Here is a 55958-nt window from a genome sequence, read left to right on the forward strand (position 1 = left end):
GGAGTCGGCGTGCGAGCCGCCGTTCAGGATGTTCATCATCGGAACGGGCAGCAGGTGCGCGTTCGGGCCGCCGAGGTAGCGGAAGAGCGGCAGGTCGGACGCCTCGGAGGCGGCGTGCGCGACGGCCAGCGAGACGCCGAGGATGGCGTTCGCGCCGAGCGAGGCCTTGTTCTCGGTGGCGTCCAGGTCGAACATCGCCTGGTCGATGAGGCGCTGCTCGGTGGCGTCGTACCCGACGAGCTCCGGGCCGATCTGCTCGATGACGGCGAGGACGGCCTTCTCGACGCCCTTGCCCATGTAGCGGTTGGGGTCACCGTCGCGAAGCTCAATGGCCTCGAACGCACCGGTGGAGGCGCCGGACGGAACAGCAGCACGGCCCGTGCTGCCGTCGTCGAGGCCAACCTCGACCTCGACCGTGGGGTTTCCCCGGGAGTCGAGGATTTCCCTGGCTACGACGACGTCGATGGACGGCACGAGGCATCTCCTTCTGGGATCTGACACTGGTTGTGCAGGGTCACTGTGGCCTTGCGACACGAGCCTATCGGGCCCGGCCGCGTCGGCCAGCCGACCGCCCGCCTCCTGGGACGAAAAAGGACCCAAGGGCCTGCATCACGGGACAAAACTCTAGAAATCTACTGAGCGGTAACAACAAGAGGTGAACGCATGCGGGTTCACCGGCGCCCGCCGCTCACGAAAAGTCCGGCCCGGCGCGCCGGGGATACGAGCGCGCCGGGCCGGGAAGCCGTGCGAGGAGAAGTGCCGCCGGACGCTTCTCCTCCGGGGAGGAGAGACGGCGGTTACTTCAGGTGGAGCTGCTGACCCGGGAAGATCAGGTCGGCGTCCTTGACGATGTCGTCGTTGAGCTCGAAGAGCTTGCTCCAGCCGCCCTTGACGTCTTCCGCCTCGGCGATGCTGCTCAGCGTGTCGCCGGCCTCGACCTTGTACTCGCCGTCACCCTTCTGGACCTTCTCGCCGGTCGGGGTGGTGACGGTCTTCTTGCTCTCGGCCTTCTTCTCGGCCTGCGGAGCGGTGCGCTGCTCGGAGCGCGTGGTGGGCTGCTCGGCCTGACGCTCGGGCTGCGCCTGCTCGGGCTTGCTCTCGCCGGAGCCGGAGCCGGTGTTCACGCCCGGGTCCACACCGTCGTTGGTGAGGCCGCCCGCGCCGGCGCAGGCCCAGGCGCCCGGACCCTGCATGTCGAGGAGCTTCTCGGCGGTGGCGATCTGCTGGTCCTTGGAGGCCAGGTCGGCACGGGGGGCGTACTGAGTACCGCCGGCGGCGGCCCAGCTGGACTGCGAGAACTGCAGTCCGCCGTAGTAGCCGTTGCCGGTGTTGATGGACCAGTTGCCGCCGGACTCGCACTGGGCGACGGCGTCCCAGGTCTCGACGGAGGCGGCGGAGGCGTTGGTCGCACCCATCAGCGGGACGGCGATCGCGGCGCCGGTGACGCCCGCGAGGGTGGCGATACGGGTGGCCTTGGACGGGCGGCGGTGCTTGCCCTTGCTGTTCAGCAGCATGGAACGAATCTCCTCACCGACGCCTACGAGGTGAGCTGTCGGGTTCGGGCTGATGAGTTGCCCGGTCGCACGGTGCTGCTCGCGACTTCACCCCTAGCCGGCCCCGTACGCCCCCGTCGGTTCGACGAGGCGTCCGGACCCGGCGGCTTACCTGGGTCCCCCGCTCCTGCCTACGGCGCTTACGCGTCTGTTCCCTTCGACCGACGGCAGGATTCGGCGTGACGGTCGACGGGGCCCGCGGTGCGAGCGGCTCCGACCGTAAACACAGGCAACCCCGACATTCAAAGATGGACATAGGGGGCAATCAACCCGAACTCGCCGTGGCCGGCGCACCGTTTCCGCAGGTCGGGGGCGTTGCGCCCGGACCGGCCGGACGAGACGCGCGAGTTGAAGCAAAGAGACCCATGTCTCACTTACGCAAAAGTGGACATAGGTCTCTTAACTACCCGTCTTTTCGGGGTGTTTTCCCGAATTCGATCAGTTGCCGGCGGGCGTCTCGGCACCCGTCGGCGCGGGCCGGTCCGCGCCCTCGTCCGCACCCTTGTCCGTACTCGGGTCAGCGCTCGGATCCAGGCCCAGGTCCAGGTGCTGGCCGGGCAGGATCAGGTCCGGGTCGGAGCCCAGGACGCTCTTGTTCGTCTCGTACAGGCCGGTCCAGCCGCCGGGAAGCTCCTGCGTGTCGGCGATCGCCCAGAGGCTGTCCCCGGGCCGCACCGTGTACCCGTCGGCGGACACCGCGCCGCCGTCCCGCGCGTCGCCGTCACCGCGCGAGGCGTGCCGGCCGGACTCACGGGGACCGTTCTCCTGGCCCGCGTCGGCCTCCTCGGGCGCGGGGGTGCCCCGGTGCTTGCCTCCCTTGCCCTCCCCGCCCGTCGAGGCGTCGGGGGCGGTGGAGGGGTCCGAGGCGTCGGGGGCGCCGGAGGCGGGCGGGGCGGAGGGCGTCACCGAGGAGTCGGAAGCCTCGCTCTCCTTCTCCGCGTCACCCTTACCGCTCTTGTCCGCTTCATCACGCTTCTCACCCTTGGGGGATTCACCGGACTCGCCGGATTCACCGGATTCACCGGTTGTATCCGCTTCGCCGGTCGGCGGGGAGGTCGGATCGGCCGAGGGGTCCGCCGAGGGGTCCGCCGACGGATCGGTGGACGGCGAGGTGCCCGGGTCGACGCCGGGCAGGCCGCCGTCCACGGCGAGGCCGGAGATCACCGCACAGCTGGGCCACGCCTTCGGGCCCTGGTCGTCCAGGACCTTCTCGGCGACGGAGATCTGCTGCGAGCGGCTGGCGAGGTCGGCGCGGGGCGCGAACTCCGTGCCGCCGTACGCCGACCAGGTCTCCTGCGAGAACTGGAGCCCGCCGTAGTAGCCGTTGCCGAGATCGGCGCTCCACATGCCGCCGCTCTCGCACTCCGCGACCCGGTCCCAGGTGGTGGCCTCGGCCGCGTGCGCGCCGCCGGCGCCGAGCAGCGGGATGGCGATGGCCGATCCCGTCACGCCCGCGGCGACGATGAGGGCGGGTGCCTGGCGAGGGCGGCGGTGTCTGCCGTTCGCGGAGCCCATGGGTATGCCTTCCGTGCGACTGACAAGCGAGTGGCCTGAGCGCCGCACAGCGGATTCCGTGCCTGCTTCGGCGCCCAAGTGACGCGTGAGCAAGGTGCGACCGACGCGTCGAACCGTGAACCTAGCGGGACTCGAACGTGTGTCACAAGTCGATGCAGCGCAGATCACGTGAAAGTCACAGAGTTGACACTGTGTCACTTTTTTCGGTCCGGGCACCCGGCTCGAACGCGACCGGAAGGGTGCGCAGTCCACGCATGATGAGCCCGCCGCGCCAGCGCAAATCGCCAGGTTCGCCCGTAAGCCGCAGGTCAGGAAGGCGTCTGAGCAGAGTGGTCAGCGCGGTCTGTCCCTCCAGCCGGGCCAGCGGCGCCCCCAGGCAGTAGTGGATGCCGTGCCCGTAGCCGAGGTGCTGATTGTCACGCCGCGCAAGGTCCAGCGTGTCCGGATCCGTGAACCGCTCCGGGTCGCGGTCGGCCGCCGCCAGCACCACGAGTACGGGGTCCCCGGCGGCGATCTCCTCGCCGCCCAGGGTCAGCGCCTCGGTGGCGTACCGCCAGGTCGCCATCTCCACCGGCCCGTCGAAGCGGAGCAGCTCCTCGATGCCGGTGGCCAGCAGCGCCTCCTCCCCCGCCGCCAGGGAGGCCTCCAGCCGGGCGCGCTGCTCGGGGTGGCGCAGGAGCGCGTAGGTCCCGTTGCCGATGAGGTTGACCGTCGTCTCGAACCCGGCGAACAGCAGGATGAACGCCATGGCTGCCGCCTCGTTCTCCGTGAGGTGCTCGCCGTGGTCGCTGGCCCGGATCAGCCCGGAGATCAGGTCGTCGCCGGGGTTCTCCCTCTTGCGGTGGATGAGTTCGGCGAGGTAGCCGCGCATCTTCTTCACCGACCGGGCGACCCCGCCGCGCGGCCCGCCGCCGTGCCGGATCATCATGCCCGCCCAGTCCCGGAAGTCGTCCTGGTCCTCCTCGGGGACGCCGAGCAGGTCGCAGATGGCGTAGATGGGGAGGGGGAAGGCGAAGTCGTGGATGAGGTCGGCGTTCCCCTTCTCCACGAAGTCGTCGATGAGCCGGTCCGTCAGCTCCTGCACGCGGGGCGCGAACTCCGCGACCCGGCGCGGGGTGAACGCCTTGGACACGAGCCGGCGCAGCCGGGTGTGGTCCGGGGGGTCGATGTTGAGCAGATGCGTCATCAGCTCCGCCTTGCGCTCCCCCGGGATCCCCGTCTTCCCCTTGGCGTGCGGCGACTCGGCGTGGTGGGCCGGGTTCTTGGAGAGCCGCGCGTCGGCGAGCGCCTCCTTGGCGTCCGCGTACCGGGTCACGAGCCAGGCCTCGACCCCGCTGGGCAGCGCGGTGCGGTGCACGGGGCGGTGCTCGCGGAGCCAGGCGTAGGCGGGGTAGGGGTCGGTGGCGAACTCCCAGGTGAAGAGTTCGGGGGCGGCCGGGGCGGTGGAGGTGCGGGGGCAGGCGGGGGTGTCGTTCACTCCTCGACGTTATCGGGCGGGGTGCCGGTGACCGTGCGCGGTGCGGGAGGGCCCGCGTCACCCTCCGCCGCCAGGATCGCGTCGCGGTAGGCGCGGGCCGCGGCGCGCAGGGCGGCCTCCGGGTCGGTGCCGTTCGCCTCGGCGGCGACGGCGAGGGCGAGCAGCTCGTAGCCGATGGTGTCGCCGGTGGGGAGGGGGACGTCGAGGCCCGCCGTACGGACGCGGCTCGCGAGCTTCGCGGCGAGGGCCAGGCCGGGCTGGCCGAGGGGGACGCCTTCGGTGACCGAGGTCCGCTGCTTCTCGATCGCCTTGGTGCGCAGCCAGTGCGCGTGGACGTCCTCGGGGGTCTGGGCGCTCTCGTCGCCGAAGACGTGCGGGTGGCGGTGGATCAGCTTCTCGACGAGGCCGCCCGCGACGTCGTCGATGGCGAAGGGCTCCTCCCCGTCCTCCGGGCGGCCCTCCTCGGCGATCCTGGCGTGGAAGACGACCTGGAGAAGGACGTCGCCGAGTTCCTCGCGCAGTTCGTCCCGGTCGCCGTCCTCGATCGCCTCGACCAGTTCGTACGCCTCCTCGATGGCGTACTTGGCGAGGCCCCGGTGTGTCTTCCGCGAGGTCCAGGGGCACTCCCGGCGGATGCGGTCCATGACCTGGACCAGGTCCAGGAGGCGGGCCCCGGGCAGGTCGTAGGAGCCGGGGAGCAGTTCCAGGTCCGGCATGGCCACCCGGCCGGAGCCGCCGAGCCGGGCCAGGCCGTCCGTCAGACGGCTGTCGCCCTCGCCGCCGACCAGGACGACGACGGTCCGGCCGCCCGCGCAGTCGGCGACCAGTTCGTCGGCGGAGGGTGTGGCGTGCTCGACGCTCACGCCCGCCTCGCGGAGGTAGGGGAGCTGCGGGTGGTCAGGACCGGCGACGAGGACCCGGTCGGCCGCGTGCAGCGTCTGCCAGGCCGGCCAGGACAGCAGGCCGGGCGCGACCCGGTGGCTGGCGGTGAGCAGGACGACGCGGCCGGGGTCGGCGGGGGTCTCGACGGGGGCGTCGGGGGCTTCGGCGTTCACCCTGCGAACCTACCTCCGGCCCCGGGGCTTCCGGCCCGCCGGTTCGGACGTCCGCCAGTTCAGGCGCCCGCCTGGGCGTCCTTCGGCGGGAACTCGGTGACCTGGGTGATCCAGGGCGCGCTGTAATTGCCGAGCTGCATCTTCTGGTCGTCCCAGGTGCCGAAGCGCGGGTTGACGTCGATGTCGAGGGCCTTCGACGCCTTGGTGAGGGCCTCGCCGACGACCTGCTGGCCGGCCGGTGTGCCCAGGTCCGCGCCGAGCGCCTCGGCCAGCTTCGGGAGCTGGACCTCCTGGCGCATGTCGGCGTCGATCTGTTCCGGGGCGACCCAGCGCTGCTGGAGCATCATCGCCTCGAACCGCTCCTCGCCGCCCTGCTGGGCGCGGTTGGCCTGCCGCATCTCCTGGATCTCCTTGCGGGTGACCGTGACCCCGGCGTCCGCGGCGGCGCGGTCGAGGACCCGGCCGAAGATCAGCCCGTGCAGCTTGGCGCGGTTGAGCTGGCCCGACTTGTTCACCAGCTGGGCGGCCTCCGGGGAGCTGTTCTGGGCGTTGCGGACGTCCGCGGCGCGGTCCTGGACCGTCGACACCTCGATCCGCTCTCCGCCCACGACGGCCGCGGCGCCGGGGTGGGACTGGTTGCCGCAGGCCGAAAGGAGCGGCGCGGCGACGAGTGTCGCGGCGAGGACGGCGAGCGCGGTGCGACGACGGCGGTGCAAAGGAGCCTCCCGGGGAGAGTTTGTGCATCAGTGCACAAAGCCTTGCGGTGATCGATGTTAGGCAGTGGAGGTGGCCGGTGCCACTGATTCGACCAACGATTCGGGAGGAGTTGGGGATGTGGTCGGGAAAGTCGTCCGGTATGGGGCCGGTACGGGGCGCTGTCAGACCCCGCGGACGTCCCGCTGGTGGCTGAGCAGGCGGCGCAGGTCCATCGGCAGCGGGTGGTGCGGCCCGTAGGTGCGCTCGGCGTCGTACAGCAGGGCCTGGAGCTGTGCCCGGCCCGCGGTGTGGTCGCCGACCGCCAGGAGCAGTTGCCCGATGCGGTGCCGGATGTCGAGTGCGCGGCCGGGGTCGGGGGCGGCCGTCCCGTAGGCGTTCTCGTAGTACGGAAGGACCGCGCGGTACTCGACCAGCGCGGCCCCGGCCTCGCCGAGCTGTTCGAGGCACTGGGCGGCGTCGTAGCGGAACTGGAGGGCCTGGGCGTCGGCCTGGCCCGCTTCGGCGGCGCGGTCCTCGGCGAGGCGGCGCAGCTCGGGCAGGGCGCGCCGGTACTGCCCGTCGTCCATCAGGGTCGCGGCGTACTGCTTGCGCAGGATGCGGACGACCGGTGAGTGCTCGCCGTGCTCGGCGGCGGCGGCCGGGAGCGTGGCGCCGAGGACGTCCACGGCCTGGGTGATGCGGCCCTCGCCGAGCAGCTTCTTGACCTCGTCCACGGCGCGCGCGACGTCCGGCCTGGCGGGCGGCGGGGTGCCCGGCGGCAGGTGGGCGGGGCGCGCGGGGACCGGTGCGGCGGCCGGGGGCGGGGTGAAGGACGGCGGGGCGGCGGGGGCGGGGGGCGGCGCGGCGAAGGCGGCGGGCGCGGGTACGGAGGCCGGGGTCGCCGCGCGGTCCGGCCAGGGGGCGTGCGGCCGCAGGAACGGGCGCGTCGGGTCGAGCGGCCCGGCGGGGGTCCCGTGCTTCGGCAGCAGCGGGGCGAGGTCCTCGTACACCTCCTGCGCGGAGGCGGGCCGGTCGCCCGGGTCCTTGGCGAGCAGCCGCAGCACGAGGGCTTCGAGCGGTACGGGGATCTCGGGGCGGGTGCGGCGGACCGGGACCGGGGGCTCGTACAGGTGGCGGTGGAGCACGCCGAGCGCGGTGGAACCGGCGAACGGCACGTCGCCGCTGAGGAGTTCGTGCAGGAGCACCCCGAGGGCATACAGGTCGGTGTACGGGCCGACCGCGCCGCCCATCGCCTGCTCGGGGGCCATGTAGGCCGGGGAGCCGATGGGGGAACCGGTGTGTGTGAGGCGGGTGGTGTCCGTGTCGAGGACGGAGGCGACGCCGAGGTCGAGGACGGTGAGGGTGCCGTCGGGACGGACCATCACGTTCCGGGGCTTGAGGTCGCGGTGGACGATCGGCACCGCGTGCACCGCGCAGAGGACCGCGCAGAGCTGGGCGGCGACCGCGACGGCCCACGTCCAGGGGTAGGGGTCCTGCTCGTTGAGGTGGTCGGCGAGGTCGGCGCCCTCGACGTACTGCATGACGAGGTAGAGGTCGTCGTCGTCGCTGCCCGCGTCGTGGACGGTGACCAGGCCGGGGTGGTCGACCCGCGCGGTGACCCGGCACTCGCGGACGAACCGGCGGTGCAGTTCGTCGGCCGCGTCGCTGCCGGTGGGGCCGGCGACCCGGTCGGGGCGCAGCAGCTTCACGGCGACACGACGGTCCAGGCGCCGGTCGTACGCCGTCCACACCTGGCCCATGCCGCCCTGGCCGAGGATGGTCGCCAGTTCGTACCGGTCGGCGATGATCCGCCCGCTCACCGGCCCTCGCCCTCCCTGTTCTCCTTGCGGAGGTAGTCGCTCAGCTCGTCCAGCTCGGCGCGGACCTGGTCGAGGCGCTGGGGGGCGGGGGTGGGCGTGGGCGGCGGGGTCTGCACGGTGTACGGGTTGGGCTGCGGGCGCTGCTGGTGGTGCTGGTGCTGGTGGTGCTGCGCGGGATGCCGCTGGTACGGGAGCGGCGCGGGAGGCACGGTCGCGGAGGCGCCGTGCGGGGGCGGGGGGCCGTAGTGGCGTATCTCCGCGTACAAGTAGTAGGCGATCACCCCGACCAGCACGGCGACGAGCCAGACCATCATGAGCAGCGCCTGCGTGTCCGACATGTCGTCGGGGTCGTCCGGCGTCTCCATGACGAAGACGAACAACCCGGTGTTGAGGACGACCACGACCGCCAGCAGCACCCAGTCGCGCGTCCTCCGGGTGACGATCGCGAGCCGCAGCATCGCCACCCAGCCCAGCAGGCCGCAGCTCAGCGCGGTCACCGCCACGAGGATCACGCGCACCGCGGCGAGCGTCGCCGGGGACGGCCGGGATGTCGTCTGCTGCTGCGGCGTCGGGCCGTAGCCGTGCATGTGCTGCTCCTGGGGCGCGTATGTCGGACGTGTGGGGTGAGCGTATACACCTCCGCCGATCAGCCGTCCCCGGCTGGGCCCGACCGTTGTCGTTCACCTCACTCGGGCGTCACCGTGCCGTCCGTCAGCCCGTCGTACATCCCCTGGACCAGCAGCCCGCCGAGCCGCTCCGCCTTCCGCAGCGCTTCCTCGAACGCGGCAAGCTCGCGGAACCGTTCCCCGTACCTCCGCTGTTCGGCGAGCGGCATCCGGGGCAGCTGAAGGCGCCGGGCGTCCAGCCGGGCCGCGGTGGAGGCGTAGCTGCTGGCCTGCCGGTTGTTGGCGGTGCCGCGCAGGAACCCGGCGAGGAACCACGGATCGAGGGCGGCCGGATCGGGCCGCAGCAGCTGGAGGTTGCGGCCGAGAGCGGCGCCCGCGTCGCCCTCGCCGACGACCCGGACGACGGTCCCGCCGCCGAGCACGGGCACCACGACGTCGCCGGGTTCGAGCACGACCGGGTCGTCGGGGGCCGCGCCCGTGGCCTCCGGGCCGGTGAGCGGGGTTCCGGCCGGGACCGCGCCGGTGAGGACGTCGTGCTCGGTGAGGACGGGGCCGGGGCCGCCCGGGGCCGCGTTGCCGGTGTGCAGCGAGAGCGCCCCGCCGCGGGCGAGTTCGCCGACGGTGGTCCGGGGGCGGTGCGCGGGGGCGGCGGGGGCGGCGGGGGACGGAGTGAGGCGGGCGGTCAGCCGGAGGGTCTCGGCGAGCCGCTCCCGCACGTCGCCGAGCCCGGACGCGCCCGAACCGGGCGCGGGGCGGGGCAGATACCGGGCCGGGGCCAGGTCCACGTCGTCGTCGAGGAGTTCGACCACGGGCACGACGCGGCTGACGCCGGGGAGGTCGGCCCGGTCGCGCCAGGCGTCGAGCACGGCGGCGCGCACGACGGGCCAGTCGAGCCGGTCGCGTCCGCCGCCCGCCGCCTTGCCGCCCGCCGCCTTGCCGCCCGGCTCCCCGGCGGACGCCGCGAGTGAGGCGGTGTCGGCCAGGAGGAGGTCCGGGCCGGGGCGGACTCCGGGCGTCGGCCTGCGCAGGACCCAGAGGTGGAGCGGAATGCCGTACGGGGGTGCGGCGCCGGCCGGGAGGGCGATGACGGCGCGGAGGGCTCCCCTGCGCAGGAGGTCGGCGCGGATGCGGCGGCCGGAGCGCCGGGAGGCGGCGGCCGGGGGCATCAGCAGGACGGCGGTGCCGCCGTCGCGCAGCCGGGCCAGGGCGTGCTGGACCCAGGCCAGTTCGGACTCGACGCGGGCGGGGAAGCCGTACTCCCAGCGCGGGTCGTAGGCCAGCTCGTCGTGACCCCAGTTGCGGTCGTTGAAAGGCGGGTGACAGAGCACGGTGTCGGTCGCGAGCCGCGCGAAGGCGTCGGCCCGCAGGGTGTCCCCGGTCCGCACGGCCAGGGGGGAAGGGGCGCTGTGCGTTACGTCGGCGCCCAGGGCGAGGCGCAGCGCGGTGAGGGCGGCGAGCCCGGCGTCGGCCTCCTGGGCGTACAGCGCCGCGGGTCCGGCGACGGCGCGGAGCAGGGCGCCGGTCCCGGCGGCCGGGTCGAGGACGCTGCGGAGCGGCCGGCCGGGGGCCGGGCGGCCGGCGTCCTTCGGGGGTTCGGCGAGGTCCGCCATCAGCTCGGCGAGGTGCGGCGGGGTCAGCGTGTACTGGCGGGGGTTGGCGTCCAGATGCCGGCCGAGCAGGAACTCGAAGGTCTGACCGGCCCCGATCCCGGCGGCGAGTTGCGCGGCGGCGCGCAGGAGCGGCACGGAGGGCGACAGGTCCTGCGCGGTGGGGGTGCGTACGGCTCGGCCCCTGTGAACTCCCGGAGCTTCGGGCGAGAGCGCCGGAGGGCCGGGCGGGGGCGGGGGCGCGGTGGGGGCGGGCGCGGGTGCGGGTCCGGACGCGGTGGGGGCGGGCCCCGTGGATCCCGGGGTGGCCGACCCGGGCGCGGTCGATGCGGGCGCCGTCGCGTCGGGCCCGGGCGCCGTCGCGGCGGCGGTCTCCGGTGGGCCGACGGTTCTCGGGGGTGCGACCCCGCCGGGCCACGGGGCGCCGGTAGGGGTGTCGGGGCCGAGCCGGGCGGTGAGCACGTGGTCCATGGCGTGCGGCAGCAGCTCGGCCATCCGCTCGTCGGACGTGGCGGTCAACTCCAGCCAGGCGGTGGGCCGGTCACGGACGAGCAGCAGAGCGCAGCCGGTGTGCACCAGAGCCTGCGCGGCTCCCGCGGGGTGCCCGGCCACCTCCTGCCAGACCCGCTCGCGGAGCGGTACCTCGGCGAGTTTCCCCTGGTCGCGCAGCCATTGCTCCACATCGGCCAGTGCGAAGGAGGGGCTGGCCGCGGTGCCGCCGACCGGCTGAGGGAAGTCGGCATGCCGGCGGCGCCAGTTGCTGACGGCGGCACGGCCCACTCCCGCCAGCCGCGCGATCCCGGCCGCGGTGACCTCCGTCGCGTTCTCCGGCACTGGCTCTCCCTTGGTCTGTCCGCGCTGGCTGCCCGCGAGCATAGCTAATCACCCGCACCACACCGGAAAGCATCGTTGCTCGACCGGTCACGGATCTTTCGTGTTGACTCGGTTCACAAGCTCTGTTGTTATTGATCCGCATCCGCCCCCACCAGGGGCCGCTTTCCTCTCTGCTGACCGGCGCCGCGCGCCTCTCCTTCCGGAGCCTGACCCATGCGTCTCATCACCCGTATATCCGTCAACACCGTCTGCGCGATGACCCTGTTCGGCCTCGCCGCCTGCGGCACTGACGCCCCGAAGGAGACCGGGCCGTTCGCCGGAGTGTCCGGTCCGGAGGTCGTGAACAAGGCCCTCACGAAGACGACCGGCGTCAAGTCCCTGCGGATCGGGCTCGACATGACCACGGCCGACGGCCGGGTCGAGGCCGACTTCGCCACGAGCCTGGGAGGCGACTGCACGGGAACGATGACCATGGGCGGCACGGGCACGATGGAGGTCCGCAAGACCGGCGACACGGTCTACACGAAGCTCGACGAGGCCCTGCTGCGCGAGCAGTCGAAGGGCGAGCCGAAGGAGGACGTGGACGCGGCCGTCAAGCTGATCGCGGGCCGCTGGATGGAGTCGAAGGCCTCCGATCCGGACACCAAGGACACCATCGAGTTCTGCGATCTGAAGGGACTGCTCAAGGAGTTCGAGGCGGGCGACAACGCCGCCCGCAAGAAGGGCCCCACGACGGTCGCCGGCAAGCCCGCTCTGCGCCTCACGGAGAAGGAGGGCAAGGAGAGGTACACCATCGACGTCTCCGCCGAGGGCGCCCCGTACATCCTGCGCGTGACCTCCCGGGGCGGCGAGGAGCCGATGACGATGAACCTGTCCGAGTTCGACGTTCCCGTCGTGGCGGAGAAGCCCGCCGCGAAGGACATCGTCGACCTGGAGCAGTAGGGCTCGGCCCGCCCGCCCGCGCGGCGGGCGCGTCGGCCGCCGTCCACGCGCCCGCCGGCCGGCCGCCCGGCCCGCCCGCGGGTTGCGTCCGGGCCCCCGGTCACCCCACCGGCGCCGGGGCCCCGCCCGTGAAGTCCACCTCGGCCGACGGCAGTACGCGCACCCGGCGGCCGGGGAAGCGGAGGTTGCGGTAGATCTCGTTGTGGTGCGCGACGGACGCCTCCGGCGCGGCGTACGGGCCGGGGCCGGGGCGGACGGACGTGGTGTGCCCGTCCGCGACGAGCACCACGTCGTACCCCCGGCTCAACGCCTGCCGGGCCGTGGACTCGACGCAGATCTCGGTCGCGAACCCGGTGACGACGACCTCGGTGACCCCCCGGGCGCGCAGGACCGCGTCCAGTTCCGTGTCCAGGAAGCTGTCCGGGGCGGCCTTGGGCACGACCGTCTCACCGGGGGCGGGCGCCAGTTCGGGCACGATCCGCCACCCCTCGGTCCCGGGTTCCAGCTCCTCGTCCCGCTGCTGCACCAGCACCACCGGCGCACCGGCCGCCTTGGCCCGCTCCTGGAGTCCGGCGATGGCCGCGACGGTGGCGGACGCCCGGTACGCCATCGCCACCAGGGCGTTCTGCATGTCGATGACGAGGAGAGCGGGGACGGGAGCGGGGACGAGCGCGGGGGCGGGCGTCACGGCGGGCGTCGTACCCGGGCCGTCGGGCACGGACGTCACAGCCGGTGCCGTACCCAGACGTTGGGCTCGACGTAGACCGCGTAACCGTGCTCGAGCGCGCAGTGCACCGGGACGAGCGCCCCCGGCACCTCCACCGGGCCGTCCGTGTCGAACGGCAACCCGGTCCACTCGCGCCACTGGGCGAGCGAACCACGCACGGTCATCGACACGGTGGCGACCGAGTCCACCTTCCCGCCCGCCCGGGCGTGCACCCGCAGCCAGGGATCCTCGGGCAGCCCGTCCTCGGCACGGGTCAGCCGGGCGTACTCCTCCATCGGCCGGCCGGGGCGCAGGTGCTTGCCGTTCGGCCGCACCGGGGCGACGACCTGCCCGAAGCCGAGCCGTCGCGCGTTGTCGCGCATCGCGGCGAGCATCCGGCCCGATATCCCCTTGCCCAGATGGCCGGTGGCCACCGTGATGTCGATCGCGCTGACCGTGTCGGGCGTGTTCCCGCGCCGCAGGTCCGAGAAGGCCCACAGCAGCACCTGGTCCCAGCCGCCGACGGGCAGTTCGCCGCGCCCGGGGGTGTCCAGCAGGAAGGGCACGCTGAACGCGCGGGCGACCACGACACCCTCGGGGTCGGTGGCGACCAGCACGTACTGGGGGAACTCGACCGCGATCCGCGGGAAGTTCGCCCAGCCGACGAGGTCCTCCAGGATGAACTCCGGCCAGGTGTCCGGCATCCGGTCCAGGGCGTCGGCCAGCTCCGGGCGCTCGGCGAGGGTGGTGATGTTCAGCTCCATACGCGCGACCCTAAACAGCCTCCACCTCTCCGACCAGCGAATATCGGGGCGGGCCGCCGCCGCGCACTCCGGAGCCGCTCGGCCGGCCGCCGCCCACTCCGGGACCGCTCACCCGGCCCCCGCCCACTCCCGGGCCGCTCGCCCGGCCGCTCGCCCACTCCCGGGCCGCTCGCCCGGTCCGCCGCGCTCCGGCTACCGTCACGCCGCATGACGACGACACCTCCGTCCGCCTCCGCCGGTCCCGTACTGATCCGGCCCGCCCGCGCGGCGGACCTCGACCTCCTGGAGCGGCACCTGCCCTCGCCCGGCCGGACCCGGCGGCACGCGGCCCGGTTCGACCGGCAGGAGCAGGGCCTCAGCACCTTCCTCACCGCCTGGGCCGACGACGTACCCGTCGGAACGGCGCAGATCCTCTGGCAGGGCTGCGCGGCCCCGGAGGTCCAGGCCCGTTTCCCCGGCTGCCCCGAGTTGAACGGGCTCGGGATCTGGCCACCGGAGCTGCGCTCCCGGGGCATCGGTACGGCGCTGATCCGGGCGGCGGAGGAGCGGGTCCGGGCCGCCGGTCACGCCCTGATCGGTCTGGGCGTGGACGACGACAACCACCGGGCGGCCGCGCTCTACTTGCGGATCGGTTACGGGGAGACCGACTGCCGCTACCTGGACCGGTACGCGTTCCTCGACGCCGACGGCGTCCGGCAGGAGGTCGCGGATCCGGCCCGCTTCCTGGTCAAGGAGCTCGGCGATGCCGCTCCCGGACCGGCGTGATCCAGCCGGAACCGTGAGGTGTCCATGCCGCGTCCCCACCCGTGACTTCGCACCCGGTGCACCACTCGTCGAGGAGCAGAACCATGACCCAGCCAGGCACGACACCGCCCCGCCCCCGGAGGGCCGCCGGGTGCTTGCAGAGCCTGGTGGTGCTCGCGGTGATCCTCGGTCTGGGCTACGGGGCGTCCAAGCTCTTCGGTGACGATTCCTCGAAGAACTCCTCGTCGTCGTCCTCGTCGTCCTCGTCGTCCTCGTCCGCCTCGGACGGCAAGGGCGGCTCGTGGGAGATCGGCGACTGCGGGGGCCCGGACCCGGAGAACAAGCCGGACGGCTACCGGGCCTTCGACTGCGACGAGTCGGGAGCGACCTTCGAGGCGCTGGAGATCAAGAGCGCGAGCATCATGCCCAACGCGATCCAGTGCCCGGCCGGAACGGACCTGATCATCCAGGTCTCCCGGGTCTTCGGCTCCGGCGACGGCAAGAAGGGCGGCGGCATCCCGACCAACACGGTCTGCGGCCGCAACCTGTCCGGGGAGCACCCCGGGGACGCGGGCGCCGGGGGCGGCCAGCTCGTCGAGGGCGACTGCGTCTCGGCGACCGCCAAGGAGATCGCCTGCGCCTCGGCCGGGGCGGACGACTTCAAGGTCCTCGGACTCGTCAAGGAGAAGAAGGAGTGCCCGGCAGCGACCACCGAACCCATGCAGCTGATGATGGCGATGGGCCGCCCGTACGACGTCATCTGCGGCGGCAAGGTCTGAGACCCGCCCGCTCCCGGGTCCGGCGGCCCGGGTCCGGTCCGGCGGCCCGGCGGCCCGGGTCCGGTCCGGCGGCCCGGCGGCCAGGGTCCACGCGCGCGTGCCGCTCAGCCGCCGCACTGGGCGAGCATGGCCCGCTTGTCGGCCGTCGTGACCGGGAGTTCGTACTTCAGCGAGACCTGGGCGAACCGCACCGCGTAGGAGCAGCGGACCGGCTTGTACGGGGGCAGCCAGGAGGCGGGGCCGGAGTCCCGCTTGGCGTTGTTGGCCGGGCCGTCCACCGGGAGGAGGTTGAGCGGGTCGTTCGCGATCTGCTCGCGTTTGGACTCGTTCCAGCGGGCGGCGCCCATCTGCCAGTCGTAGGACAGCGGCATCACATGGTCGATCTGCACCTCGGTCGCCTGCTGCTTGCGCCAGTCGATGCGCTCGCCGGTGTAGGGGTCCTGGAGCGTCATCGACATGACGACGCAGTCGGACCCCGCCTTGTGCTCGATGTCCTTGCCGTCCCGGGCGAGCAGGTCGTTGCGGGTGTCGCAGCCGTTGCGGGCGAGCGGGATGCCGTCGATCCCGTCCTTCCAGGCGTAGCCGAACTTCTTCCGCTCGTAGCCGGTCTTCGGGCCGCGGCCCTTGGTGGCCACCTTCTCGATGATCTTCCGGGCGGCTGCCCGGTCCGCTTCGGTGGTGAGGGGGGCCAGGCCCGGCTTCGTACCGTCGGGGTTGTCCAGCGGGCTGGCGCCGAAGCCCTCGGCGGACCGCGCGCCACCGCTGGTCCCGCCGCTCGCGCTGCCTCCGCCGTCGTCGGACGTGAGGTCGTCGGGGGTGCAGCCGCCCGCCAGGGCGATCGCGACGAGAGCGCCGATGGCGGGCAGGGCCGCTCGGTACGGACCGTGCGTACGGGGAGCTATCACGTGGAGCCGTCCTGACGGGGAGAAAGCCGAACGCCGAGAATCCTATGGTCGTCTTCCCCGTCGGGGGCGCATCCATGACCGCGCCTCAGCACAGCGTGCTCCCCCGCCCGGTCACACCTTCCCGATGCCCAGGGTGTTCGCGGCAGGCAGCAGCCCCGAGCCGATGACCGCCAGCCAGGGCTCCCCCAGCAGCTCCACCAACCGCTCCCGCCCCGGCTCCCCCAGCGCCCGCCACGGCTTTGCGGCCTCCTCGTCGGTACGCAGCTCCACCTTCGCGCGCAGCTCGCGCCCCGCGTCCGTGGCCGTGCCGTCCGCCGCCAGCAGCCCGCGGTCCTGGAGCCGCCGCCGGGCCGCGTCCCACTCCTCCGCGCCCCATCCCCGGCTGGCGAACACCTCGGCGGGCGCCGCGCCGACCGCCGCGAAGGAGACCAGCGATTCGACCGGGTCGAGGCCTGCCCCGGCCAGGGCGGCAATGTGCCCGTCGCCCCGGTGTTCGCGCAGAACGGTCGCCGCGTGCCAGAGCACCAGGTGCGGAGCGTCCGGCCAGGGCAGCGCGGAGTTGGCGGCTCCGAGACCGCCGGGCACCCCCGGACCCACCGCCTCCGCCGCGCGGCGGGCCAGTGCGGCGGCCTCCTCGAATCCCCGCTCCTCCACCCGGTCCCCGAACAGGGCCCGGCAGGAACGGTCGACCGCCCGCAGCCGGGCCGCCAGAACCGCGTCCGGCGCGGCCGTCGACCAGACGGCCGGAACATAGCGCTCCACCATCGCCGGAGCGAAGCTGTGGAACGTCCGCACGGCCTCCGCCGCCCCCGCCGCCCCCAACGGGGCCGCCCGCCAGGCGAAGTAGCCCGACCAGCGCTCCTCGGTGTCGTACCCCAGCGCGGCGGCCTCCTCGAACGCCTCGGGGGCGTAGTACAGAACGGCGTGCAGGGGCTCCAGGAGGTGCCACATCTGCCGCACACGGGCCGGTTCTCCGGTCATGGTCTCCACCTTCCCGAACAGTGATCGCGCATCTTTCCAGTGACTAGATCAGATCTCCAGCATGCGCACACCGCCAGAACTTGTCAATGACTAGATACCGGGTAGGGTGCTGCCATGAGCAACGAGCGCGAGCGCACGTACCACCACGGCGACCTGCGGCGCGTGATCCTGGACGCCGCTCTCGACGTCATCGCGGCGAACGGGCCCGGGGCCCTGAGCCTGCGCGACCTGGCCCGGCGGGCGGACGTGTCCCACGCCGCGCCGGCGCACCACTTCAAGGACCGCACGGGCCTGCTGACCGCCGTGGCCGCCGAGGGGTACGCCCTCTTCGCCGACGCGCTGGCCGACGCGCCGGACCTCCGCGAGCGGGGCGTCGCGTACGTACGGTTCGCGGCGACGCACCCGGCGCACTTCCAGGTGATGTTCCAGCCGGACCTGCACCGCACCGACGATCCGGGCCTGCTGACCGCCCGGGCCCGGGCGACCGAGGCCCTGCGCGCGGGCGTGGCGGACCTCCCGCAGGCCGGCCGGGGCGAGGACGACCGCCTCGCGGGCGTGGCCGCCTGGTCACTGGCGCACGGTTTCGCGACGCTGCTGCTCAGCGGCAACCTGGCAGACGCACTGGAGGGCCGGGACCCGGAGGCCGCCTTCCGGTCCCTCACCGGTCTGATCTTCACTCCGGAAAAGGGTCACGACGGCTGACGGCCCCCTCTAGGCTGTCCCCATGGGCGTTTCCTGAGCGACGAACGAGGTCCCCACCAGGACCGGAAGCAGCCCGGCGTCGACCGCCGGGCCCCGTTCGTCTGCCCGCGCACCTCTCCCAGGAGACCCCGCCATGCCGTACCCCCGCCCCACCCCCGCCCGCACCGCCTCCGCTCCTCTGCCCGCCGGCCCCCTGGCCCTGGACCACCGGGTCGAGCTGCTGCGCGCGACGGCCGAGGCCGATCCCCGGGTGGAGGGCGTTCTCCTCTACGGCTCGTGGACGCTCGGCGAGGCCGACGCCCACTCGGACCTGGACGCCTGCCTGTACGTACGGGAGGAGGACGCCGACACCTTCGACGGGCGGGAGTTCGTGGAGCGGCTCGCCCCGCTGAAGCTGGCGTACACCAACATGTACGGCATCCTCGCCGTGGTCTTCGACGACCTGATGCGCGGCGAGTTCCACGTCGAGCCCACCGGCCCCGGCATCGCCGAGATCGCCACCTGGCGCGGCCAGGTCCACTTCCCCCGCCCCGAGGCGGCCGTCCTCCTGGACCGCACCGGCCGCCTGACCACCGCCGCCCGGGCACTTGCCGCCTTCACCCCTCCGGAGCCTCTGGCGACCGCCCAGCAGCTCACCGACGAACTGGCCAACTGGACCCTGATGCTGGCCCACGTCCAGGCCCGGGGCGAATACGCCCGCGCCCACACCCTGCTGCACGCCGTCATCGCCCCCCTCCAGCTGAAGCTCTGCCGCCTGCTGCGCGGCTCGACCGCTCACTGGCTCACCCCGAGCCGCGCCCTGGAGGCGGACCTGCCGGCGGCGGACGTCGAGCGGTACGCCACGACGACCGGGCCCCTGACCCCGGAGGCGCTCCGCACGGCGGCGGCGAACAGCTGGGAGTGGAGCCGGGAGCTGGCGGCCGGGGCGGCAGACCGGTGGGGGACGCGGCTGCCGCTGGGGCTGCACGAGGAGATCGCGGGGGCGCTGTCCCCGGCTGCGTGACCTACCGCCCTGTCGCCGGAAAGCCGGTGGGGACCGCGTTCAGGCGGCCCCCACCGGCGTAGCACCGCTCCGGCGCAACACATCGGCCCCGCCGGGTGAGCAAACCCGGCGGGGCCCGGTCGTCAGCGGATCCCCGGTACCTACGACCCCAGGATCGTCGTCAGGAACTCGCCCGTCCACGCCAGCAGTTCGCGGCCGATGACCGGCTTGCCGCCGATCCTGCCCGTCGTCGGGCGCGGGACCAGGATCTGGTGGGCGGCCGGCTTGATGACCGTCTTGGGGTGCAGGCGCTTCAGGCGCAGCTCCTGGGACTCGCGCAACTCCACCGGGGCGAAGCGGATGTTGGAGCCCTGGAGGACGATCTCGCCGACGCCGCAGGCGCGGGCCAGCATGCGCAGGCCGGCGACCAGGAGGAGGTTCTCGACCGGTTCGGGCAGCGGGCCGTAGCGGTCGGTCAGCTCCTCGCGGACCGCGCGGATGTCGTCCTCCGAGGAGGCCGAGGCGATCGCGCGGTACGCCTGGAGGCGCAGCCGCTCGCCGGGGGCGTAGTCGTGCGGGACGTGCGCGTCGACCGGGAGTTCGATCTTGACCTCCAGCGGCGGCTCCTCCTGCTCGCCGCCCTCCATCTGGGCCCGGTAGTCGGCGACCGCCTCGCCGACCATGCGGACGTACAGGTCGAAGCCGACGCCCGCGATGTGGCCGGACTGCTCACCGCCGAGCAGATTGCCCGCGCCACGGATCTCCAGGTCCTTCATCGCCACGTACATGCCCGCGCCCATCTCGGTGTGCTGGGCGATGGTGGCCAGGCGCTCGTGGGCGGTCTCGGTGAGGGGCTTCTCCGGGGGGTACAGGAAGTAGGCGTAGCCCCGGTCCCGGCCTCGGCCCACCCGGCCGCGCAGCTGGTGCAGTTGGGAGAGACCGAAGTTGTCGCCGCGCTCCACGATCAGGGTGTTGGCGTTGGAGATGTCGATGCCGGACTCGACGATCGTCGTGGAGACCAGGACGTCGAACTTCTTCTCCCAGAAGTCCACCACCACCTGTTCCAGGGCCGCCTCCGACATCTGGCCGTGGGCCGTGGCGATCCTGGCCTCCGGGATGATCTCGCGGAGGCGTGCGGCGGCGCGGTCGATGGACTCGACCCGGTTGTGGATGTAGAAGACCTGGCCTTCGCGCAGCAGTTCGCGCCGTACGGCGGCGCCGATCTGCTTCTCCTCGTACGGGCCGACGAAGGTGAGGACCGGGTGGCGCTCCTCCGGCGGGGTGGTGATCGTGGACATCTCGCGGATGCCGGTGACCGCCATTTCGAGCGTACGGGGGATGGGGGTCGCGGACATCGTGAGCACGTCGACGTTGGCGCGGAGCTTCTTCAGCTGCTCCTTGTGCTCGACGCCGAACCGCTGCTCCTCGTCCACGATGACCAGGCCGAGGTCCTTGAACCTCGTCTCGGAGGAGAAGAGGCGGTGGGTGCCGATGACCAGGTCGACGGCCCCGTCCTTCAGGCCTTCGAGGGTGGCCTTGGACTCCGTTTCCGACTGGAAGCGGCTCAGGGCGCGGACGTTGACCGGGAATTGGGAGTAGCGCTCGGTGAACGTGCCGTAGTGCTGCTGGACGAGGAGAGTGGTGGGGACGAGGACCGCCACCTGCTTGCCGTCCTGCACCGCCTTGAAGGCGGCCCTGACCGCGATCTCCGTCTTGCCGTAGCCGACGTCGCCGCAGACCAGCCGGTCCATCGGGACCGTCTTCTCCATGTCCTCCTTGACCTCGGCGATCGTGGACAGCTGGTCGGGCGTCTCCGCGTACGGGAAGGCGTCCTCCAGCTCGCGCTGCCAGGGGGTGTCCGCGCCAAAGGCGTGGCCCGGGGCGGCCATCCGGGCGCTGTAGAGCTTGATCAGGTCGGCGGCGATCTCCTTGACCGCCTTCTTCGCCCGCTGCTTCGTCTTCGTCCAGTCCGCGCCGCCGAGCCGGTGCAGCGTCGGGGCCTCGCCGCCGACGTACTTGGTGACCTGCTCCAGCTGGTCGGTCGGGATGTAGAGGCGGTCGCCCGGCTGGCCGCGCTTGGCGGGGGCGTACTCGACGAGCAGATACTCGCGGGTCGCGCCCTGGACCGTGCGCTGCACCATCTCCACGTACCGGCCGACACCGTGCTGCTCGTGGACGATGTAGTCGCCGACCTCCAGCGTCAGTGGGTCGATCGTCTTGCGGCGGCGGGCCGGCATCCGGCCCAGGTCCTTAGTGGCGGTGCGCTGGCCGGTCAGGTCCGTCTCGGTGAGCACGGCGAGTTTCAGCGCCGGGTCGACGAACCCCTGCTCGATGGCCCCGCAGGAGACGTGCACCAGGGACGGGGTGATCTCGGTCAGGTCAGCGTCGAGGCGGGCCGCGACGCCCTCGCCGCTCAGCACCTCGACCGTGCGGGCGGCGAGCCCCTGGCCCTCCGTCACGTACACCGTGCGCCAGCCGTCGGCCAGCCAGCCCTTGGTGTCGGCGAGCGCGCGGGCGGTGTCGCCCCGGTACGCCTCGGGGGCGTGCATGGAGAGCTGGAGGGTGTCGTCGTCGTGGTCGGCGGCGTCGGCCGCGAACGGTGAGATCGACCACCACATCATGCCCAGCTCGCGGGCCCGGTCCCGGACGTCCGCGATGCCCCACAGCGAGGCCGCGCCCACGTCGATGGGGGCCTCGCCGCCGCCCGCGCTCGCCGCCCACGACGCCTGGAGGAACTCCTGGCTCGTGGCGACGAGGTCGGCCGCCCGGGTGCGGACGCGCTCCGGGTCGCAGACGACCGCCATCGCGTCCTCCGGCAGGACGTCGAGCAGCAGCTCCATGTCGTCGACCAGGACGGGAGCCAGGGACTCCATGCCCTCGACCGCGATGCCCTCCGCGATCTTGCCGAGCAGTTCGCCCAGCTCCGGGTGGGCCTCGGCCAGCGTGGCGGCCCGCTCGCGGACCTGGTCGGTCAGCAGCAGCTCGCGGCAGGGCGGGGCCCACAGCCCGTGGGCCGCGACCTCCAGGGACCGCTGGTCGGCGATCTTGAAGTAGCGGATCTCCTCGACCTCGTCGCCCCAGAACTCCACCCGGAGGGGGTGCTCCTCGGTCGGCGGGAAGACGTCCAGGATCCCGCCGCGTACGGCGAACTCGCCGCGCTTCTCGACCAGTTCGACCCGGGAGTACGCGGCGGCCGCCAGTGCGTCCACCACCTCCCCCAGATCCGCGTTCTGTCCGCCGGTCAACGCGACGGGCTCCAGCTCGCCGAGCCCCTTGACCTGCGGCTGGAGTACGGAGCGGACCGGCGCGACGACAACGGAGACCGGGCCGGTCTCCGGGTCGTCCGCGCGCGGGTGGGCGAGCCGCCGCAGCACGGCGAGGCGGCGGCCGACGGTGTCCGAGCGGGGCGAGAGCCGCTCGTGCGGCAGGGTCTCCCAGGACGGGTACTCCGCAACCGTGTCCGGCGGCAGCAGCGTGCGCAGCGCGGCGGCCAGGTCCTCGGCCTCCCGGCCCGTCGCGGTGACGGCCAGCACGGTCCGGCCGGTCTGCCGGGCCAGCGCGGCCACGGCGAACGGCCGCGCGCCGGGCGGGCCCACCAGGTCGACGTGCGCCCGGTGCCCGTCTCCGGCTGCCTTCACCGCCTCGGCGAGCGCCGGGTCCGTAACGACGACATCCAGCAGACCGTGCAGACTCATGAAGTTTCCGTCCGGGGATCAGATCAGGGGGTACTGGCAGCGCGGGTTCCCTGGCAGCCGGCTGCTGCCAGGGGCAACGCGAAGGGCCCGACACGTCGGGGGTGCCCGGCGGATCAGGGACGGAAGGGGTCGCGGCGTCCGGTGCGGTGCGGTGCGCCGCGAGGCGCCGGAGCGTCCTCGTCGCGGAGCGATTCGGGCGTTCCGGCAGCGCGGCGAGGCGCCGTACCGGACATCGTGGCCCCGGCCATGATCCGCCGGGCACCCCCGGGGGCCGGGGGTTCCAGGGTACGACCCGGGGGTGACAACCGCGCTCGCAACGGGCGAGCGGGCACCGCCCGCACCCCTCGGCACGGCGGCCCGGGTTCCGTCCGCATCCCCCGGCACGGCGACCCGGGTTCCGCCCACATCCCCCGGCACGGCAGCGGCCCGGGTTCCGCCCACATCCCCCGGCACGGCAGCGGCCCGGGTTCCGCCCACATCCCCCGGCACGGCAGCGGCCCGGGTTCCGCCCACATCCCCCGGCACGGCAGCGGCCCGGGTTCCGCCCACACGTAGCGTCCGCCGCCCGCCCCGCCGCCGTCCATCCGCCCGTCGCGCCGGCACCGCCGCTCGTCGACGGTCGCGCGCCGTTCGTCTCCGTCCCGCACGCAGTTCCGTCGGGGATCCTCACAGGAGTGATCCCAGCGTCTAGTCTTTGCCCGACCATTGCACGGACACGCGGGCGAGTGTACGGCCGGGCGCGCCCCACATGCGGTACGGAGCACAGGGCACGGCGCACAGGGCACGGCGCACAGTCAACGGCACAGAGCACGGGGCACAGTCAAGGGCACGGGGCACGGGGCACGGGGCACGGGGCACGGTCAACGGCACGGCGGAGCGGGCGGCGGCACGGGGCGGACGGCGCGGGGCGATCCCCCTCGGCGCGCGCCCCCACGGCATGAGGCATCGGGGGCGTACGTGGACGAGAACGAGATGTCTGTCTTCGGGATCCCGGAGGCCGAGGAAGAGATCTACCGGCACTTCCTGCGCAACCCCGGCACCCGCGCCGAGGACCTCCACCTCCTGCCGGGCTCCCGGCCCCGGGAGGAGCGCGCCCGGATCGCCCGGCTCCAGGAGCTGGGGCTGCTGCGCGCCGAGGACGCCGAGCGGCGGATCTTCCCGGCCGATCCCGAGGTGGCCCTCACCCGGCTCGTGGACGTCCGGCTGCACGCGCTCCACCAGGAGCTGCGGGGCGTCACCCGATCGCGGCACGTCATTGATGGTCTACGCGCGGAGCAGGGGGCCCGTACGCCCGCTCCCGACACCTCGCGGGGCGCGCTCCTCGCCCACCGCAGCGGCCTGCTCTCCCACATCATTTCCCTGTTCGAACGCATCTGGGACCAGGCCGACGAGCTGTACCGGGCGAGCGACGGCACGGAGAGCGGCGCGGACGGCTCGGCCGCCCGGCCCTCCGGCATCGAGCGGCGGGTCCTGGTGGCGATGTGCACGGTGGGCAAGGACGAGGCGGGCGCGCGGGAGCTGGGGGTGTCGGTGCGAACCTACCGGCGGCACGTCGCCGATCTGATGCGGACGCTCGGCGCGGCCAGCAGGGTGCAGGCCGCGCTGCTGGCCCGGGAACGCGGCTGGATCTAGCGCGGCCGGATCTGGCCGTACTGACCCGTGAGGTCGGGGACGCGGCTGGACCTGGACCCCGTCCGAGCGGGACGGCTTAGCGGGCACGGGGTGGCGCCCGGTCCGAGCGATCCACCTCATGCTCGGGCGGCCTGGGACTGGCGCGGGTCAGGGCATGGCCCCCCGCGCCTACGACGCTCTCCACCGACCGCCCCGGCTGGAACGGGAGTCGGCGCCTTCGAGCGCGGCCACGACGACGGACCGGCGGCACGGTACGCCGACGCGGTGCGTGCCGGGGCGTGGGAGATCGGGTCGAAGGAACTGGTCAGGCGCATCACGGCGGCAGGTGTGCGGGGGCGAAGGGGCGGCCGACGCCGGAGTGGCGGACCACCGTCGGGGGCCGACTCGCGCGCCGCGTGCAACCCGGGCGGCTAGTCGGCGCACTTACCGGGGCGAGACCGTCTCCCGGAAGGAACCCGTATGCGGACCGCCCGTACCCGCCACCCGCTGCTCAAGGCCGTTGCCGCTGCCGCACTCTCCACCGCCCTGCTCACGTCACTGCCCGCGTCCGCGCAGCCGCGGAACACCGATGCCCCGGCCCGCTGGACGGCTCAGCCGCTGCCGTTCACCGACGCCAACCTCACGGACGCCGTGGGCGTGGCGCACGGGCGCACCCTGGCCGCCGGATTTGCCGTGCACAGGGAGGGCAAGGTGCACCGGTTCAGCCCGGTGGTGGCCGAACGGGTGTCGGCCGGGGGAACGTGGCGGCCCGTGGCAGCGGCGTCGGAGGCAGCGGGGAGCGTCAACAGCCGGGTCAACGCGATCGACGCGGACGGGCCGGACGACGTCTGGCTGGTGGGCGACGACGCCTCCGCGCTCGACGGGCAGATCTTCACCCAGCACTACGACGGTAAGCGGTGGAGCGTCGTTCCCGCCGCGTTGCCGGCCAAGGGTGAGGCGGGAGCACTGCTGGACGTCGACACGAGCACGGACGGCGCCTGGGCCGTGGGCTTCGCGCAGATCGAGGTGGCACGCACCTGGGACGAGGAGAAGGGTGGCTGGATCATCGAGTCCCGGAACTCCGGAATCGCCAGGCACTACGACGGGACCGGGTGGCGCGACGTACCGCTTCCCGAGCTCGGGGGCGACTACTGGTACCTGAATTCGGTGCGGGCGGTCTCGGCCGACGACGTCTGGGCGGCCGGATACGACGGGAACTCCGGTGGCCCGCTCCTCATGCATTACGACGGCACGTCCTGGAGCCAGGTCTCGGCCGCCGGGGTGACGGACCGGCCCGGCCACGCCCAGGGGCTCGCGGTCACCCCGGCGGGCGAGGTGTGGCTGGTGGCCGAGGACTGGGCCCCGGCCGACGGGACGACCCGGGCTCTGGTGGCCCGTTACGACGGGAAGCGGTGGCGCGCGGTCGAGGTGCCGGACGTCCAGGCCCGGCCCTTCGGAGTGACGGCCGTGCGCGGCGGCGGTATCGCCGTGGTCGGCCAGACGCTCGGCGAGCGACGCGATGCGCTGGCCTGGCGGTGGACGCCGACGCGGGCCGGGCTCGCCGACGGCTCGGGGACGGGCCGCTGGACGGTGCTCGCCCTGCCGCAGCCCACGACCACGGGCCCGTCCGAGAACTCGGCGAGCACGGTCGTCAGCGACGGGGCCGGCCTGACCGTCCTCGGCACCTCCGTCGTCCCCGGCTTCGAGCCGCAGCCGTTCGCGGCACTCAGGCGAGGCGGACGCTGACCCGGCCGGCCCTGAACCGCCAACCAGCCGACTGCCGTCGCGGGTTGTCGGCCTCCGCCTCTCGGCAGGCCCCCTGGCCGGCGTCCCGCGCCAGGGGGTAGCTGCGGATGGTGTCAGCAGATGACGTGGACGGCGTCGGTCCTGTTGTCCGCCGAGGCCGGGAGGGTGAAGCCCTGGCCGGGATTCGCATGGACGAGGTGCTCCCAGGCGCTGCCGTTCCAGTTCGCGAGGTTCACACGGTGACGGGTGCGGTTGAAGACGGACGTGGCCCGGTCACCGCCGCCCGCGAGACCGATGTTGTCGAACCAGCAGCCGTCCGTCGCGGTGTAGAAGCGCCCCACACCGCCTGCCTCGTCGTACAGGCAGATGTTGCCCGCCGGGCAGTCCCAGGCGGCCTGGGCGCCCGGTGCTGTCGGTGTCGCCGCGGCCGGCACGGCGGTCATGGTCAGTCCGGCGGTGAGAGCCGCAGCCAGCGCGGCAGCCTTGAACTTCATTACGCACTCCCCAAGCTTTCGGACTCCCCGAAACGGGTGTCCGCCTCCAGCGACCGGAACAGTTCCGGTCTGGTCACCTCCTCATACGCCGGGCAGCAGGCCGCCAAGCCTTCCGCCACCCGCACGGCAGTCAGAACCACCCCCACAGCCGAGCGCACGCACTCCCTGCCAGGCCGGCACGCACCGGTTGCACGCACCGGCTCGCGCACCGGCGCACACACACCCGCACCCATCACAGAATCCGCGTATCGGCTGAAGGCACTTCGCGCGGCCCGCACCGAACGGCGGCAGTCGCGGACCGGTCCGGCTCGACACCTGGATCAGCAACACCCGCAGCAGGCGGGAGAAGCTGAGCGACCAGCAGCACGAGCAGCTCGCCGCGCTCGGGGTGGCGTGGGCGACAGCGATCTGACCCCGACGGCGACCTGATCCGCCGCGGGGCCAGGGCCGCCCGGGGCCAGGCCACCCGGGGCCAGGGCCACCCGGGGCCAGGGCCGCCGCGGTGCTCGCTCTCAGCGGCCCTGGCCCGGCCTGGCACGATGGCGTCCATGAATCCCCAGCCCCACCCCTGCCAGGGGCTCGGTTCCGGCCAAGCAGCCGCAGACGTCCGTGCGGCTGCCCGACTCGTTGCCGCGCGCTATCCGGAAGCGACCGGCGCGGTGCTGGGCGGTTCCGCCGCCCGCGGTCAGTCCACACCGAGCAGTGACCTCGACATCACCGTCCTTCTCCCTGATCACGGCATGAGACGTCGTGAGGTGCTTCGTCACGACGACCGCTTGGCCGAGGTCTTCCTCAGCAGCCGCTCCGGCCTGCGAACCGCCTTCACGGAAAGCCGCACAACGCGCAGGGCCACCGCACTCTTCCTCTTCGCCGATTCCCTCGTTCTCCACGATGCCGACGGTCATGTCGAGGCGCTTCGTCAAGAAGCGAAAGCCCTGTTGGCAGCGGGCCCGGATCCTCTGACAGGGCCCGAGGTCGATGCCCAGCGAGCCCTGCTCACCGACCTCTTGGACGATCTCACCGACACCAGCCCCCACAGCGGCCCTCACGAACAACTGGCGGTCGCGGACCGCATCCTGCGCGAAGCGGCGCATTTGCTCACCGCGCACCACCGCACGTGGAACGGCGCCGGAAAATGGCTGCCCAGGCGTCTGAAAGCAGCTGATCCCCATCTCGGCCAGCACCTGCTCGACGGGCACCTCGCCCTGGCCAGACACGCGGACCCGACCCCGTTGACGACCTCGGTCATGCGCGTGCTGATTCTGACAGGCGGCCCTCTCCGCGAAGGCCACGTCGACCGCTGACACCCTTGAACACCGGCGTCGGAGCCACCGATACCAGCGGTCACGTGGTCTCGGCAGACCGAACAGAACCTATTGAGCTCTGCTGAGGCCCGAGGTTTCCCGGTGGTGTCCAGCGCGCCGGCCGGGGCGGGGAACGGGTTCGGCCCCGGGACGTTTGGAGGAACGTCCCGGGGCCTGCCGGTCATCCTACGGTGACGCCCGGAGGGTCACCGTCGCTGGGAAGGCACTGGCTCACCCGTCCGCAGCGATGGCGTTCAGGACGTTCATCCGGCCCGCCCGGAAGGCCGGGACGAGAGCGGCGAACAGTCCGACGAGGGCGGAGCAGGCGAAGACCGTGAGGATCGTCGGCCACGGGATCTCCAGGACCTCCAGGCCCTCCAGCGCCAGCAGCTTCTGGGCCGCGGTGCCCCAGCCCATGCCGAGCCCGAGTCCGAGCAGCGCCCCGAAGAGGGCAATGACCACGGACTCCAGCCGGATCATGCGGCGCAGCTGCCGGCGGGAGAGCCCGATGGCGCGCATCAGGCCGATCTCGCGGGTCCTTTCGACCACGGACAGGGCCAGGGTGTTCACCACACCGAGCACCGCGACGATGATCGCCAGGGCGAGCAGGCCGTACACGATGTTCAGCAACTGGCCGATCTGGTCCTTCAGGTCTTCCTTGAAGTCGGCCTGGTTCTGCACCTTGTAGACCGGGTACTCGGCCATCGCGCTCTTCAGGGCCGCGTACGCCTCCTTCTCCTTGCCCTCCTCCGCCATGCCGAACATGGCCACGTTCTGCGGCATGCTGTCGGCCGGGACGTAGGACGCCGCCGTGGTGAGGTTGGTGTACATCGCGCCGCGGTCGATGTTGGTGTCGTCGGAGGTGATGGCCGCGACCTTGAGCTTCGCCGTCTCCCCCGCCTTGAACGCGACGGTGAGGGTGTCGCCGACCTTGACCCCGTACTTCTGGGCGTAGTCCTCGCCGACGGACATGGCGTTCTTGCCGTAGGCCTTCGAGAGGTCGCCGGAGAGCACGGTGCGCCGGACGTCCTTCTGGTACGTCGGGTCGGCGGCGGTGATCCCGTCGTCCTCGGTCTTGCCGTTCGGGGCGGTGATCTTCGCCTTGACGAAGGTGTAGTCGGTCATGTGCTCCAGGCCGGGGACGGCGCGCATGGCGTCGGCGGCCTGGGGCACGATCGGGCGGCCGGTGCTGCTGTCCTGGACGATGAAGTCCGCGCCGACCGACTTGTCGAGCTCCTCCGTGGCCGAGGCCACCATGGAGGACCCGACGACGGACAGGCAGGCCACCAGGGCGAGCCCGATCATCAGGGCGGCTCCGGTCGCTCCCGTACGCCGGGGGTTGCGCAGGGCGTTGCGCTCGGCCAGCCGGCCGACCGGGCCGAAGAGCCGCAGGACGACGACGCTCAGGGCCCGCACCACCACACCGGCCAGGAGCGGGCCGATCACGATGAAGCCGATCAGGGTCAGGAGCACGCCGAGGGCGAGGAACATCGAGCCTTCGGTGGCCTTGTCCGCCTGGGCCGTCGCCCACAGGGACGCACCGCCCGCTGCCGTCAGGACCAGGCCGATACCGGCCCTGATCCAGCCGGACTTGCCGTCGGCGGGGGTCCCGGCGTCACGCAGCGCGGCCATCGGGGAGACCTTGCCGGCCCGGCGGGCCGGGATGTACGCGGCGAGGACGGTGACGACGACGCCGAGCACGAGGCCGATCGTCGGGGTCGTCCAGGCGACGGTGAGGTCGTCGGTGGACAGCTCCATGCCGACGGCGCCCATGGCCTTCATCAGCCCGACGGCGAGGCCGACGCCGGCCGCGACGCCGAGCACGGAGCCGACGATGCCGAGGAGGACCGCCTCCACCAGCACGGACCGGTTGACCTGCTTGCGGCTGGAGCCGATGGCCCGCATCAGGCCGATCTCACGGGTCCGCTGGGCGACCAGCATCGAGAAGGTGTTGACGATGAGGAAGATGCCGACGAGGAAGGCGATTCCGGCGAAGCCGAGCATCGCGTACTTCATGACGTCCAGGAAGGAGCCCATGGAGTCCTTGTTGGCGTCCGTGGCTTCCTGCTGGGTCTGGAGTTTGTACGCGGCCGAGCCGTCGAGGACGGCGGCCACGTTCTTCTTCAGCTGGGTGTCGCTGACGCCGCTCTCCGCGCTCACCAGGATCTGCGTGAAGACGTCGGGGGCGCCGAGCAGCTGCTTCTGGGCGGTGGCGGTGTCGAGGTAGACGACGGCCGCGCCCGGGTTGGTGACGGTGAAGGACGCGATGCCGCTGATCTTCGCCTTCATGTCACCGGTGGCGGCGATGATGCGCAGCTCGTCGCCCATCTTCAGCTTGTGCTTCTTCGCGGTGTCGGCGTCGACCATCACATCGGTGGGGCCGCGCGGTGCGTGTCCGGAGGTGATCTCCATCGAACGCAGGTCGTTCTCGGTCCAGTTGCCCGCGATGGTCGGGGCTCCGGTGTCGGAGCCCATGTTCTTGTTCTCGCTGTCGACGACGGTGACCGCCATGGAGAAGGCGGCGCCCTCCGCCTTCTTCACCCCGTCGGCCTTCGCGACCTCCTGGACGACGGAGGCGGGCAGCGAGGCGGGCTTGCCGTTGTCGGGCTGCTCGTCGTTCTCGTCGGACGTCTTCGGGCTGACGGTGACGTCGGGCGAGGTCACCGCGAAGAGCTTGTCGAAGGTGGTGTTCATCGTGTCGGTGAAGACGAGCGTGCCGCAGACGAACGCCACGGACAGCAGCACCGCCACGGCGGAGAGGGCCATCCGGCCCTTGTGCGCGAGGAAGTTGCGCACCGAGGTCTTCCAGACAGTCATGACGTCCGCCCACGTGCGTCGAAGTGCTTCATGCGGTCGAGGACCTGGTCCGCGGTCGGGTTGTACATCTCGTCGACGATGGAACCGTCGGCGAGATACAGCACCCGGTCCGCGTAGGACGCGGCGACGGGGTCGTGGGTGACCATGACGATGGTCTGGCCCAGCTCGTCGACCGACTTGCGGAGGAAGGACAGGACTTCGGCCCCGGCGCGGGAGTCCAGGTTCCCGGTGGGCTCGTCACCGAAGATGATCTCCGGCCGGGCGGCGAGCGCCCTGGCGACGGCGACGCGCTGCTGCTGACCCCCCGAGAGCTGGGTGGGGCGGTGCTTGAGGCGCTCGGCGAGCCCGACCGTCTCCACGACCTGCTGGAGCCAGGCGGCGTCGGGCTTGCGGCCCGCGATGTCCATCGGCAGCGTGATGTTCTCGATCGCGTTGAGCGTCGGGAGCAGGTTGAACGCCTGGAAGATGAACCCGATCCGGTCACGCCGGAGTTGGGTGAGCTTCTTGTCCTTGAGCTTGGTGATCTCGGTCTCGTCGAGATAGATCTCGCCCGACGTCACCGTGTCGAGACCGGCCAGGCAGTGCATCAGGGTCGACTTGCCGGAGCCGGACGGGCCCATGATCGCCGTGAACTGCCCGCGGGCGATGTCGACGTCGACATGGTCGAGCGCGACGACCCGGGTCTCCCCGGTGCCGTACGCCTTCACGACCTGCCGCGCTCGCGCCGCGACGGCCGTACGCCCTCCAGTGCCCCCGTGCCTGGGAATGGTCACAGCCGTTGTCACGGTATTTCTCCTATGTCGGTCGATGACTGGACGTCATTGGGTACGGTCCGAGTCTGGGTTCTGGACGGTGTCCGGCGCGATGGTGCCCAGCGCAGTCTTCAGGTGGGGTTTTCCCCACCCGCCCCCCTGCGGTGGGCCGTAGTCGATGTCTCGCGGCGACGTAAGAACAGGTTAAGGAAACGCCCCCTGCCGCCACGTCCTCCGCCGGGAGGAACGGGCCCTGGCCACTATGAGGGGGCACCCCCTAGGGGACTCGTCCCCCAGGGGGAGGCGAGGTCAGGGACACCGTTCGGCCCGGCGGGACCACGGTCGGGGCCGCCGCCCAACCGGAACGCCAGGGTCCGTCGGGACCCCTTCCCCACCCTGCTCCTTCCCCTCTCCGACCCCTCAACCGTTCTCGTCGTCCCGCCCCGTACGGCGCTCCCGGATGAGACAGTGCCCCGGGAGATACGTGCATAGGGAAGGAAACCCGGTGAGCGGCTCGGACGGCAAGAGCGACGTGGGCACGGACGGCACAGCGGCGGACTCCACCCCCGGCGCGGGCTCCGCCTTCGGCGCGGGTACGGGCCTTGGCGCGGGATCGGGCGCCGGCGCGGGCTCCACCTCCGGTGCGGGCACGGGCCCCAGCGCGGGTACGGGTCCCGGCGCGGACACGGGACCCGGCGCGGGCTCCACCTTCGGCGCGGGCACGGGTCCCAGCGCGGGCGCCAACGGGGAGGCGGTTACGGACGGGAAGGCGGATACAGGCGGGCACGCGCATACGGGCGGCGACGGCACGACCACGCCGCCCGCGCTCACCACCCCCCGGGGCCGCCGCCCCGTCGTGGCGGCGCTCATGCTCGGCATGGCGCTGGCGGCCATCGACGGCACCATCGTGTCCACCGCCGTCCCCCAGATCGTCGGCGACCTGGGCGGGTTCACCGTCTTCTCCTGGCTCTTCTCCGGCTACCTGCTGGCCGTCACCGTCACGCTCCCCCTGTACGGGAAGCTTTCCGACACCTTCGGCCGCAAGCCGGTCCTGATAGCCGGGATCGTCCTCTTCCTGATCGGCTCGGTCCTCTGCGCGGCCGCCTGGAACATGGCCGCGCTCATCGCCTTCCGCATCGTCCAGGGCCTGGGCGGCGGCGCCCTCCAGGGCACGGTCCAGACCATCGCGGCCGACCTCTACCCGCTCAAGGAACGCCCGCGCATCCAGGCGAAGCTCTCGACGGTCTGGGCCACCTCCGCGGTCGCCGGGCCCGTGGTCGGCGGACTGCTCGCCGGGTACGCGGACTGGCGGTGGATCTTCCTGATCAACCTCCCGGTCGGGGCGGTCGCCCTCTGGCTGGTCGTCCGCCACCTCCACGAACCCGCCCGCCCCCGCCCCGCCGCCCGGCCCCGCGTCGACTGGGCGGGCGCGCTCGCCGTCTTCGCGACCGGCGCCCTGCTGCTCACCGCGCTCGTGCAGGGCGGCGTCGTCTGGCCCTGGCTCTCGGCGCCCTCGCTCGGACTGTTCGGGGCGAGCGCGGTGCTGGCCGCGCTCACCGTCGTCATCGAACGGCGGGCAGCGGAGCCGATCATCCCGGGCTGGGTGTGGCGTCGGCGCACCATCGCCTCGGTCAACCTGGCGCTCGGCGCGCTGGGCCTGCTGATGGTCGCGCCGACCGTCTTCCTCCCCACGTACGCCCAGTCGGTGCTGGGCCTCGGCCCGATAGCGGCCGGGTTCGTGCTCTCCGTGATGACGCTGAGCTGGCCCGTCACGGCGGCCCTGTCCGACCGGGTCTACAACCGCATCGGCTTCCGCCTGACCGCGATCATCGGCATCGGCGCGGCCCTGCTGATCCTGCTGGCCTTCCCTCTTCTCCCCTACCCCGGCGAGCCCTGGCACCCGGCCCTGCTCATGCTCCTGCTCGGCGCGGCCCTCGGCTTCTTCCAGCTCCCCCTGATCGTGGGCGTCCAGTCGACGGTCGGCTGGGCGGAGCGCGGTACGACGACGGCGTCCGTCCTCTTCTGCCGCCAGGTCGGCCAGAGCATCGGCGCGGCGGTCTTCGGGGCCGTCGCCAACGGCGTCCTGGCCACCCGCCTCCTCGACGCCCCGGTGACCGGCCTCCCCGACGACCTGGACGCGGTTGCCCGCGCCCTGGAGGACCCGGGCGCCCTCTCCGCGGCGGCGACGGACTACCTGCGCCGGGCGGTCGACGCCGCGGTGGACCACGTCTACCTCGGGGCCGCCGGCGCCGCGGCCCTGGCCCTGCTCGCCCTGATCACCCTGGCCCCGCGCCGCTTCCCGGTCGTCACGGAGGCCGCCGAAACCTCCAGGACCACCGGGGCGGCCGACCGGCAGGACAGCCCCTCCTAGACGCGGCCTGCCCATACGCTTCCCGAAGCTCGGGCCCTGGGCTTCGGGCTTCGGGCTTCGGGACGGTCGGTTCACTCTTCCGGGGGTACGTGCATGGGTCCCCGGCCCGAAGCTCGGGTGCCGGGACTCGGGCGTCGGGATGCGGGACCCGGGATTCGAGCGCCTTCTTTAACCGGTAGGCAGAAGAAGGGGTTTGGGAAAACCTCCCCTACCTCCCCACCTCCGGAACGGTCAGCAAGTATGACTAATCGTGACAGCTTGCGGCACAGCGTCACGACTGCTTACGGTGCGAGAACCAAGCGACCCCGACCGGTGTAGGAAGCACCAGGCCGGGGTCTCACCGCAAGATCGATCACCTAGAAAGCCGATCCCATGGCTACCAAGCACCCTAGCCCTGCCCCGCACACCCCCGCACGCTCCGCCGCGTACCCAATGGCCAAGCCCGGCTACGGCAAACGCTCGGCACCGGACCAACAGGCCCGCACCCGGAACGACTTCGCGCTCCTGCCGACACGGGAGCGGTATGTCGCCGGGTTCGTCGACCACCTCCCCGAGGGCGCGGCGATGAGCGTCAAGACGCTGGCGAAGCAGCTTCCGCTCTACGGCCAGCAGGCCATCTCCACCGCCCTGAACTCCCTGTCCGTCGCCGGACACTTACGCCGCGTCCGGTGCCCGGTCGTCGGAGCGGGCGACGAGACCCGCTGGGTCTTCCGCACGTTCTGGTCCCGCACGGCCCGCGACAACGAGTGGTGGAACGCCTACCTCGCCACCGAGAAGGCCGCGCTGGCCGCAGCCCCCGCACCGGAGGCGTCCGCGCTCGACACGACGCCGCAGCCACCGTGGGCCCCGGCCGAGGAACCGCCACCGCTGCCCGCCTCGGAGGGGCACAGTACGGAACAGGCCCCCGAGCCCACCGCCGTACCGCACCAGCGCACCCCGGCCCCCGACCGGCCCCCCGCCCCAACTTCACCTGCACCGCCAGCGGTTACCCCGACGCCCCAGCCCTCCGAAGCCGACCGTTCTCCCGCCTACCTCGCCTTGGCCCGCCTCGGCCGCGACGACCACCGGCTCACCCTCTCCGCCGACGACTGCGCCACGCTGGAACCACAAGCAACGGAATGGCTCGCACGCGGCGTAAGCGTGGACTACCTGGCCCACGCCCTGACCGCAGGCCTCCCCGCCCAGGTCGACAGCCCCCTCGGCTTCCTCCGCCGCCGCCTCAACGACAAGATCCCACCCCAACTCCCCATCGACAACGCCCGACCAGCCGCCCCCGCCCCAACCCGCCGCCTCCTCATGGAATGCACGGACTGCGGCCGCCCCGGCCGGCCGGAAGCCCTCCCGGACGGCCTCTGCCGCCCCTGCCGCACCGCCCACTCACCGGCAGACGTAACCCCGCCCCACCCCGCCGAGATCGCCGACACCAAGGCCCACATGAGCAACCTCCGCGACCTGCTCAAACCCGTCTGAGCCCGAGCGCCACGATCCACTCGCACCCCCGGCCGACAGAAGCCACGGGCAAAAGCGCACGACGGGACACCGAACCTCCCGCAGGGCAACTTCGCACCTCCGCGAGATCCCGAACACCACGACGAACGCCCTTCCCCTTACAGAGAACGAGATACCGCACCCGCCCGGCGAAGGGCAGAATCACCCCTGCACCTGCCCAACCTCAGGCCAGAACGGTTCGCCACATCGAGGAGATATGCCCGTTTCTCAAGAAGTGGATAAAAACAGCCCCTCGGGCCCATAAACCCGCAGGTCACGAACTATGGTCCCCGCGCACGCGGGGGTGGCCCCGCCTAATCGCGCCCCCCTGCATCCCCTGAGGTGGGGTGTTGCGACGGCTGCTGGAAAAGGAAGTTGCTGGTGGGGGTCATGCCCGGGGTCAGCCGAGGGAGTCGATGGCCTTCACCACCAGGGCCCGCGCTGCCGCGCCATACACCGCGGTCTGCCGCAGCTCCTCGAACGCTCTCGCGTACAGGGCGATCTCGCTGGGCTGGGTAATGCGGACCCGGGCCGAGACCAGCTCGACAGAGACGAGGGAGTTGTCGTAGAGGTGGAACGTCTCGCGCGGCCACTGCTCGCGGTGCGCCGTCTTCGGGATGATGCCGAGGGACACAGCGGGGAGGGCTCCGGCGGTGAGGAGGTGGCCGAGCTGGGCGGCCATCGCGTCGGCGTCGCCGATCCGGTAGTGGAGTACGGCCTCCTCGATGAGCAGGACGAAGCGGTGGCCCCGCTCGTGAATGACGCGCGAGCGGTCAACGCGGGCGCGGGCGGCTTCGGCGCTGTCATCGACCGGCAGTTCGCGGAACCGGGCGCTCATCGCGAGAACGGCAGCCGCGTACCCCTCGGTCTGGAGGAGGCCGGGGACGAGCGAGGAGGAGTAGACGCGGAACAGCTCTGTCTGTCGGAAGAAGGTGACGGAACTGTTCTGCAACTGCGCGAGTCCGTGTCGGACCTGGTGGCGCCACTCCGTGTACATCGATTCGGCGTGGAGCGACTGAGCGATGAGATCTTCGGCCAAGGCGTCCGCGCCGGCGGTCCGGCACCAGCGGCGGATGTCGCTGGCGGAGGGGGCGGTGCGGGCGTTCTCGATGCGGGACGTTTTGGCGTGGTGCCAGCCGCACCCGGCGGCCAGCTCGGTGACCGTCAGCCCGGCTCCTTTGCGCAGGTCACGCAATCGCTTTGCGACGACTTCGCGCGCGGCCTGGGCCGAGGAGGAGGGGGATGTGGTCATGTGCTGGCCTGTCCAGGTGCGGTCGTCAGCGGATCTCGTACTGATCGTGCGCTACGCCTCGGCCCCACACGGCTTCGAACGCCTCGCCGCACAGCTTCACTGCTGACGGGTCGGTAGTGTGCTCCGGGCCTTGCGACGAGCCGTCGCCGGCGAAGTGGTTCCACCGGACGAGGCGGTCGTCGAACAGCCAGAAGTCGTTGCCGGGCAGGGCGATGTCGGAGGCGCGGCGGCGGGGCAGCCACCGCACCTGCTCGCCGGCCTCGATGTTCGTGAAGGTGCCGGAGTGCTCGTAGCGGATGTACTCGCTGAGGGGCTCGGACACGATGCGGGCCCGGCGGATGACGACACCGCGGCCTACAGTCTCGGCGACCAAGTCGAGCCAGGGCCGCCACCAGGACGCGCGGTCTGCTGGGTCATGGCGGAAGCCGGCGCGCCATTCGGCGAACGGGCCCTTCTCCTTGTCGACGGCGTAGACGTCCCGCATCTCCAGGTGCACAGCGGACCGTTCACACTGGGCCAGGAGGTCAGCGAACGTGGTTGGCACATTCGAGGGCATCACACGCCTCCCTGATCATGTCCACCATCCTGGCGGGGATGCGGACCACGGCTTCGGTGTCCGGGATTCCTACGGCGTGCCCGGGGAGTTCGAGGGCGGCGCACTCGGCTTCGAGTTCGGGGCTCGGCTTCCACCCCTGAAAGACGAGCTCGCCCTTCCCCTGGTCGATCCACACGGTTGGGCTCTCGTCGTCGCCGGTCTGCGGGTCGATTCCGATGAACTGTAACGACATGTGGCACCTCCGGCTGAGGGGTGTGCGGTTGTGTGCAACACCGTCAGGCACAGCCAGGGTGAGGTCAAGAGGGCGTTCCTGGGGGTGCCCCCGAAGGGGTTCGAGTGCACATATCTGCACATGGCTGGTGTGCGCGCCCAGGCGGTCCCTACGGTCTGGCGTATCTCACCGACTGCGACGGGGGTCATACCCGTGATGACGATCACGGTGTACGAGGTGGGCCGCGACGGGCTCACTCTCATCGTGCGCGAGGAGGCAGAGGTCGTGCCCCTCGAACAGCCGGAGTCCTCGCACCAGTTCCCCGCCTTCGAGTGCCCCGGGTGCCAGACGCCCTGACGATGACGTGGTGCTACGCCGATGGCGGCATGCACCCCCGGTCCTGGACGACACCGGCGCCCATTGCTCTGACCACAGCGTGACCCTGCTCCGGCACTGCCACGCTCCCACCCACGAAGGAGACAGGATGACCACGCACACCGCACAGGCCGACGATGGCAAGCACGGCGGAGAGCCGTCGGACAAGCCCTGGGTGCCGGACCCCGCCCCGGCCCCGTCGCCGGACGGAAGCCGCCCGCAGAAGCACAGCCCGCAGTCATGAGTACGGCACAGCATGGGGTGCCCACCTACGCCGCACTCGTGCAGGGCCTCGCCCACCGAGGGTTACTCAGCCCGGAGTGGCGGAAGGTCTGGGACGCCGTGCCGCGCGCCGACTACATTCCGCAGGCCGTCTGGCGGCAGCTCCCGGACCGGTGTGAACCGGTCATCGGGACGGACGACTGGGCGGCGCTGGTCCACTCCGACGAGCCGGTCGTCACGCAGCTCGACGACGGGATCGAGGGTGGGCCCGGCATCGCGACGTCGTCGAACTCCATGCCGTCGATGGTGGCCCGGATGCTCGGGCTCCTCGGCATCGAGGACGGGCACCGCGTGTTGGAGATTGGCACAGGGACCGGGCATATTGCCGCGCTGCTCTGCGAGCGGCTCGGCGAGGAGCAGGTCTATAGCGTCGAGCTGGACCCCGTGCTGGCTCAACAGGCCGCGGATCACCTTGCCAGGGCCGGATTCCGGCCGCGTCTGCACGTCGGTGACGGCGAGCAGCAGCTCCCCGGTATCGACCCGGTCGACCGCCTGATCGCCACGTGTGCCCTCCGGTACGTCCCGCACACCCTGGTCCGGCAGGTGCGGCCCGGCGGCGTCATGGTCGCCCCGCTCGCCCGCGACTTCTGGTCCGGCGCACTGGTCCAGCTCCACGTCCAGGACGACGGAACAGCAATCGGGCCGGTCCGCGGGTCGGCGATGTACATGCCGATGCGCTCGCACCGCCCGGTCGAGCACCAGATCAGGGGCAAAGGCCGGCAGCGCGCCGCGGGCCTCGACCCCGCCCGGATCCTCGACCTCGGGTTCGCCCTGTACGCGGGGGCCCGCCTGCCCGGCGTCCGGGTCAGCGGCACGGAGACCCCGGACGGCGCCCGAGTGTGGGTGAGCCACAAAAGCGGGGCTGCCGCCGCCACGGCGACAGGCGAGGCCGTGTGGCAGTACGGGCCTGGCCTGATGTGGGAAGAGATCGAGACGGCATGGCGGGAGTACGAGCAACTCGGCAGCCCGGACCCGGGACAGTTCGGGCTGACCGTGACCGACCGCGGCCAGCAGACGTGGCTGCGTGACCCTCTTGCAGTGATCGAGGCGAGGCGCGGGTAGAGCCGTCCCTCAAGCGAGCGCCCGGCGGGATGCGTTTCCGGCCGGGCGCTCTGCTGCTGCTCCGCGACGAGCTGGGAGACCAGGGAGCCGAGAGCGGGGCATGGCGGACGATGTCTTCAAGGCCCTCGCCGACCCCACCCGGCGGCGCATCCTCAACGAGCTGACCGAACGGAACAGTCAGACCCTGTTCAAGATATGCGCGCGACTGACCACCAGACACGGCCTGGGCCTGTCCCGCCAGGCGGTCAGCCAGCACCTGGCCGTCCTGGAACCGAACACGACGATGAACGCCCTTCCCCTTACAGAGAACGAGATACCGCACATGCCCGGCGAAAGGCAGAATCACCCCTGGACCTGCCCGACTCCAGGCCAGAACGGTTTGCCACATCGAGGAGATATGCCCGTTTCTCAAGAAGTGGATAAAAACAGCCCTTCGGGCGCATAAACCCGCAGGTCACGAACTATGGTCCCCGCGCACGCGGGGGTGGTCCCGGTGGAGCCATATCGAACTCGAAGAGCTCGGTATGGTCCCCGCGCACGCGGGGGTGGTCCCTTCGGCAGGGCCGTCGCCGCCTTCTTCTTCGCATGGTCCCCGCGCACGCGGGGGTGGTCCCTACCGCCCCGACAGGGCGCAGTGGAGTCGGCTATGGTCCCCGCGCACGCGGGGGTGGTCCCATGGCCGCCGCCGCCGGGAGCGCCACCAGATCATGGTCCCCGCGCACGCGGGGGCCCATGGGAGTCACGTCGTTCTCGGCGACGAGGGCTCCCGCACGCCATGGCACCCCGCTTTCTGCGGCCCCCTCCACGGCCCGCCCTCCGCGAGCCGACCACGGATCCCGGCAACCGGACCCGCCTTGATAGGCAAGTCGCTACTTGCCTATCGTGGGGACATGGCGGACGATGTCTTCAAGGCCCTGGCCGACCCCACCCGGCGGCGCATCCTCGACGAGCTGACCGAACGGAACGGTCAGACCCTGTTCGAGATATGCGCGCGGCTGGCCACCAGACACGGCCTGGGCCTGTCCCGCCAGGCGGTCAGCCAGCACCTGGCCGTCCTGGAAGCGGCGGGGCTGGTCGTCCCACGCCGCCAGGGTCGCTACAAGTTCCACGACCTCGACACCGAACCCCTTGAGCACATCGTCAGTCGATGGCTCGGGCCGAAAGCACCGGAGAGCACCCCATGAGGATCAACCTGACCAGCGTCTTCGTCGAGGACCAGGAGAAGGCCCTGCGCTTCTACACCGACGTACTGGGCTTCCGGAAGAAGCACGACGTCCCCGTCGGCGGCGAGGACCGCTGGCTGACCGTGGTTTCGCCGGAGGACCCCGACGGCGTCGAACTCCTCCTGGAGCCCAACAAGCACCCCGCCGTGCGGCCGTACACGGCGGCCCTGGTCGAGGACGGCATCCCGGCCACCGCCTTCGCCGTGGACGACGTGCGGGCCGAGTTCGAGCGGCTGAGCAAGCTCGGCGTGCGGTTCACCCAGGAGCCGACGGAGATGGGCACCGTCACCACGGCGGTCCTGGACGACACCGTCGGCAACCTGATCCAGCTCATGCACACCTCCTGACACCGCGCCCAGGACCGGCGCGGACCGCCTCATCAGGAGTTCGGATAGGTGAAGCAGACCAGAACCGTGCGGTTGGCCACCACCAGGGACCAGTACGTGCGCCGGTCGGACGAACCCTTCCTGCAATATTTGGAGCCGGCGTCCGACGGTGCGCGGTAGACGCCGGAGACGACCAGGACATGGTCGTACGGCTTGGGTACGCGCTTGGCCCGGCAGTCGACGGCGGTGGTGGTGCCCAGCGACATGCCGTCACTGGTGTTGTTGCCGAGGATGCAGTAGCGCTTCACCCAGACCCGTACCAGGCAAAGCTTCGTGGCCCCTGCCGTGCGGGAGTGGTAGCTCCAGGACGTACGGCCCTTGCCCGTCTCACAGCTGACACCGCTGCCCCCGGTCCGCGTGACACGGAAGAGGCCGGCACGCTTGGAGCCGCAGGAGACGGCCTCCGGCGGTACGTCGACGTTCCAGTCGCTACCGGGCCCGGTGCGGTGGATGGGCAGACAGCTCCCCACCCGTACGCGCCGGAACGCCTCCGCCGTCGGGTCACTCACGGGCGGCTGCTTCACCGCACCACCCTCACCGGACCCAACGGACCCACTGTCACCGCCGTCACCGCCGTCACCGCCCGAGCCCTCGTCATCGGCGCCACCGCTCCCGCTCCCGCCGCCGATGGTGACATCCACGCCGAGTTCGACACCGGGGCCGCCACCCGAGTCCCGCGATTCGTCGCCACCCCTCGCCCCGGAGGAGGCGGGCGGCCGGCCGGAGCCGGCGTCCGGCCCCCCACCCCTGCGCCCGGACGCCCCGCAGCCGGCCACCGCCAGCAACACAGGCACCAGAAGCCATACCAACCACACCCGGAACGGCGCTCGCCGCGCACTCTTCATGGAGGACCCCCGTCTCAGAACAGTGCCACCCAATATCCCACGCACGCGCGCCGAACTGGCTTGCATCCGAGGGAAGTTACGCCAGGCGTGCTGCGACCCAGCCCTCGCCGTCCGGCCGGACAGCCGCCACCTCCGCCCACACCGTCTTCCCGATCGGGTTCCGGGGCTCCCACCCCCACCGCGACGCCATGCACTCCACCAGGAACAGGCCGCGCCCCGACTCCTGATCGTCCGGCGGCAGCTTCGGGTCCTCGGGCGTCCGGCCGAGCACGGCGTCCGAGACCTCGATACGGAAGCGGCTCGCGGGGCCTTCGTAGTCCACCCGCACATGGAAGTTCCGCCCCCGCAGCCGCCCGTGGCACACCGCGTTGGCGGCCAGCTCCGCCACCACCAGGGCCACCGAGCACGACGCGTCCGTCATCGGCCCGAACCCCCAGTACCCCAGCTGCCGCACCACCGTGCGACGGGCGACCTGCGCTCCCCGGGGTGTCGAGGGGAACTGCCGCGACAGGCTCCCGTAGCCGTTGGACGTCAGCCCGAAGCGGCGCGGGAGGGGCGGGGCCTCTTCCCGTCGGGCGGCCTCCGTCGCCGCAGGCGTCTTCTTGCCGGTCATGCCGACCATCCGTTCACTCGACTCCTCTCACGTCACCCACACGTGCGGGTTCCGTGACGTTCCGTACTCAAGAGTCGGCACCGCGGCCTAGCCTCGGAAGGTGACAGCGCCTTATCCCGCAGGCCGTAAGAAATCGGAAGTAGCGCCATGGCCAAAGCAATTGACCCGCAGTCCTCCATGGCCGCCCTCTTCGGGTCGCGCCTCCGCAAGCTCCGCGTCGCGGCCGGACTCACCCAGGCCGAAGTGGGCACACTCGCCCACGTGGTCAGCAGCCGGATCGCCCAACTGGAGCGCGCGACCGGCGCGAAGCCGACGCTGGAGCTGACCCGGGTCCTGGACAAGGAACTGGTGGCGGACGACTTACTGATCGACCTCTGGCCGTACGTTTACCGGGAGGCGTATCCGGACTGGTCGCGGGCGTTCATCGCGTACTCCGCCCGCGCGACGATGATCCGTGAGTATTCCTCGCACGCCGTGCCCGGCCTGCTGCAGACCCCTGCGTACGCGCGGGCCCTGCTGAGCATGGGCCACTCGCTGCGCGACGCCGAACACCTGGAGGAGCGCGTCGCGGCCCGGCTCGACCGCCAGGTGCGGCTGACCGGTCCGGACCGGCCGGAGCTGTGGATCATCCTCGACGAGGCCGTGCTCCGGCGTCCGGTCGGTGGAGCGGTGGTGATGCGCGGTCAGCTGGAGAAGCTGCTCAGGATGGCGGAGGAGCCCAACATCACCGTTCAGGTGCTGCCGTTCGACCAGGGCGCGCACGGTGCTCTGGCCGGTTCGCTCTCCGTGCTGGTGATGCCGGGCGGCGCCAAGGTCGCCTACACGGAAGGGGCGCACCACGGCCAGTTGACCGAGGAACCGGACGAGGTCGAACAGTTCGACCTGACTTACGATCAACTCAGGGCGATGGCACTACCGCCGCCCATGTCGCTCGACCTGATCCGATCCGTGCTGGAGGTTGATTACCGTGCAGGAAGCATCCCGTCCCGATCTGACCGCCGCCGCGTGGCGCAGCAGCAGCTACAGCAACGAGGAGGGCGGCAACTGCGTACAGGTGGCGGACGGATTCCCCGGCGTCGTCCCCGTCCGTGACAGCAAGAACCCCCACGGCCCCGCCCTCGTCCTCCCGGCCGCCGCCTGGACCGCCTTCGTCGAAGCGGTCGCCGCTCGCTGAACATGTGTCCGCAACCGGGCCCTGGCACGGTTGTGGGCGACGATGCGGAGCCGCATGCGGGAGGTGGATCATGGTCGACTGCCGCCGTGTTCTTCCACCTCGACAACCAGCAGCTCTCCAGCATTGAGATGGCCGAACGGCTGAACACTCACCGCTCAGCTATGTATGAGGCCATCGAGAAGGGCGGCCCGTCCGCCTGTGCCGTGCGGCACGATCGCATCGAGCGAACGTGCCCGCAGGCCGGCCCCACACGGAGAACGTGCGGGGTTTCACCGTGGTCGGACCGGCCATCGGCAGGCGAAGCCGCCCCACTTACTGGTGTCACTGAGTATGTACCGGTGCCATCCCGGATTTACCGGTACCACAGCCTCGGCCGATACGATCCGGTAAAGCTTTCCAGATTGGCCGAAAAGAATTTATCGGCCCCCAAGCAATCACCAGATCAGGGCCTGCACCAAGGGCGTTCGGCGGGCATAACGCATATGCTCTGGCCACCTCCCCGGGACCCTTTCCCCGCCGGCACCCCCCGTACGGTGCATCATCGCGCGAGTACCACAACACCCAAAGTCCGCTGGCCACTTCCCGACAAAATCACTCTGCCTACGGACTATGCCGCAGACCGAATCATCTGCCTCACAAGCATGTCTACGATGTGGTCAACCCCTGACAGGAAAGGCTGCTTCCGCTTTCCTCCGATGCACCAAGGTGATCTGCACCTTCTCGGAGCGGCCGCATACCTTCTGCCCGGTAGAACTGAGGGACCGCATCCATGCCGAAACCCGCACCAGCCAGTCAGCACCGGCCGATGAAGACGCCGAGAGCCGCGATAGCCCCGCTCGTGGCCGTGTTGTCGGCGAGTGCCGTCGCCGGAGCCGTGGCAGTGGTTCTGGCGCCTTCGGAGGCGCGCGGCTGGGTCGTGGCGGTGGTCCTCACCGCCTGGGTGGCCCTGGCCGTCACGCTCGCCACCGCTCACGGCGTCACCCGGCGGGCACGGCGTTCGGCCGCCGCTCACCTCGCGGAGACCGAACGGCTCAAGGCCGCGCTGGCCGCGCTCGAAACGGACACGGCGCACACCGCCGACGTGGCGCTGCCCGCCCTGATCCAGCTGGTACGCGGCGGAGTGAAGGCCACCGACGCCCTCGGCCGCATCCCGCTGCCGCGCAGCCCGCGTCAGCGCAAGCTGCTGCACGTCCTCGCGACCACGGTCGAAGGGCAGGAGCAGCAGACCACCTCGCTGCGGACGGAGAGCACGCGGGTCCACGACGAGCTGGGAACGGAGAACGCACGGCTCCGCGAGGAGCTGCACGCGCTGAACTCCGAGGTCGACCGGTTCACCCGCGACACGCTGCCGGGCGTGGTCACCAGGCTCCGTGACGGCGAGTCCGGCGCCACGGTGCAGTCCGAGGTGTACCTGCCGGAACAGCCGTTGCTGCGCGCGTCGGTCGAGGCGGTGCTCCGGGAACTCGCGCTCAGCGAGCGCCGTGCTCTCGCGGCGACGACCGCGTCGGCCAAGGCGCTCAGCCGGGTCCAGGCGAAGTCCGTCAGCATGCTCGCCGACCTGCGGAGCATGCAGGAACGTCACGGCGAAGAGGTCTTCGGCGATCTGCTGAAGCTGGACCACAGCACCTCGCAGCTCGGACTGATGACGGACCGGCTGGCGCTGCTGATGGGCGGCCGGCCGAGCCGCGCCTGGAACAGGCCGATCGTCATGGAGAGCATCCTGCGCGGCGCGGTCGGCCGCATCGCCGCCTATCAGCGCGTACGGCTGCACTGCTCCTCCAGCGTCTCCATCTCCGGCTTCGCGGCCGAGGGCGTGATGCACCTGCTCGCCGAACTGATGGACAACGCCGCCAACTTCTCGCCGCCCATCGACGAGGTGCACGTCTACGTCGAGGAGCGCGGCACCGGCATCGTCGTGACCATCGAGGACAGCGGTCTGAAGATGGCCGACGCGGCGATGCGACGGGCGGCGGACTCCGTCGCCGGGCGGACGACCGACCTCGCGACCCTCCAGGGCACCCGGCTCGGTCTCGCCGTGGTGGGACGGCTCGCGCTCAAGCACCGGATCAGCGTCAACTACCGGCCGTCCTCCCGTGGCGGCACCGGCGTGGTCGTCCTGCTGCCCCGGCATCTGATCGCGCAGGAGCCGCGCGAGAACCACCCGGCTCCGGTTCATCGGGGGGTCGCCGCGCCCGCGCCGACGCCGCCCGCGCCCGCCACCGCCTCCCCGGCACCGCCACCCGCGCCCGCCGCCTCCGCCCTGCCCTCACCGGCCTCCCCGGCTTCTCCGGCCTCTCCGGCGCTGCCGCCCGCGCCCGCCGCCTCCGCACCGCCCTCGCCGGCCTACGCGCCGCCGCCCGTCACGCCCGCGCCCCCTGCGCCCTCCGCGCCGGAAGCGGTCGCGCCCACCCCCGTAACACCGCGGCAGGACCCGTTCGCTCCGCCGCCGCCCGCGACGGTGGAGAACCACCTCGTGGTCCGTCCGCGCGAGTCCGGGCGGGGCACGGTCGGCCCGCCCGTGAGCTCCACCCCCGGCGGCCTGCCCGTACGCACGCCCGGCCGCACCATGGCGGAGGCGGACCGGGAGCGCGGCCGCCACCGCGGCTCGCCCGCGCCCGCCGCTCCGGCAGACCCGCGCGCCGGCGCGCCGCGGACCTCACCGCCGCGCAGCGCGGGACAGCAGTTCGGCGCCTTCCGGCGCGGCACCAAGCCCGCGGCCAGTCCCGGAGGCGCTCCCGGACAGCCCGAGCCCGGGGCCGGGCATCCCGAACGCAGGGCCGGAGGGCCCGAAGGCGGGACCGGAGGGCCCGAAGGCGGGACCGTACCGCCGACCACCGCTCCGTAGCCCGGAACGCCCATCCGTACGGTGTCCGGTCCGCCGGACGCGCTCGCTCGAACACCGAGATTGGAGGTGCGGGCCCTCGCCGCTCCCCCGGCGCCACGGTCCCGTCACTCGTCATGCAGACCACAGACAACAGCCTCACCTGGCTCCTGCAGAGGCTCCTTGAGCAGACCCCCGGCACCCGGCACGCCCTGGCCCTGTCACGCGACGGGCTCAAGCTGTGCTGGACCGAGCACCTCACTCTCGACCAGGCCGATCAACTGGCGGCCATCTGCTCGGGCATGCAGGCGCTCGCGCAGGGCGCTTCCATCGAGTTCGGCGACAGCACCGGAGGCGTCCGGCATTCGATGACCGAGTTCCACGGCGGTCTGCTCTTCATCGTCGAGGCCGGTGAGGGCGCGCATCTGGCCGTCGTCGCCACGGAGGAGGCCGACCCCAGCGTGGTGGGCCACCAGATGACGGAGATGGTCGAGCAGATCGGCGAGCACCTGCGCGCCGCCCCACGCGGCGAGGTGCCGAGGAGCGCGTCATGACCCTCCGCCCCGTCGACACCGGAGCACCCGACCGGCTCTACACGGTCACCGGCGGACGCAGCCGCTCCGCGGACTCCTTCGATCTGGTGACCCTCGTGGTCAGCGAGTGCCGGCCCACGGTCGGAATGCAGTCGGAGCACGCGCGGATCCTCGACCTGTGCCGCCGCCCGACCGCCGTCGTCGAGATCGCCGCCGAACTCTCCCTTCCCGTCACCGTGGTGCGCATCCTGCTCGACGACCTCCACACCATGGGTCGTATCACCGCCCGACACCCGCAGACGCCCGCCTCACCCGGCGCGCTCCCCGACTCCGACCTGCTGAAGGAGGTGCTCCATGGGCTCCGGAGGCTATGAGCTGCCGGCACAGCGCACCCCGCTGGCCGACGCCGCGGAAACCGGCCTGAAGATAGTCGTCGTCGGAGGATTCGGCGTCGGCAAGACCACGCTCGTCCACTCGGTGAGCGAGATCCGGCCGCTGAACACCGAAGAGGTCATGACCCAGGCGGGCGTCGGCGTCGACGAGACGGACGGCGTCGACGCCAAGACGACCACCACGGTCGCCTTCGACTTCGGGCGCATCAGCCTCACCGAGCGCATCGTGCTCTACCTGTTCGGCGCACCGGGCCAGGAGCGGTTCTGGTTCCTGTGGGACCGGCTGTTCTCCGGCACGCTCGGCGCCGTGGTCCTCGTGGACACCCGCCGGATGGACGACTCCTGGTACGCGATCGACCGGCTGGAGCACCACGGCACACCGTTCGTGGTGGCGGTCAACCGCTTCGACGACGACCTCGCCCACTCCCTCGACGAGATCCGTCAGGCCCTGGCGCTGCCCGAGCACATCCCGATGATCGACTGCGACGCCCGGGTCCGGCGGTCCAGCAAGAACGTACTGATCACGCTCGTCGACCATCTGCGCACGATGGCCATCGCCCGGGAGACGACACCATGACCACCTCCAGCCCCTCCAGCCCCTCCTTCGGTCCCTCCTTCGGTCCTCCGGCCGCCTCCGGCTGCCCGGTGGGCGCCGGCGCCGACGCGGTGCGCCTGTCCGGAGCCTCCTACCAGCAGACCCCCACGGAGCTCTACCGCTCGCTGCGGCGGGAACACGGAGCGGTGGCGCCGGTCCTGCTCGACGGCGACGTTCCGGCGTGGCTGGTCCTCGGCTACGCCGAACTGTCCTACGTGCTCACGCACGACGAGCTGTTCGCACGGGACTCGCGCCGCTGGAACCAGTGGGAGACCATTCCCCCGGACTGGCCGCTGATGCCGTTCGTCGGCTACCAGCCGTCGGTTCTCTTCACCGAGGGCGACGAGCACCGGCGCAGGGCCGGCGTCATCACCGAGGCCCTCGAAGGCATCGACCAGTTCGAGCTGGCACGTGACTGCCGCCGCATCGCCGACGCGCTCATCGCGGAGTTCGCCGGAAGCGGCCGGACGGAGCTGATGAGCAGCTACGTCCACGCCCTGCCGATGCGGGCCGTCGTCCAGATGTGCGGCATGCCGGTGTCGGGCTCCGACACCCAGCGGTTGGTGGACGACCTGCGCATCTCGCTCGACGCCGGCGAGGGCGACGACCCGGTGGCGGCCTACGGACGCGTCGGCGACCGGCTGCGCCAACTGGTCACGGACAAGCGGGCAGCCCCCGGCACCGACGTCACCTCCCGCATGGTGACGCACGGGGCGGGCCTCACCGACGAGGAGATCGTCCAGGACCTGATCTCGGTGATCGCCGCCGCCCAGCAGCCCACCGCGAACTGGATCTGCAACACGCTGCGGCTGCTCCTGACGGACGAACGCTTCGCGGTGAACGTCTCCGGCGGCCGGCTCAGCGTCGGCGAGGCGCTCAACGAGGTGCTGTGGCTCGACACCCCGACGCAGAACTTCATCGGCCGCTGGGCCGTACGGGACACCCAGCTCGGCGGCCGGCACATCCGGGCGGGCGACTGCCTGGTCCTCGGACTCGCCGCGGCCAACACCGACCCGGAGATCTGGCCGGAGAGTTACGTCGGCGCCGAGAACTCCGCACACCTGTCGTTCAGCGGCGGCGAGCACCGCTGCCCCTATCCAGCACCGCTGCTGGCCGACGTGATGGCCCGTACGGCGGTGGAGACGCTGCTGGAACAGCTGCCGGACCTGATGCTGGCGGTCGAGCCGACGGAGCTCTCCTGGCGTCCTTCGATCTGGATGCGCGGGCTGTCGACGCTGCCGGTCCGGTTCAGCCCGATGTCGCAGTAGCGGCGCCCCGTCACGGCGCGAGCGGGCGGAGACCGGGGGCGAGCGGCCGGAGACCGCGGTGCGAGCGGCCGGGGACCGGGGCGCGAGCGGCCGGAATCCGGGGCGCCTCCGGCCGCTCGGGGCGACGTCGACCTCCCGGTCAGCCGGACACCGGCGTGAAGCGGACCGGCAGGCTCTGCGGTCCTCGGGTGAAGACACCGCGCTCGACCGCGTCGAAGCCGTCGGCCAGCCGCAGATCCGGCATCGCGTCGAGCAGCTGACCCACACCGGTCTCGACTTCGGCCTTGGCCAGCAGAGCACCGACGCAGAAGTGCCGGCCGAGTGCGAAGGCGAGATGGTCGGCCGCCGCCGAGAAGGCGTTCGTGGCGGTCAGGTCCTCGCGGAAGATGTCGAAGACATCGGGGTCCCGGTAGCGGTCCTCGTCACGGTTGGCAGCGCCTATCAGGCAGGTGACGGTGGAGCCCGCCGGTATGGTCCCGCCACTCAGCTCCACCTCCGTCGCCGACTGCCGCATGATCATGTGGACCGGCGGTGTGTAGCGCAGCGTCTCGGCGAAGGCTCGGGGTATCAGGCCGTGATCGGCGCGGACCGCCTCCAACTGCTCCGGATGCCGCAGCAGATTGGCGAAGATGCCGGCGATGGCCTTGTCGGTGGTCTCTCCTCCGGCTGCGAGCAGCAGACTGCAGAACGCCTTGATGTCCTCGTCGCCCATCCGGACGCCGTCGATCTCCGCGGTGCACAGCGTCGACAACAGGTCGTCGCCCGGCGCCTCCCGCCGCTTCCGGATGATCGGCAGCATGTACTCGGCGAACTCGACGCGCGTACGCTCACCGGCCCGCGCCACGTCCTGGTCTCCGGAGAGATTACCGAGAAACGCGATGACAGCCGTGTACCAGCCGTGAAATCGCTCGTAGTCGGACTTGTCCAGTCCGAGCATGTCTGCGATGACGTTGACGGGAAAACGGGTGGCGTAGTCGGCGACCAGATCGGCGGAACCGGAATCACGGAACCCGTCGATCAGTTCGCGCGAATTGCGCTCGATGACCGGTAAGAACTTCTCCCGCAGATCGCTGCCCCGGAAGGCCGGGGCGACCAGGGCCCGACGCACGGCGTGCTCGCGCCCGCTGAGCTGGAGAATAGTCCGCCCGTGCACGGGCTCGATCTGCCAGTCGTAGTTCTCCGTGGTGAATTCGCCTTCTTTGTCCTTGAAGACGCGCTCGACGTCCTCGTAACGCGAGACGATGTAACTCTTGGTCGCCTCGTGCCACAGGAGAGGCGTGTCCTGACGCATCAGGCGATACGCCCGGTACGGATCTCTCTCGAACTCGGGTGACAGAATGTCCGGCGCTGGGACCGACATGAACACTCCCTGCTGAACGGGGAACGGAAACGTGTGAACTGAACGCTCCCCATCACCTCCCGAGAACACGCGTTCGTCAAGAGTTGCCACCCGTTGCGACCGGCCAGACCCCGAACCTCAGAACCCGGACTCCATGGCCCAGAGCCCGGACTCCATGGCCCGGGGCCCGGGGCCCGCTCAGTCCTCCGGCCCGTCCGGCTCCGGCGCCACCCGTCCCGTCAGCGCCGCCAGCGAGCTGCGCACATGCGCCATGTGCGCCTGGGCCTCCTCGCGGCCCTCCTCGTGCTCCCGCAGGATCCGCTCCGTCTCCCGCACCACCCGCTCCTCACGGACCCGGGCCTCGGCCAGCAGCTCAGCCGCCCGCGCCTCCGCGTCCTCCTGCCGGTGCCGGGCCGCCTCCTGCGTGGCGGCGAGGTCCCGGCCGGCCTCCGCGAGCAGCGCCTCGGCCCGCTCGGTCAGCTGCGCGTACCGGGTCTCCAACGCCGCCTCCTCGGCGGCCAGTTCGGCATCGGCCGCCTTACGGCGCTCCGCGTGCTCCTGCTCCTGGTGGGCCAGCACGCTCGCCGTACGGTCACGGGTCTGCGCCATCACGGAAGCGGCGGCCGAGCGCACCTCCTCGGCGTCCTTCCGGGCCGCGGCGAGTACGCCCTCCGCCTCCCGGGCCGCCCCGGCCAGCCGCTCCTCCGCCGCCCGGTCCGCCGCCGCACGCACCTCGCCGGCCGCCTCGCGCGCCGCGTCCGCGACCGCCCGGCCCGCCGCCTCGGCAGCGTCCCGCAGCGCCTGGCCCGCCGCCACCGCGTCGGTGTGCAGCGTCTCCGCCTCACTCTCGGCCAGCGCCAGGATCCGCTGCGCGCGCTCCCCCAGCTCCGCGTAGTCCTGCACGGGCAGCGTCGCGACGGCCTCCGCCAGCCGGGCGGACTCGGCGAGCAGCTCCTCCACCCGGCCCGTCAGCCGCGCGATCTCGGCCAGCGCCCCATCCCGCTCGGCCGTCAGGGCGGCCGTCGCCCGGTCCACCTGCTCGGGACGGTAGCCACGCCCCCGCACCCCGACGACGTCGTACGCGGACACCGGTCCAGCACTCATCCCTGAAACCCCTCTCCGACCCGCCGACACGCTCTGCCACGCTCCGACACCCGTAACACGCCAAGGATGCGGCAATTGGTGCCGGAAGTCGGAATCGATCAACCGCATTCAGGCCGGAAGCGACCGGCATCACAGAACCGGGCGAACCGGTGATCATCGCCCGGCACCCCCGCGCACGACGAGGGGGTGCCCGCCCGGACACCCCCTGGCCCGGCCCCTTCCGGGTCCGGGCACCTCGCGCACGCTCGCCGCTCAGCCGCGCGTACGGCTCAGATCAAGCCGTCCCACATCTGCTCCAGCAGCACCGACCACCAGCTCTCCGGCGACGCCAGCGCCGCCGGGTCCAGCGCCACCAGCTGTGCCTGGAAGTCGACGGTCCAGCGGCCCGCCTGCTCCGGGTTCAGCCCGAACCGCAACCGCCACATCCGGCCCAGCAACGCCATCGAGCGCACGAACTCCGGCAGCCCGGTGTTCACGAACTGCGGCGGCACCGGCTGCCCGCCGAGGCCCGCCTCCACCGGTACGGCCACGATGTTCGCCGTCCCGTACTGCACACAGATCGCCCGGCCGAAGTCCGTGCCCATCACCAGATACGACCCCGCGTCCGGCGCGGGCGGCACCTGCCGCTGCGCCGCCAGCTCGGCCAGCGTCGGCACCACCGGCTGCCCCGGCTGCGCCCAGAAGAACGGCCCGAAATCGGCGGGCAGCCCCGCCCACACCAGCGTCTGCGCGACGACCTCGGGCACCCCCTGACGGGACACCGCCCGCTGGTCGAACCGCATGATGCCCTGCGGACCGAACGCCTGCGCCAGCTCCTCGGCCACCGCCTCCGGCGGCAGCACGGGCGCGGGCGGCATCTGCGGCAGCGGCGCCCGCACCGGTGCGGGCCGCGCCGGGCCGTCCGCGACCTGGTGCAACTCGCCCTGGTGCGTCAGCAGATGCTGCATGCCCTGCTGCCGACTGGCGTGATCCGTGCCGTACGGGGCGACGCTGGTGATCCGCACCTGCGGCCAGGTCTCCCGGATCATCCGGGCGCAGTACCCGCCCGGCAGCTCACAGGACTCCAGCTCGGTGTGCAGCTCGATGACCTGCTGCGGCGGCACGTTCATCGCCCGCAGCTCGTGCAGCATCTGCCACTCGGGGTGCGGGGTTCCCGGCGCCGAGCGGCGGATCAGCTGCTGCTCGCTGCCGTCCGGGGCCCGGAACCGCAGCACGGCCTGGTAGCCGGGGCCCACGGTCGGCTGACCGGTGGGCTGCTGCGGATAGCCGTACGCCGGGGGCGGCGGGGTGTGCGCACCGGGCGGCGGGCCGGGAGGACCCGGCGGCTGCGGTACGGGACCGGGGGCCCCGCCCAGCGAAGCGCCGGGGGCCCCGGGCGGGCCGGGAGGACCGGGCGGCCCTACCTGCCCCGGACTCGCGAACATCGTCTCCGCGTGGTGCACCCCGCCGCCCGGAGGCGGCGTGGAACCCGGCGGCGGACCCGGCGGACCAGGAGGCTGCGGCGCACCCGGAACACCGGGCGGGCCGGGAGGCTGCGGGACTCCCGGGGCACCGGGCGGGCCCGGCGGACCCGGCGGCCTGGGCGCACCCGCGACGCCCGCACCGATGCTGCTCCCGTCGGCGAACATCGTCGCGGCATGGTGCATCCCACCGCCCGGAGGCGGCGTGGAACCCGGCGGCGGACCGGGAGGACCAGGGGGGCCGGGAGGGCCAGGAGGACCGGGAGGCGGGGTCGAACCCGGCGGCGGACCCGGCGGCGGGGTGCCGCCGGGCGGGCCGAGCTGGGAGACCAGCTGCGTCGGGAGATACCCGCCCGCCGGAGCACCGGGCGCACCCGGGCCCGAAGACGGCGGCGTCGCACCGGGCGGCATCCCGGGGACCCCCGGCGCACCGGGCGGCGGCGGGGTCGACCCACCGCCCCCGCGGGCCCCGCGTGGCGGCACGGTGGCCTTGCTGGTGGCCGCGTCCGCGATGTCGCCGGACGGTCCCGGAGGACCCTGATCCGGCCGAAGCGCCTGCGCCACCTGCGTACGCGGCAGCTGACTGCCCCCGGACATCAGGGCGGTGGGCGCCTCCGCCGGGACGACCGGCGGCGGAGTCCCCTCGTCGTCCGTGCCCGACAACGGCGGCGCGAACACCGTCGCGGGCAGCGGGACGGCCCCGTCGTCGGAGTCGGAGTTGGTGTCCGTACCCGCCCAGGGGGTCGCCCCGGCGGGCACGCCCTCGGAGGCCGTGGGCTCGTGGTCGTCGCCACCGCCAGCGGCGGGCCACGACGCGGCGGAGCCCCCGGCGGAAGCCGGAGAGGGAGCCGGCGGCATGTCCGTGCCGAGGGAGGACGCAGGGGCGGGCCCGGACCCGGGCCCCGATCCGGGTCCCGACCCGGGCGTCGGCCCGGGCGTCGGCTCCGGCTCGTGAACAGGAGCGGCAGCAGGCGCACCGGAAGCAGCCGCGGACGCCTCCTCCGACTCCCGCCGCTCCGCACGGTGATCCGGAATCCCCAGCTTGTCCGCCGCCTCCTGGAGCCACTCCGGCGGCGTCAACAGGAACGACGTCTGGTTCAGATCAACCCGCCGCGGCGGCTCGGGAGCGGCGACCGGCGCACCGGCCGGAGCCCCGTACTCCTCCTCGTACCGCCGGATCACCTCACCCACCGGCAGCCCCGGCCACAACGTCGCCTCACCACTGTCCCGCGCGATCACCAGCCGCTGACGGCCCCCGTCCGACACGGGGCCCTCCGGCCGGTCCTCGGCCCACACCACGAACCCCAGCTCGAACTCACGGACCCGCACCTCACGGTGCTGATACGCGGGCACGTCACCGTTGACCCACTCGTCCGCCCGCTCCTGCGCCTGCGCGAAAGTCACCACCGCGCTCACCCCTCCACCGGGACGGCGCGCGCGAAGCCACCGTCCACCATCAGGTTCGCCACGGTCTCCAGCTCCGGCGGATTGCCCGCCAACCGCTGGAGGAAGGCGTCGAAGTCCGCACCGCAGGGCAGCAACAGCCGCTCCACACGCTCCTGGACACTCCAGCCGTCCTGGTCCCGGGCATCGTCGTACGGGCAGAACCACACCGAACCGAGATCCTGGCCGCGCACCTTCACCGCGACGATCCCGCCCTGGACGAACGCGACGCCCAGGTAGTCCTTGGTGAAGTGGTCCCGCAGGCACTTGTTCACATACACCAGATCGTTCACCGCGGCCTCGTCACGCACCGTGAAGAACGGCTGGTCCACCAGCAGCCCCAGCTCCGCGTCCAGCGCCGCGCCCGCCGGGGCCGAACCGCCCGCCGCCTTCAGGAACGACCGGTACGCGCCGGGCAGCCGGAAGCCGAGGTCCTCCTCGACGCCCTGAACCTGCTGCTCGCTCACCGCGGCCGCCCCCTTGGGCAGCCGGAAATGCGTCGGACGGGTCTCCTGCAACGGGCGGGTGCCACGCCGGTTCTGATCCACGTCCGTACCCGCCAGACCGCCGTGATGGCGCAGCAGCGCCTTCACCTCGACCGGCACCAGCTCCATCCGCCGGCCACCCGGCACGTGGTGCCACGTCCAGCCGTGCGGGGTCGCCACAGCGGGAATCGTGTCCCACAGGTCATGACCGCTCGCCGCCAACGCCGCGTTCGCCGACACATAGTCCGTGAGGCGCAGCTCATCGATGCCGAAGCCCGGGGGCGGATCGGCGATCTCGGCGGCGGCACGCGCGTACGGCGAAAGAACCGGGTGGCCGCTCCCGTCCATCCGCACCCCTCCGGGGTGGCGGGACGCCCGGACCGGGTCCGGGAAGTTCACGACCTGCCCGGCGTAGGCGGCGTTCGGTGGCGCGGCTTGCTGCCCGAGCCGACCTGTCGTCATGGCTGATGCCCCCTGCTGCGTCCGGTGTTCCGCACAGCCTAAGCGGTGGGGCACCAGGGGATCCCGTCCCGCCGGGACCGTCACGAACGGTCACACGCGCGTGACGGTGAGGCGACGGTCCCGCACCTTCGCGCGACACGCAGACGCGTTTCCCCGCCCCAGCTTCCCCACCACCTGGCACATTTGGCAGGCTGTCCCCGCAACTCGGGGGATTGCAGGGAGGGACGACAGCACGATGCATTCCACACAAACCGTCACATCAGGGGATCCGCGACTCAGCTGGAGCAGCACCGAGACCAGCCGTACGCCCCGACTGATCCACCGCCGCGACGGGATCCTCCCCGCCGTGGCCGCCGCACTGTCCGTCCGCGGCGAGACGCTGACCTGCACCGCGGGCAAGGGGGACCAGCCACCGGTGCTGCACCCGCTCGTCCAGGACTTCCTCGACACCCTCACCAGCGGCCAGCGCGAACGCTTCACCGGCCGCTGCCCCGAAGCCATACTGCTCTCCCGCCAGCTCACCGCCGCCGAGAGCGGGCGCTCCAAACGCGCCCAGCGAAAACCCCTGACCAACGGGGAAGCGCGCCGCGCGCTCAAACACTCCCGGCTCACCGCCCGCCGCATCCGCGAGGACGGCGACCCCCTCCACGGCAGCTACGCACCACCCTGCCGGTCCTGCTCCGCACTCCTGTCCCACTTCGGCGTACGCCCCGTCGACCTGACCTCCACCGGCGCCGCGACCACCGCCGAGAAGGGCTGACCGCCCACCGATGCACGACCGCCAGCAGCACTCCACCACCCGGTTCCCCGTCGCCGTCGACGCCGCCCTGCGCGAAGCGGGCTGGCAGCCCGGGCGCTGGGACATCCGCCAGGCGGAGGAATGGGCCGACGCGCTGCGCTCCCACGCCTCCCCGGCCGGCCACCAGCACGCCGTCTTCCCGGCCGCGGTCGAGGCCTGGGCCGAGTTCGGCGGCCTCCACATCACCGCCTCCGCGCCCGGCCGCCACATCGCGCCCGCCGCCGTACGCATCGATCCGCTCAGCGGCCTCCACCTGGCCCGGACGCTCGGGGACCTCGGCCGCGCCCTGGAGACGGAGGTCAGCCCGCTCGG

51 protein-coding genes, 1 pseudogene and 1 riboswitch (2 of these 53 only partly in view) are annotated in these 55958 nt (G+C 72.2%); of the genes and pseudogenes, 26 read left to right on the top strand and 26 right to left on the bottom strand.

Features of this window, described 5'->3' with window-relative positions; all coding sequences use genetic code 11:
* The 9 genes from eno to PSQ21_RS12485 form a co-directional block, all read right to left on the bottom strand.
* Nucleotides 1–474, bottom strand: partial view of a phosphopyruvate hydratase gene (gene eno, locus PSQ21_RS12445; protein WP_274030554.1) — the 5' end (the start) only. 807 nt of this gene lie to the left of the window's left edge; only the first 474 of its 1281 coding nucleotides appear in the window; it begins with the start codon at nt 472–474; its stop codon lies beyond the left edge, outside the window.
* Between the two features lie 323 nt (nt 475–797).
* Complete coding sequence (locus PSQ21_RS12450; RefSeq protein WP_274030555.1) at nt 798–1514, bottom strand: LysM peptidoglycan-binding domain-containing protein; 717 nt, start codon at nt 1512–1514, stop codon at nt 798–800.
* A 5-nt stretch (nt 1515–1519) separates the two neighbouring features.
* Nucleotides 1520–1656, bottom strand: a riboswitch (cyclic di-AMP (ydaO/yuaA leader).
* A 335-nt stretch (nt 1657–1991) separates the two neighbouring features.
* The gene (locus PSQ21_RS12455) at nt 1992–3068 is read right to left on the bottom strand and encodes a transglycosylase family protein (protein ID WP_274030556.1); all 1077 of its coding nucleotides are present in this window, start codon (nt 3066–3068) and stop codon (nt 1992–1994) included.
* A gap of 175 nt (nt 3069–3243) precedes the next feature.
* Nucleotides 3244–4545 (bottom strand): cytochrome P450 family protein, encoded by a 1302-nt coding sequence (locus tag PSQ21_RS12460; RefSeq protein WP_274030557.1) that lies wholly within the window; start codon nt 4543–4545, stop codon nt 3244–3246.
* Entirely contained in the window at nt 4542–5600 is a 1059-nt protein-coding gene (locus tag PSQ21_RS12465) for a nucleoside triphosphate pyrophosphohydrolase (protein ID WP_274030558.1), read from the bottom strand. The genes PSQ21_RS12460 and PSQ21_RS12465 overlap by 4 nt, the downstream gene beginning before the upstream one ends.
* Nucleotides 5601–5659: 59 nt before the next feature.
* On the bottom strand, nt 5660–6316 hold the full coding sequence (locus PSQ21_RS12470) for a SurA N-terminal domain-containing protein (RefSeq protein ID WP_274030559.1): 657 nt from the start codon (nt 6314–6316) through the stop codon (nt 5660–5662).
* A 162-nt stretch (nt 6317–6478) separates the two neighbouring features.
* Entirely contained in the window at nt 6479–8116 is a 1638-nt protein-coding gene (locus PSQ21_RS12475) for a serine/threonine-protein kinase (RefSeq protein WP_274030560.1), read from the bottom strand.
* On the bottom strand, nt 8113–8703 hold the full coding sequence (locus PSQ21_RS12480; RefSeq protein WP_274030561.1) for a hypothetical protein: 591 nt from the start codon (nt 8701–8703) through the stop codon (nt 8113–8115). Before PSQ21_RS12480 ends, PSQ21_RS12475 begins: the two co-directional genes overlap by 4 nt.
* 98 nt (nt 8704–8801) lie before the next feature.
* Nucleotides 8802–11183 (bottom strand): N-6 DNA methylase, encoded by a 2382-nt coding sequence (locus tag PSQ21_RS12485; protein ID WP_274030562.1) that lies wholly within the window; start codon nt 11181–11183, stop codon nt 8802–8804.
* A gap of 213 nt (nt 11184–11396) precedes the next feature.
* On the opposite strand from PSQ21_RS12485, the gene PSQ21_RS12490 reads away from it, so the two are divergent.
* A complete protein-coding gene (locus tag PSQ21_RS12490) occupies nt 11397–12125 on the top strand; it encodes a hypothetical protein (RefSeq protein WP_274030563.1) in 729 nt (242 codons plus the stop codon).
* A gap of 100 nt (nt 12126–12225) precedes the next feature.
* On the opposite strand, the gene PSQ21_RS12495 is transcribed toward PSQ21_RS12490, so the two are convergent.
* Together PSQ21_RS12495 and PSQ21_RS12500 are read right to left on the bottom strand one after the other, a co-directional pair.
* On the bottom strand, nt 12226–12813 hold the full coding sequence (locus PSQ21_RS12495) for a cysteine hydrolase family protein (protein ID WP_274035728.1): 588 nt from the start codon (nt 12811–12813) through the stop codon (nt 12226–12228).
* Between the two features lie 35 nt (nt 12814–12848).
* Nucleotides 12849–13595, bottom strand: a complete 747-nt coding sequence (locus PSQ21_RS12500) for an N-acetyltransferase (protein ID WP_274030564.1) — start codon at nt 13593–13595, stop codon at nt 12849–12851.
* Nucleotides 13596–13802: 207 nt separating this feature from the next.
* On the opposite strand from PSQ21_RS12500, the gene PSQ21_RS12505 reads away from it, so the two are divergent.
* Complete coding sequence (locus tag PSQ21_RS12505; RefSeq protein WP_274030565.1) at nt 13803–14360, top strand: GNAT family N-acetyltransferase; 558 nt, start codon at nt 13803–13805, stop codon at nt 14358–14360.
* A gap of 83 nt (nt 14361–14443) precedes the next feature.
* Nucleotides 14444–15118: a hypothetical protein gene (locus PSQ21_RS12510; protein ID WP_274030566.1), complete on the top strand. Its 675-nt coding sequence runs from the start codon at nt 14444–14446 to the stop codon at nt 15116–15118.
* Nucleotides 15119–15222: 104 nt separating this feature from the next.
* On the opposite strand, the gene PSQ21_RS12515 is transcribed toward PSQ21_RS12510, so the two are convergent.
* Both PSQ21_RS12515 and PSQ21_RS12520 read right to left on the bottom strand, forming a co-directional pair.
* Nucleotides 15223–16023, bottom strand: coding sequence for an HNH endonuclease family protein (locus tag PSQ21_RS12515; RefSeq protein ID WP_274030567.1), 801 nt, complete (start codon nt 16021–16023; stop codon nt 15223–15225).
* A 111-nt stretch (nt 16024–16134) separates the two neighbouring features.
* Nucleotides 16135–17004, bottom strand: coding sequence for an SCO6745 family protein (locus PSQ21_RS12520; protein WP_274030568.1), 870 nt, complete (start codon nt 17002–17004; stop codon nt 16135–16137).
* A 114-nt stretch (nt 17005–17118) separates the two neighbouring features.
* On the opposite strand from PSQ21_RS12520, the gene PSQ21_RS12525 reads away from it, so the two are divergent.
* A complete protein-coding gene (locus tag PSQ21_RS12525) occupies nt 17119–17706 on the top strand; it encodes a TetR/AcrR family transcriptional regulator (RefSeq protein ID WP_274030569.1) in 588 nt (195 codons plus the stop codon).
* Nucleotides 17707–17839: 133 nt separating this feature from the next.
* Entirely contained in the window at nt 17840–18709 is an 870-nt protein-coding gene (locus tag PSQ21_RS12530) for a nucleotidyltransferase domain-containing protein (RefSeq protein WP_274030570.1), read from the top strand.
* A 140-nt stretch (nt 18710–18849) separates the two neighbouring features.
* Here PSQ21_RS12530 and mfd read toward each other — a convergent pair whose 3' ends face one another.
* A complete protein-coding gene (gene mfd / locus PSQ21_RS12535; RefSeq protein WP_274030571.1) occupies nt 18850–22383 on the bottom strand; it encodes a transcription-repair coupling factor in 3534 nt (1177 codons plus the stop codon).
* 957 nt (nt 22384–23340) lie between these two features.
* On the opposite strand from mfd, the gene PSQ21_RS12540 reads away from it, so the two are divergent.
* The 3 genes and pseudogenes from PSQ21_RS12540 (at nt 23341) to PSQ21_RS12550 (ending at nt 25740) form a co-directional block, all read left to right on the top strand.
* Nucleotides 23341–24015 (top strand): helix-turn-helix transcriptional regulator, encoded by a 675-nt coding sequence (locus tag PSQ21_RS12540; RefSeq protein WP_274030572.1) that lies wholly within the window; start codon nt 23341–23343, stop codon nt 24013–24015.
* Between the two features lie 207 nt (nt 24016–24222).
* Nucleotides 24223–24429: pseudogene (locus PSQ21_RS12545) on the top strand (hypothetical protein); the annotation flags it as partial.
* Between the two features lie 45 nt (nt 24430–24474).
* Nucleotides 24475–25740, top strand: a complete 1266-nt coding sequence (locus PSQ21_RS12550; RefSeq protein WP_274030573.1) for a hypothetical protein — start codon at nt 24475–24477, stop codon at nt 25738–25740.
* A gap of 113 nt (nt 25741–25853) precedes the next feature.
* Here the strand turns inward: PSQ21_RS12550 and PSQ21_RS12555 are convergent, their stop codons facing one another.
* On the bottom strand, nt 25854–26234 hold the full coding sequence (locus PSQ21_RS12555; RefSeq protein ID WP_274030574.1) for a peptidase inhibitor family I36 protein: 381 nt from the start codon (nt 26232–26234) through the stop codon (nt 25854–25856).
* 548 nt (nt 26235–26782) lie between these two features.
* Between PSQ21_RS12555 and PSQ21_RS12560 the strand changes: the two genes are divergently transcribed.
* Nucleotides 26783–27538 carry a nucleotidyltransferase domain-containing protein gene (locus PSQ21_RS12560; protein ID WP_274030575.1) on the top strand — a complete coding sequence of 252 codons (756 nt, stop codon included), beginning with the start codon at nt 26783–26785 and terminating at the stop codon, nt 27536–27538.
* Nucleotides 27539–27769: 231 nt separating this feature from the next.
* Here the strand turns inward: PSQ21_RS12560 and PSQ21_RS12565 are convergent, their stop codons facing one another.
* Nucleotides 27770–30355, bottom strand: a complete 2586-nt coding sequence (locus PSQ21_RS12565; RefSeq protein WP_274030576.1) for an ABC transporter permease — start codon at nt 30353–30355, stop codon at nt 27770–27772.
* Nucleotides 30352–31140 (bottom strand): ABC transporter ATP-binding protein, encoded by a 789-nt coding sequence (locus PSQ21_RS12570; protein WP_274030577.1) that lies wholly within the window; start codon nt 31138–31140, stop codon nt 30352–30354. The genes PSQ21_RS12565 and PSQ21_RS12570 overlap by 4 nt, the downstream gene beginning before the upstream one ends.
* Nucleotides 31141–31612: 472 nt before the next feature.
* On the opposite strand from PSQ21_RS12570, the gene PSQ21_RS12575 reads away from it, so the two are divergent.
* Nucleotides 31613–33478 carry an MFS transporter gene (locus PSQ21_RS12575; protein ID WP_443334383.1) on the top strand — a complete coding sequence of 622 codons (1866 nt, stop codon included), beginning with the start codon at nt 31613–31615 and terminating at the stop codon, nt 33476–33478.
* 372 nt (nt 33479–33850) lie between these two features.
* Nucleotides 33851–34948: a MarR family transcriptional regulator gene (locus PSQ21_RS12580; RefSeq protein WP_274030578.1), complete on the top strand. Its 1098-nt coding sequence runs from the start codon at nt 33851–33853 to the stop codon at nt 34946–34948.
* A gap of 418 nt (nt 34949–35366) precedes the next feature.
* On the opposite strand, the gene PSQ21_RS12585 is transcribed toward PSQ21_RS12580, so the two are convergent.
* Genes PSQ21_RS12585 through PSQ21_RS12595 form a run of 3 tightly spaced genes read right to left on the bottom strand, consistent with a single transcriptional unit; the run spans nt 35367 to nt 37006 of the window.
* Complete coding sequence (locus PSQ21_RS12585) at nt 35367–36218, bottom strand: helix-turn-helix domain-containing protein (RefSeq protein ID WP_274030579.1); 852 nt, start codon at nt 36216–36218, stop codon at nt 35367–35369.
* 25 nt (nt 36219–36243) lie between these two features.
* Nucleotides 36244–36774, bottom strand: a complete 531-nt coding sequence (locus PSQ21_RS12590) for a DUF6879 family protein (protein WP_274030580.1) — start codon at nt 36772–36774, stop codon at nt 36244–36246.
* On the bottom strand, nt 36743–37006 hold the full coding sequence (locus PSQ21_RS12595) for a hypothetical protein (RefSeq protein WP_274030581.1): 264 nt from the start codon (nt 37004–37006) through the stop codon (nt 36743–36745). The genes PSQ21_RS12590 and PSQ21_RS12595 overlap by 32 nt, the downstream gene beginning before the upstream one ends.
* Before the next feature lie 195 nt (nt 37007–37201).
* Between PSQ21_RS12595 and PSQ21_RS12600 the strand changes: the two genes are divergently transcribed.
* From PSQ21_RS12600 to PSQ21_RS12625, 6 genes are all read left to right on the top strand, one after another.
* Entirely contained in the window at nt 37202–37342 is a 141-nt protein-coding gene (locus PSQ21_RS12600; RefSeq protein ID WP_274030582.1) for a hypothetical protein, read from the top strand.
* Nucleotides 37343–37469: 127 nt separating this feature from the next.
* The gene (locus PSQ21_RS12605) at nt 37470–37604 is read left to right on the top strand and encodes a hypothetical protein (protein ID WP_274030583.1); all 135 of its coding nucleotides are present in this window, start codon (nt 37470–37472) and stop codon (nt 37602–37604) included.
* Nucleotides 37601–38704 (top strand): methyltransferase domain-containing protein, encoded by a 1104-nt coding sequence (locus tag PSQ21_RS12610; protein ID WP_274030584.1) that lies wholly within the window; start codon nt 37601–37603, stop codon nt 38702–38704. Before PSQ21_RS12605 ends, PSQ21_RS12610 begins: the two co-directional genes overlap by 4 nt.
* A gap of 100 nt (nt 38705–38804) precedes the next feature.
* The gene (locus PSQ21_RS12615; protein WP_274030585.1) at nt 38805–39149 is read left to right on the top strand and encodes an ArsR/SmtB family transcription factor; all 345 of its coding nucleotides are present in this window, start codon (nt 38805–38807) and stop codon (nt 39147–39149) included.
* A 445-nt stretch (nt 39150–39594) separates the two neighbouring features.
* Nucleotides 39595–39888: an ArsR/SmtB family transcription factor gene (locus PSQ21_RS12620; protein WP_274030586.1), complete on the top strand. Its 294-nt coding sequence runs from the start codon at nt 39595–39597 to the stop codon at nt 39886–39888.
* Nucleotides 39885–40274, top strand: a complete 390-nt coding sequence (locus PSQ21_RS12625; protein ID WP_274030587.1) for a VOC family protein — start codon at nt 39885–39887, stop codon at nt 40272–40274. Before PSQ21_RS12620 ends, PSQ21_RS12625 begins: the two co-directional genes overlap by 4 nt.
* Nucleotides 40275–40306: 32 nt before the next feature.
* Here the strand turns inward: PSQ21_RS12625 and PSQ21_RS12630 are convergent, their stop codons facing one another.
* Both PSQ21_RS12630 and PSQ21_RS12635 read right to left on the bottom strand, forming a co-directional pair.
* Nucleotides 40307–40822, bottom strand: a complete 516-nt coding sequence (locus PSQ21_RS12630) for a hypothetical protein (protein WP_274030589.1) — start codon at nt 40820–40822, stop codon at nt 40307–40309.
* Nucleotides 40823–41234: 412 nt separating this feature from the next.
* Nucleotides 41235–41780: an ATP-binding protein gene (locus PSQ21_RS12635; RefSeq protein ID WP_274030590.1), complete on the bottom strand. Its 546-nt coding sequence runs from the start codon at nt 41778–41780 to the stop codon at nt 41235–41237.
* A 138-nt stretch (nt 41781–41918) separates the two neighbouring features.
* Between PSQ21_RS12635 and PSQ21_RS12640 the strand changes: the two genes are divergently transcribed.
* From PSQ21_RS12640 to PSQ21_RS12670, 7 genes are all read left to right on the top strand, one after another.
* Nucleotides 41919–42863: a helix-turn-helix domain-containing protein gene (locus PSQ21_RS12640; protein WP_274030591.1), complete on the top strand. Its 945-nt coding sequence runs from the start codon at nt 41919–41921 to the stop codon at nt 42861–42863.
* Entirely contained in the window at nt 42826–42945 is a 120-nt protein-coding gene (locus PSQ21_RS12645; RefSeq protein ID WP_274030592.1) for a DUF397 domain-containing protein, read from the top strand. The genes PSQ21_RS12640 and PSQ21_RS12645 overlap by 38 nt, the downstream gene beginning before the upstream one ends.
* Before the next feature lie 805 nt (nt 42946–43750).
* Nucleotides 43751–45790, top strand: a complete 2040-nt coding sequence (locus PSQ21_RS12650; protein WP_274030593.1) for a sensor histidine kinase — start codon at nt 43751–43753, stop codon at nt 45788–45790.
* A gap of 113 nt (nt 45791–45903) precedes the next feature.
* Nucleotides 45904–46320 carry a roadblock/LC7 domain-containing protein gene (locus PSQ21_RS12655; RefSeq protein ID WP_007447032.1) on the top strand — a complete coding sequence of 139 codons (417 nt, stop codon included), beginning with the start codon at nt 45904–45906 and terminating at the stop codon, nt 46318–46320.
* Nucleotides 46317–46673, top strand: coding sequence for a DUF742 domain-containing protein (locus PSQ21_RS12660; RefSeq protein ID WP_274030594.1), 357 nt, complete (start codon nt 46317–46319; stop codon nt 46671–46673). The genes PSQ21_RS12655 and PSQ21_RS12660 overlap by 4 nt, the downstream gene beginning before the upstream one ends.
* Nucleotides 46654–47268 carry a GTP-binding protein gene (locus tag PSQ21_RS12665; RefSeq protein ID WP_274030595.1) on the top strand — a complete coding sequence of 205 codons (615 nt, stop codon included), beginning with the start codon at nt 46654–46656 and terminating at the stop codon, nt 47266–47268. The genes PSQ21_RS12660 and PSQ21_RS12665 overlap by 20 nt, the downstream gene beginning before the upstream one ends.
* Nucleotides 47265–48554, top strand: a complete 1290-nt coding sequence (locus PSQ21_RS12670) for a cytochrome P450 (protein ID WP_274030596.1) — start codon at nt 47265–47267, stop codon at nt 48552–48554. Before PSQ21_RS12665 ends, PSQ21_RS12670 begins: the two co-directional genes overlap by 4 nt.
* A gap of 139 nt (nt 48555–48693) precedes the next feature.
* Here PSQ21_RS12670 and PSQ21_RS12675 read toward each other — a convergent pair whose 3' ends face one another.
* The 4 genes from PSQ21_RS12675 to PSQ21_RS12690 all read right to left on the bottom strand — a co-directional run bounded on the left by PSQ21_RS12675 (nt 48694) and on the right by PSQ21_RS12690 (nt 54847).
* Nucleotides 48694–49845, bottom strand: coding sequence for a cytochrome P450 (locus PSQ21_RS12675; RefSeq protein ID WP_274035731.1), 1152 nt, complete (start codon nt 49843–49845; stop codon nt 48694–48696).
* Between the two features lie 246 nt (nt 49846–50091).
* Entirely contained in the window at nt 50092–50997 is a 906-nt protein-coding gene (locus PSQ21_RS12680) for a cellulose-binding protein (RefSeq protein WP_274030597.1), read from the bottom strand.
* Nucleotides 50998–51266: 269 nt separating this feature from the next.
* A complete protein-coding gene (locus PSQ21_RS12685) occupies nt 51267–53864 on the bottom strand; it encodes an SUKH-4 family immunity protein (protein WP_397990429.1) in 2598 nt (865 codons plus the stop codon).
* 5 nt (nt 53865–53869) lie between these two features.
* Nucleotides 53870–54847 carry an SMI1/KNR4 family protein gene (locus PSQ21_RS12690; RefSeq protein WP_274030599.1) on the bottom strand — a complete coding sequence of 326 codons (978 nt, stop codon included), beginning with the start codon at nt 54845–54847 and terminating at the stop codon, nt 53870–53872.
* 235 nt (nt 54848–55082) lie between these two features.
* On the opposite strand from PSQ21_RS12690, the gene PSQ21_RS12695 reads away from it, so the two are divergent.
* Both PSQ21_RS12695 and PSQ21_RS12700 read left to right on the top strand, forming a co-directional pair.
* Nucleotides 55083–55607 (top strand): YwqJ-related putative deaminase, encoded by a 525-nt coding sequence (locus PSQ21_RS12695; RefSeq protein ID WP_073805023.1) that lies wholly within the window; start codon nt 55083–55085, stop codon nt 55605–55607.
* A gap of 10 nt (nt 55608–55617) precedes the next feature.
* On the top strand, nt 55618–55958 hold the 5' portion of the coding sequence (locus tag PSQ21_RS12700) for an SUKH-3 domain-containing protein (protein WP_274030600.1). The gene runs 178 nt beyond the window's last position; the window shows 341 of its 519 coding nt (coding positions 1–341); it begins with the start codon at nt 55618–55620; the stop codon falls past the right edge of the window.

This window comes from Streptomyces sp. MMBL 11-1 (genome assembly GCF_028622875.1).
Taxonomy (GTDB): Bacteria; Actinomycetota; Actinomycetes; order Streptomycetales; family Streptomycetaceae; genus Streptomyces.

Bases quoted from the DNA above. Each gene is read 5' to 3' on its own strand.
- PSQ21_RS12450 (WP_274030555.1), bottom strand. From the start codon at position 1,514: ATGCTGCTGAACAGCAAGGGCAAGCACCGCCGCCCGTCCAAGGCCACC.
- PSQ21_RS12455 (WP_274030556.1), bottom strand. From the start codon at position 3,068: ATGGGCTCCGCGAACGGCAGACACCGCCGCCCTCGCCAGGCACCCGCC.
- PSQ21_RS12480 (WP_274030561.1), bottom strand. From the start codon at position 8,703: ATGCACGGCTACGGCCCGACGCCGCAGCAGCAGACGACATCCCGGCCG.
- PSQ21_RS12490 (WP_274030563.1), top strand. From the start codon at position 11,397: ATGCGTCTCATCACCCGTATATCCGTCAACACCGTCTGCGCGATGACC.
- PSQ21_RS12500 (WP_274030564.1), bottom strand. From the start codon at position 13,595: ATGGAGCTGAACATCACCACCCTCGCCGAGCGCCCGGAGCTGGCCGAC.
- PSQ21_RS12505 (WP_274030565.1), top strand. From the start codon at position 13,803: ATGACGACGACACCTCCGTCCGCCTCCGCCGGTCCCGTACTGATCCGG.
- PSQ21_RS12510 (WP_274030566.1), top strand. From the start codon at position 14,444: ATGACCCAGCCAGGCACGACACCGCCCCGCCCCCGGAGGGCCGCCGGG.
- PSQ21_RS12520 (WP_274030568.1), bottom strand. From the start codon at position 17,004: ATGACCGGAGAACCGGCCCGTGTGCGGCAGATGTGGCACCTCCTGGAG.
- PSQ21_RS12525 (WP_274030569.1), top strand. From the start codon at position 17,119: ATGAGCAACGAGCGCGAGCGCACGTACCACCACGGCGACCTGCGGCGC.
- PSQ21_RS12530 (WP_274030570.1), top strand. From the start codon at position 17,840: ATGCCGTACCCCCGCCCCACCCCCGCCCGCACCGCCTCCGCTCCTCTG.
- mfd (WP_274030571.1), bottom strand. From the start codon at position 22,383: ATGAGTCTGCACGGTCTGCTGGATGTCGTCGTTACGGACCCGGCGCTC.
- PSQ21_RS12550 (WP_274030573.1), top strand. From the start codon at position 24,475: ATGCGGACCGCCCGTACCCGCCACCCGCTGCTCAAGGCCGTTGCCGCT.
- PSQ21_RS12555 (WP_274030574.1), bottom strand. From the start codon at position 26,234: ATGAAGTTCAAGGCTGCCGCGCTGGCTGCGGCTCTCACCGCCGGACTG.
- PSQ21_RS12560 (WP_274030575.1), top strand. From the start codon at position 26,783: ATGAATCCCCAGCCCCACCCCTGCCAGGGGCTCGGTTCCGGCCAAGCA.
- PSQ21_RS12565 (WP_274030576.1), bottom strand. From the start codon at position 30,355: ATGACTGTCTGGAAGACCTCGGTGCGCAACTTCCTCGCGCACAAGGGC.
- PSQ21_RS12580 (WP_274030578.1), top strand. From the start codon at position 33,851: ATGGCTACCAAGCACCCTAGCCCTGCCCCGCACACCCCCGCACGCTCC.
- PSQ21_RS12585 (WP_274030579.1), bottom strand. From the start codon at position 36,218: ATGACCACATCCCCCTCCTCCTCGGCCCAGGCCGCGCGCGAAGTCGTC.
- PSQ21_RS12590 (WP_274030580.1), bottom strand. From the start codon at position 36,774: ATGCCCTCGAATGTGCCAACCACGTTCGCTGACCTCCTGGCCCAGTGT.
- PSQ21_RS12595 (WP_274030581.1), bottom strand. From the start codon at position 37,006: ATGTCGTTACAGTTCATCGGAATCGACCCGCAGACCGGCGACGACGAG.
- PSQ21_RS12600 (WP_274030582.1), top strand. From the start codon at position 37,202: ATGACGATCACGGTGTACGAGGTGGGCCGCGACGGGCTCACTCTCATC.
- PSQ21_RS12605 (WP_274030583.1), top strand. From the start codon at position 37,470: ATGACCACGCACACCGCACAGGCCGACGATGGCAAGCACGGCGGAGAG.
- PSQ21_RS12610 (WP_274030584.1), top strand. From the start codon at position 37,601: ATGAGTACGGCACAGCATGGGGTGCCCACCTACGCCGCACTCGTGCAG.
- PSQ21_RS12615 (WP_274030585.1), top strand. From the start codon at position 38,805: ATGGCGGACGATGTCTTCAAGGCCCTCGCCGACCCCACCCGGCGGCGC.
- PSQ21_RS12620 (WP_274030586.1), top strand. From the start codon at position 39,595: ATGGCGGACGATGTCTTCAAGGCCCTGGCCGACCCCACCCGGCGGCGC.
- PSQ21_RS12625 (WP_274030587.1), top strand. From the start codon at position 39,885: ATGAGGATCAACCTGACCAGCGTCTTCGTCGAGGACCAGGAGAAGGCC.
- PSQ21_RS12635 (WP_274030590.1), bottom strand. From the start codon at position 41,780: ATGGTCGGCATGACCGGCAAGAAGACGCCTGCGGCGACGGAGGCCGCC.
- PSQ21_RS12640 (WP_274030591.1), top strand. From the start codon at position 41,919: ATGGCCAAAGCAATTGACCCGCAGTCCTCCATGGCCGCCCTCTTCGGG.
- PSQ21_RS12650 (WP_274030593.1), top strand. From the start codon at position 43,751: ATGAAGACGCCGAGAGCCGCGATAGCCCCGCTCGTGGCCGTGTTGTCG.
- PSQ21_RS12655 (WP_007447032.1), top strand. From the start codon at position 45,904: ATGCAGACCACAGACAACAGCCTCACCTGGCTCCTGCAGAGGCTCCTT.
- PSQ21_RS12660 (WP_274030594.1), top strand. From the start codon at position 46,317: ATGACCCTCCGCCCCGTCGACACCGGAGCACCCGACCGGCTCTACACG.
- PSQ21_RS12665 (WP_274030595.1), top strand. From the start codon at position 46,654: ATGGGCTCCGGAGGCTATGAGCTGCCGGCACAGCGCACCCCGCTGGCC.
- PSQ21_RS12670 (WP_274030596.1), top strand. From the start codon at position 47,265: ATGACCACCTCCAGCCCCTCCAGCCCCTCCTTCGGTCCCTCCTTCGGT.
- PSQ21_RS12675 (WP_274035731.1), bottom strand. From the start codon at position 49,845: ATGCGTCAGGACACGCCTCTCCTGTGGCACGAGGCGACCAAGAGTTAC.
- PSQ21_RS12680 (WP_274030597.1), bottom strand. From the start codon at position 50,997: ATGAGTGCTGGACCGGTGTCCGCGTACGACGTCGTCGGGGTGCGGGGG.
- PSQ21_RS12690 (WP_274030599.1), bottom strand. From the start codon at position 54,847: ATGACGACAGGTCGGCTCGGGCAGCAAGCCGCGCCACCGAACGCCGCC.
- PSQ21_RS12695 (WP_073805023.1), top strand. From the start codon at position 55,083: ATGCATTCCACACAAACCGTCACATCAGGGGATCCGCGACTCAGCTGG.